Here is a 55,391-nt window from a genome sequence, read left to right as displayed (position 1 = left end):
TCGAGTCGAGCTACCGCGAGACCCTGGCCGAGAACGCCCGCGCGGCGGCCGCGATCCTCGACACCGAAATCGCCAACGGCCAGGAGATCGACCTCGACCAGGTGCGCGCCGCCGTCCCGGCGAACGGGCTGCTGACCGTCCGGGCGAGTGGCCAGACGGAGAAGCGCTACGGCAGCAGCCCGGGCACCGACACCGTCACCGAGACCGCCGACCTCGCCCGCGACGGCAAGGTCGAGATCGCCGTCCCGGCCGGCCCGATGCACGAGCGGCAGACGACGGTGACGCTGGTCGTCGTGCTGCTGGTGCTGCTGTCGGTGGGCACCGGCGCGGTCGTCGCGATCGCGACGGCCAGACGGCTCGCGAAGCCGCTGCGGCACGTGGCCGAACGCGCGGCCCGGCTCGGCGGCGGCGACTTCCGGCCCGACCCGAGCCGCTACGGCGTCGGCGAGCTCGACATGGTCGCCGAAGCGCTGGACGCGTCCGGCACCGCGCTGGCCCAGCTCGTGCAGCGGGAACGCCAGCTCGTCGGGGACGTCTCGCACCAGCTGCGCAGCCGGCTGACGGCGTTGCAGCTGCGGCTGGAACCGCTCACGGTCCACCCGGACGACGAGGTGGCCGACGAGTCGAAGGCGGCCCAGGAGCAGGCGGACCGGCTCGCCGAGGCACTGGACGAGCTGCTGGCGGCGGCCCGCGCGGCGCGCGAGGTCGGCGCGGAACCGGTGGACCTGCCGACGCAGCTGCCGGCGATGGCGCAGGAGTGGCGCGAGCTGCTCCGCTCGGAGGGCCGCAACTTGCGGACGCGCGTGGCCGACGGCCTGATGGCGCGGGCCACCCCGGGACGGCTCCGCGAGGTCATCGGCGTGCTGCTGGACAACGCGCTGCGCCACGGCTCGGGCACGGTGACGCTCATCGCCCGCCGCGGCGACGCCGAGGGCACGGTCGTGATCGAGGTGAGCGACACCGGCCCCGGCGTCCCGGACGAGCTCGCGCCGCACATCTTCGAACGCGGCTTCTCCGGCGGCGGCTCGACGGGCGTGGGGCTGGCCTTGGCCCGCGCCCTGGTCGAGGCCGACGGCGGCCGCCTCGAGCTGTCGAACCGCCGTCCGGCGGTGTTCAGCCTGTTCCTCAAGGTGCCACGGCCGACCGACGTCCCCGAGGTGCGCTGGCCGGCCGAGCGCGTCCCGCGTTAGGACGCGCTCGGCCGGACCTCCTCCTCGTCACTCCTGGTGGCGGTACGCGGACGCGTTCTCCCGTGCCCAGGTCGCGAAGGTCAGCGGCGGCCGGCCGAGCAGTCGCTCGACGGTGTCGAAGACGACGCGTTCGTGCGGAGCGGACTCGCGCTTGAGGGCGAAGAGGCCGTCGACGGCCTTCGCGGGCCAGCCGAACATCCGGATCAGGCGCTCCTTCGCGGCGCTTTCGGTCTCTTCGACGTACTTCAGCGGCCGGCCGATCGCCTCGGACAGGATGGCGACCTGCTGCTCGGTGGTCAGGGCTTCGCCGCCGGTGAGCTCGTAGGTCGCGCCTTCGTGGCCGGGTGTCGTCAGCACGAGGGCCGCGACCGCGGCGATGTCCCGGACGTGGATCAGCGCGGACGGCGGGTCGGTGTCGGGCACGTACACGGCGTTCTCTTCGCGGATCGAGCCGATCCAGGCGAACCGGTTGTCCATGAAGGCCCCGGGTCGCAGGATCGTCCAGGCCGGCCCGGCTTCGCGGACCGCCTGCTCGGCTTCGGCGTGGGTGCGGCTGACCGGGTCATTCTGTCCGAAGTGGACACCCGTGGTGGACAGCTTGACCAGGTGGGTGACACCGGCCTGTGCGGCGGCCCGGGCGGCGGCCGCTTCCCGGTCGGCGCTGTGGCCCTGGCTCAGCACGAACACGCGGTCCGCGCCGGCCAGCAGGGCGGGCAGGTCCGAGGTGTCGAGGTCCCCGCGGACCACTTCGGCGCGCGGGTCGATCCGGGCCTTCGCCGGGTCGCGGGTCAGCGCGCGGACTTCTGCGCCGGCGTCGAGCAGGGCGGGGACGAGGTGGCGGCCGACCTTGCCGGTGGCGCCGATGACGAAGATCATCGTGGTTCTCCTATCGGGAAAGCGTGACGTGGGGGAGCGCGAACGCCGTGACGAGGCCGAGCGCGAGCACGGGCAGCAGCGCGAGGAACACGCCGTGGGTGCCGGCGTGGTAGGCGAAGCCGAGCGCGACCGGGCCGAGGGCCGAGCCGAGCGCGCGGGCGAGGTTGACGCCGGCGGCGACCGCGCCGCGGTCCGCGGCGGGCGCGGTGTTCTGCGTGGCCATGGCGAGGACCTGCAGGTTCAGCCCGGCCGCGAAACCGAAGACGACCAGGCAGCCGAGCACCAGCGGCAGCGTGTGCGCGGTGAGCAGGCCGAGCACCGCGAGCAGGCCGAGCGCCATGCTCGACCGCGGCGCCCAGCGGTAGGCGCCGGTGCGGGCGATGACTTTGCTCGCGACGACGGAGGAGAGCGATACGGCGAGCGTCATGGGCAGCAACCGCAGCCCGCCTTCCGCCGGGCCGGCGTCGGCCTGCAGGAAGACCGCGATGTAGTTGATCGAGCCGAGGAACGCGAACCCGGCGAGCACGCTGAGCAGCACGGACACGGTGAACGTCCGGTCGCGGAACTACCGCAGGGGCAGCACCGGCGCTTCGGCCCGCCGTTCGACGACCACGAACACCACGGCCGCGGCCGCGCCGAGCGCGATCGACCACGGCGTGAGCAGGGTGAACCCGGTGATCGCCGTGCCGAGCAGGAGCACACCGGCGAAGTCGAACGGCGCTTCCCGGCGCCGTCTCGGCAGGTCGAGCGTCTTGAGGCAGGCCAGGGCGACGAGCCCGAGCGGCAGGTTGACCAGGAAGATCGACCGCCACCCGGCGAGCCCGGTGAGCAGCCCGCCGACGACCGGACCGGCGAGCGACGCGACGGCGAAGCAGATCGAGAACCAGCCGAAGTACTTCGCACCTTCGCGAGGCGTGAACATCTCGCCGAGCGAAGCGCCGACGGAGACGAAGAGGCCACCGGAGCCGGCACCCTGCAGCACGCGCCCGGCGATCAGGAACGCGGCCGACGGAGCCAGGCCGCAGGCGAGCGAGCCGAGCAGGAAGAGGGCGAGCGCGCCCAGGAGCACGCGTTTGCGGCCGAAGACGTCACCGAGCTTGCCGTACAGGGGCGCGGTGGCGCTGCCGGCGAGCAGGTAGGCGGTGGTGACCCAGGCGTAGGCGCCGGTCCCGCCGAACTCGGCGGCGATCCGGGGGAGTGCGGTGGCGACGACCTGGGCGTCGAGCATCGCGAGGAAAACGGACAGGAACAGGCCCGTGAGGGCGGGTTTCAGGGCGCGCGAGGGCGCGATCGTGCTCAAGAGAAAGACCTTGTTTCGTCAGAAGGGACGAGAGGTGCGGACGGCGCGCGAAAACACGCCGACGTCGAGTCGGGAAAAGGCTTCATCGTCATCCGCGGACGGATGCGACCTCTTCGCGCTCGGAAACCACCTCGAATCGTCCCGCTCGCCCGGCCGAACCCGGACGGCGTCCTCACGAAGGAACACTGACGAGGATGACTCTAGACAACTACATGTCAAAAGACAAGTACTTTTGCGTGTCCGGTCAGGGGAGGCGGGTGACCTGGTCGTTGTCCCGCCGCCGCTCGCCCAGCTCGTCCGGGAACACCCACTTCTTGAAGCCCCAGAAGCGGAAGAACATGGCCATCAGCATGCCGATGATCGAGCCGCTCGCGAAGTCCGCGATTTCCTGCACCAGGAACGTCACGTGCGGGACTTCGAGGTCGAGCACGTACCGCGAGACGATCAGGGGGATCAGGTTGACGCCGACCGCGATGCCGCTGATGACGAAGAACAGGGCCGCTTCGTGGTGCCGTTCGCGCCCGCCGCGGGTCCGGAAGGACCACTCGCGGTTGAGGATGTAGGACACGATGGTCGCGACGATGATCGCGATCGCCTTCGCCGTCGTCGGTTTCGGCTCCAGCACGGTCAGCTTCAGCGCGTACCAGACGCCGTTGTCGACCAGGAACGTCGTGCCGCCCACGATCGCGAACTTCAGCAGCTCCCGGTGCTTGATCAGCACCGAACGCAGTGGCTCCGGCGTGCGCTTGAGCACGGTTTCCACAACGGTCACACCACGCAGTCTAGGAGCACACCGCGTTGACCTGTGGTTCAGGCGGCCTTGCTGCCGTGAATGTCCGGATCTTCGACGCTTTCGGCGGGCACCGCGCGGGGGCGGCCGATCGCGTCGGGGAAGACCCATTTCTTGAAGGCCCACCACCGGAACAGCGTGCCCAGCAGCGTGCCGATGACGATGCCGCTGACGAAGTCGGCCACCTCGACGCCGAACGGCGACAGCCGCGGCGCCTGCAGGTCCAGCACGTACCGGGAGAACCACTGCGGCAGCGCGTTCAGGCCCAGCGCGACCCCGCTGAACAGGAAGAACAGCGCGGCCTCGTGCGCGCGCTCCCGGCCACCGCGGGTGCGGAACGACCATTCGCGGTTGGCGACGTAGGAAAAGATCGTCGCGACGAGGACGCCGACGATCAGCGCCGTCACCGGGTGGGTCCGCAGCACGGTGAACTTCAAGCCGTAGTTGACGGACATCGTGATCACGAAGCTGATCCCGCCGACGACGGCGAAGCGGAGGAGCTCGCGATGCTTCTTCAGCAGCTCGCGCACCGCGCGGACGCTACCCCGTCAGCCAGCCGAAAACCTTCGCGGGGCTGACCGTCGGCGGCTTGGCGCCGGGCTTCCCGCCGGACCGCGGTGGTGCGCTCGTCGTGGTCGAGGCCGCCGGCGGCTCGCTCGACGGCTCGTCGGTGTCCGTCGTCGTCGCCGGTGGCTTCGACGTCGGCTTCGTCGGCGTCGGCTTCGGCCTGGACGGAGTCGGCGTGGGGATCGACGGGATCGTGGGCGTGGGCAGCGGATCCTGGCCGCACCAGTGGCGCCAGCAGCCGAAGTCCACGGTCACCGGCGCCGCCGCCGCCCGGCCGAGCTGCGCGGTGATCGTCACCCGGCCCCCGTCGGGACGGCCCTGCAGCCGCACCCACAGGTTGACGTGCTGACCCGGCGCCACCGCGCTCTTCGTCGTGCAGCTCGCGCCGTCGACGGTCGTCGTGCAGGGGAAGCCGCGCAGGCTCCACCACTGCTTGAGCGGGTGGTCGAAGGTGACCGTGACCGGCTTGGTCGTCTCGCCGGTGTTGCGGACCCGCACGTAGACCAGCGGGTGGTGGTTCCAGGGGAACGCCGACAGCCCGTCGCCCTGGGCTTCCAGGATCACGGCGTCCGGCGGGAGCTTCACGGTGACCTTGACGCTCACGTCGACGGAGATCTGCACGCCGGCCGTGACCGACCCGGTCACCGTGCCGCCCTCGGCGTCTTCGCCGGCCTGCAGCCGGAAGTTCAGCGTCGCGCTCTGGCCGGGTTGCAGGCCGTCGCCGGTCTTGCAGGTGACCGTGCCCTCGCCGCCGGGGCAGTTCACCGAGATCGGGCCGGGGGTGTCCGCGCGCGCCAGCGGTGCGCCGCCACCGCCGGTGTCGACCGCGCGCACCCCGCGCGGCAGCTTCAGCGCGACGGCCACCGGTTCGGACACACTCCCGCCGTCGTTGCGCACGGTGATCGGCAGGTTCGTCGCGGTGCCCGGGCTGAGCTCGACGCCGCCCGGCGGGGTCGTCGCCGACATCGACGGCGGCGCCGGGGCGGGTGGGGCCGGGGCGGGGGCGGGTGACGGTGCGGGGGCGGGGGGCGCCACCGGCGGCGGAGCGGGCTCGACCGGCGGGGCCTCGGGCGGCGCGGGCGGCTGGGGTGCCGGGGGCTGGGGCGCCGGGGGTGCCGGCTGCTGCGGTTCGGGCGGTGCCGGAGGCGGCGGCTTCGGGGCCGGTGGTTCGACCTGCTGGGCCGGTGGCGGCACCGAGGCGGCGACCGGGACCTCCTGCGTCCCGCCGCCCGCGGTGAGCGCGACGACGACGGCCACGACGATCGCCGTACCCGAGGCGGCGACGCCGGCGAACTGGCGGGGCCCCGCGGCGGCGGCTCCCGCACCCGCGCCGGCCTTGCCGCCGGCCGCCGCGGCACCGGCGGCGGCTGCTCCCGCGGTGGCCGCGGTGGCCGCGCTCGCCTTCGCGGCGCCGATGGTGGCGAGGTAGCCCAGCGCGGCGCCGCCGAGGACGATCGGGGCGATGATCGCGCGCAGCCCGCCGTTGACGTCGGCCAGCTCCGCGGCCAGTGCCCGGCACCGGTCGCACTCGTCGAGGTGGCTCTCGACCTGGGCGCGTTCGCGTTTGGACAGCCCGTCGCGGGTCCACGCGCCGAGCCGCTCGGCGCAGGCGCGGCAGCGTTCCTCGGCGTTCTCCTGCAGGTGGACCTGCAGATATGCCTGGCGGAGCCCCTCGCGGGCGCGGTAGGCGAGCGCGGAGACGCCGTTCGCGGTCAGGCCCAGCAGCGGCGCGACCTCGGCCGGGCTCTGCTGCTCGATCTCGGTGTGCCAGAGCACCGCCTGCCAGCGCTCGGGCAGCCGCGCGAACGCCTTGGCGGCCATCGTCCGCTCGAGCCCGGCGACCGCGGTGTCGGAGAACGGCACGGTCAGCGCCTCCGTCGCGGCACCGCCGACCTCGGTCATGTCCTCGTTGAGGTCGACCCGGCGCTCCTTGCGGGTGCGGTCGTAGGCGGTGTGACGCAGCGCGGTCAGCAAGTACGCCCGGAAGGCTGTATCCGGGCCCTTGCCGCCACGGAGCGTGTCGAGAACCTTGGCGAACGCCTCGGACACGAGGTCGTCGGCTTCGGAGCTGGAGCGGGCCAGCTGGCGGGCCAGATTGCGGGCCGCGCCGGTGTGCCGTTCGTAGAGCGTGCCGTACGACGCGATCTTCCCGGAGCGGACTTCCGCAATCAGCTCGGAGTCACTCTTTCCGCTGAGATCGGCGGGAACGGTGGACACGGCACTCCTCGGTCGGCTAGGGCCAGGACCTGCTATTACAGGCCGATCCCGGACGCGAGACCAGTGTGACTGACCCACCTCCGGCGGTCACGTCGTGGTCGGCGTGATGACTCCGACGGCGGAGCAAAATCACCCACCCCCGGCCCCGGCCGGGGAAAGCTTCCCGACAAAAACCGCTCAGTACGCGTCACGGTGCCCATCGGGGTACGTCCTCATCGTGAAGCGACGGACAAGATCGCTGCGAACCGGACGAAAGGGGCGGGTGGCCAGTGGATGTTCCGGCTACGCGCCCCGGCTCCGATAACGCCCCTGACACCCCGCCGACGCAGGCCGAGCGGGACGCGTCCCTGCGCGCGCTGCGGGCCCGCTGGCGCACGGCCAGCGTCGCCGCGGGCTGGCGGTTTCCCAGTGACTGGGCCCTGCCCGAGGTCGACGCCGTCTGCGCGGCGGTGATGGCGAAGGGCCGCGTCGAAGCCGCCGAAACCGCGCTGGCCGGGCTGGCCAGGGCCCGGGCGGCGGCCGGTGCGGGGCTGGCGGAGACCCTCGCCGACCTGGCCGCGCTGCACGCCGTGCTCGGCCACGGCGGCGATGGGTTCGTCACGACGGACGTCGACGCCACGCCGGCGCGGCTGCTCCGGACCACCGCGCTGGCCTGGGCGGACGTGGCCACCGACCAGCTCGTGCACACCGAGGTCACCGACTCGCTGACCGGCCTGCCCACGGCGGCCTACCTGCGCACCCGGCTCGCGGAGCTCTACCGCGCCGCCACCGCGCGGGAGCGGCCGGCCGCCGAGGACCACGTGCTGCTCGTCGTCTCGCTCGACCTCACCGCCGTCGCCGGGTTCCCGCGGCTGACCGGGATGATCCTGGTGGCGGACGCGCTGCGGACCGTGTTCGACAGCGGGCAGAGCGTCGCTTCGCTGGGGCCGTCCGTCGTCGCGGCCCTGGTCCCGAAGGACGAGCGGGTCGCTTCGCACGGCGTCGCGCTGCGAAGGGCGTTGCACGAGCGGCTGTCGGTCGACACCCAGCTGGCTGACGTGGGCAGACCCCGTGTTTCGGCGGTGCGGCTGCCGGCCACGCACGAGCTGGCCTGCGACCTGCTGGCCCACCTGGCGCGCGCGTAGAACACCGGAAGAGCCCGGTTCGGCCCGGACCCTTCCGACCGGGAGCGGGCCGGTCATGATTTCCTGGTGCGGTGACCCGGACCGTATCCACCGACGTCGACGGCGAAGTCGCGGCCAGATCCCAGCACCGCCTGGCCCTGCGGAAGTCACTCGCCCGCCTGTCCGTCCGCCCGCGGTCGATCCTGATCCTGTCGGTGATTCCGCTGGTCGCGATCGGGTACGGCATCTACGGCTGGCAGCACGACTGGGTGCTCGGCGTCGACAGCGCGGTCTACCGGGCGGGCGCGCTGTCGCTGCTGCACGGCGACTCGCTCTACGACGCCAACACCCTGCCCGACGAGCCGTGGTGGGCGCTGCTGCCGTTCACCTACCCACCGACGGCGGCGCTCATCTTCATCCCGCTCGCCGCGTTCCCGACGCAGATCTCCTGGGGCCTGATCACCGCCGTCTCGCTGGGGGCGATGGCGCTGTCGATCCGGATCGCGATCGGCGCGCTGCCGCGGCCCGCGGCCGACGGCCCGCGCTGGTGGGCCTCGCCCGCCCGCTCGACCATCGTGTTCTTCCTGGTCCTCCTCGCACTCGAGCCGGTGTGGCGGACGATCTTCCTCGGCCAGATCAACCTGATCCTGATGGCCATGATCCTGCTGGACATGCTGGTCATCGGCACCCGGGGGAGCCGCTGGGGCGGGGTGCTGGTCGGGGTCGCGGCGGCGATCAAGCTGACGCCGCTGGTGTTCCTCGGGCACCTCTTCATCACCGGCCGCCGCAAGGACGCGATCCGCGGGTTCGCGACGTTCGTGCTGCTCCAGGGCTTGATGTTCCTGATCAACGCCCATGACGCGGCCAAGTACTGGACCGTCACGCTGCCGGACACCGGCCGGATCGGGCCGGTGCACTGGGCGGGCAACCAGTCGCTGAACGCGCTGATGAACCGGGCCACCGACCTCGCGCCGTGGGCGTCGAAGGCGGCGATGGGCATCGGGTTCCTGCTCGCGATCCCGGCGCTGTGGCTGCTGATCCGCTTCCACCGCAAGGGCCAGGCGCTGGCCGCGCTGCTCGTCACCGCGTTCTGGACACTGCTGATGTCGCCGATCTCGTGGACCCACCACTGGGTGTGGGTGATCCCGCTGATCGTGCTGCTGGTCTCGCGGCTGCCCAAGACCACCCCGAAGACGGCGTGGAAGCGCTGGGTCGGCACCGGGCTGGTCGCGTTCGTGTTCGTCAGCTGCGTGCTGCTGATCCTGCCGAACGGCCGCAACGTCGAGCTGCACTGGAAGGTGTGGCAGAACGTCCTGGGAGACGCCTACATCCTGATGCCGGTCGTGCTGGCGTTCGCCCTCGCGTTGCGCTGGGGCCTGCAGCGGCGGGCGCGGAAGAAGGTCGCTGCGGACGAGCATGTCGACGTCGCGACCGGCGTCTGAGGCGCGCGCCGGCCGCTTTCTCGCCGGCGGTCTCGCGCTGCTCGTGCTGGCTTTCGGCGTGGTCGTCTGGCTGGCCGGGTGGCACCTCGGCGCGGACAGCGCCGTGTACCGCGCGGGCGCGTTGACACTGCTGCACGGCGACCCGCTCTACACACGGGACGTGCTGACCGCCCTGCCGGACTGGGTGCGGCTGCCGTTCACCTACACCCCGGCCGCCGCGCCGCTGTTCCTGCCGCTCGCCCTGGTGCCATCCGGCCTGGTGTGGGGCGTGATCGGGTTTTTGTCGGTGGTCGGTCTTATGGTCGTGATCACGGTGGTTTCGTCGTCGCCGGGGGGCACACCGCTTCTGGGAAGAAGCTGGTGGGCGCTGCCGGCGGGAACGGCCATCGCGCTGGCGCTGGAACCGGTGTGGAAGACGCTGTTCCTGGGCCAGATCAACTTGATACTGATGGCGTTCGTGGTGCTGGACGTCCTGGTGCTCTCGCTGCGTGGCAGTGCTGATGGGCCCTCGGCGGGAAAGCGTGCCTCGGGCCGGCGGTGGGCGGGCGTGCTGATCGGCGTGGCGGCGGCGATCAAGCTGACCCCGCTGATCTTCGTGCCGCACCTGTTCTTCACGGGCCGGTGGAAGGACGGGCTGCGGGCCCTGGGCACGTTCGCGGCGCTCGAAGCGGCGATGTTCGCGGTCATCCCGGTCGACGCGGTGCGGTTCTGGCGGGATTCGGCGACCGACCCGAGCCGGGTCGGGTCGGTGCACTGGATCTTCAACCAGTCGCTCAACGGGCTGGTCAACCGGGCCTCGGCGCTGGCTCCCTGGTCGCTGGCGGTGGCGGCCGGGGTGGCGGCGGTGCTCGCCGTGCCGGCGGTGTGGCTGGTCGTGCGGCTGCACCGGCGCGGTGAAGACGCGGCCGCACTGCTGGTGACGGCGTTCTACGGGTTGTTGCTGTCGCCCGTGTCGTGGTCGCACCACTGGGTCTGGTGCGTGCCGTTGCTCACGCTGCTGCTGGTGAAGGCGCGGTGGTGGGCCGCGGCGGCGGTCGCGCTGCTGTTCGCGTCGCAGATCGTGATGCTCGTGCCCAACGGCGGCGACACGGAGTTCGGCTGGGGCCTGGGCTGGTCGGTCCTGGGCAACGCGTACGTGCTCGCGGCGGCCGCGGGGATCCTCGGCCTCGCGGCGCGTGAGCTACGTCTGGTCCGGCGGTCACCGCAGGTGGTCACCGTCTAGTCTGATCGGCGCTATGGACAAACACACCGGTCTGCCCGTCGTGGGCATGGTGGGCGGCGGCCAGCTGGCCCGGATGACCCACCAGGCGGCGATCTCCCTCGGCCAGTCCCTGCGCGTGCTCGCCGCGGGCGAAAACGAAGCCGCGGGGCTCGTCGCCGGCGACGTCACGCTGGGGCACCACACCGACCTCGACGCGCTGCGGAAGTTCGCGGCCTCGGTCGACGTGCTCACCTTCGACCACGAGCACGTGCCGGGTGAGCACCTGCTGACGCTGGCGACGGAGGGGCACGTCATCCGGCCGGCGGCGACCGCGCTGGGGTTCGCGCAGAACAAGCTCGTGATGCGCGAGATGATGGCGGGCCTCGGCGTGCCCGGGCCGGCGTTCGCCGAGGTGTCCACTGTGGACGACGTGGTGGCGTTCGGTGGCGAGCACGGCTGGCCGGTGGTGCTCAAGGCGTCGACCGGCGGGTACGACGGCCGCGGCGTCTGGATGCTCGACACCGCGCAGCACGCGCGGGAGACCGTGCCGGAGCTGCTGGCCGCGGGCACGGCGCTGCTGGTGGAGGCGAAGGTGGCGATGCGGCGGGAGCTGTCCGCGCTCGTCGCCCGCTCGCCCTTCGGCCAGGGCGCGGCGTACCCGGTGGTCGAGACGGTGCAGACCGGCGGGATCAACACCGAGGTCCTCGCCCCGGCGCCGGGGCTCGACGACTCGCGGGTGCACGAGGCCCAGGACCTGGCGCTGCGGATCGCGGCGACGCTGGACGTCACCGGGCTGCTCGCGGTCGAGCTGTTCGAGACCGACACCGGGCTGCTGGTGAACGAGCTGGCGATGCGCCCGCACAACTCCGGGCACTGGACCATGGACGGCGCGCGCACGTCGCAGTTCGAGCAGCACCTGCGGGCGGTGCTCGACTACCCGCTGGGCCGGACCGACCTGGTCGCGCCCGCGTGCGTGTCGGCGAACGTGCTGGGCGCGCCGGAGCTGCCGGAGATGGGCCCGGACGAGCGGCTGCACCACCTGTTCGCGCGGTACCCGGAGGCCCGGGTGCACCTGTACGGCAAGCAGGAGCGGCCGGGCCGCAAGCTCGGGCACGTCAACTTCACCGGCGAGCGCATGGAGGACCTGCGCAACCGCGCGCTGCTGTCGGCGCATTGGCTGTCCCACGCCGTCTGGCTCGACGGCTACGAAATCCACTGACGGGAGAGGTCGGTATGGCGCCGCAGGTGGGCGTGATCATGGGCAGCGACTCGGACTGGCCGACGCTGGAAGCGGCGGGCGCGGCCCTGGACGAGTTCGGCGTCGAGTACGAGGTCGGCGTCTACTCGGCGCACCGCACCCCGCAGCGCATGCTGGACTACGCGACGTCGGCGGCGTCGCGCGGCCTTCGCGTGATCATCGCGGGGGCGGGTGGCGCGGCCCACCTGCCCGGCATGGTGGCGTCGGCGACGGTGCTGCCGGTGATCGGCGTCCCGGTCCCGCTGAAGTACCTGGACGGCCTGGATTCCCTGCTGTCGATCGTCCAGATGCCGGCGGGCGTCCCGGTGGCCACGGTCTCGGTGGGCGGCGCCCGCAACGCGGGTCTCCTGGCGGTCCGCATCCTGGCGGCGTCCGACGAGGGCCTGCGCGCGAAGATGGCGGAGTTCCAGGCGGATCTGGAGAAGCTGGTCCTGGACAAGGACGCGGCGCTGCGCGAGAAGACGGGGCACTGACCGGTCCGTTCGCGGCGTCCGGGCATCGAGTACTCCTACCGCGGTGACAAGCACACCCTCGTCGTGCTGCCCGCCTTCGCGACCACCCCACCGGGTCGAGTACACCATGCGCATCGACTGCCTCGCCCAGCCCGCGAGCTGCCGGTCCGAGCCCACGTTCTAGTCGAGCTCACCGATCAGCTGCTGCCGCAGCTCGCGCTTCAGCACCTTCCCCGCCGCGGACACCGGGATCTGCTCGACCACGTGCACCTCCCGCAACCGCTTGTACGGCACCACCTTCTCGTTGACCGCGGCCATCAGGCCGTCGGCGTCCAGCGAGCCGCGGGGCACCACGAACGCCACCGGCAGCTCGCCGACTTCCGGGTCGGGGCGGCCGACCACCGCGGCCGCCGCGACGCCCGGCATCGTGATGAGCAGCTCCTCGAGCTCGCGTGGGAAGACGTTGTAACCCTTGTACAGCAGCATGTCCTTCTTGCGATCCACAATGGACAGGTAGCCGTCCGGGTCGAGGATGCCGATGTCGCCCGTGTGCAGCCAGCCATTCACCAAGGCCGCCGCCGTCTCCTCGGGGCGGTTGCGGTAGCCGAGCATGATCTGCGGCCCGCGCAGGCAGACCTCGCCCTTCTCGCCCGGCGGCAGCGGGTCCTCGCCGCCCTCCGCCGGGACGACCTTGACCTCCGTGTCGAAGATCGGCAGGCCGACCGAGCCGACCTTGCGCGTGCCCGACCGGTACGTCGGTGAGATCACCGCGCCCATCGTCGCCTCGGTGAGGCCGTAGCCCTCGGTGACCACCACGTCCGGGAAGCGCTTGCGCAGCGCGTTGATCATCGCGTGGTTCATCGGCGCCGCACCCGAACCGATCGAGCGGACCGACGACAGGTCGGCGGTGTGGAACGACGGCGTCGCGAGCAGGGCCGCGAACAGCGCCGGCGCGCCGCCGATGCCGGTGATGCGGAGCCGCTCGGCGTCGGCGACGTACGCCGCCGGGTCGAAGCGCGTGTGCAGGACCATCGACGTCCCGGCGATCACCGCCGCGTTGAGGCCGCCGATGATGCCCATCGCGTGGAACCACGGCGTCAGGTTGATCGCGACACCGGTGCCCAGGCGGGACGGCCACTCGTCCTCGCTGCCGATCTGGTCGATCGTGACGTCGCCGCGCTCGTCGAGCGCCGGGACCGAGCCGGTGCCCCAGCAGGCGTGCTGCAGCGTGTTGACCACGACGTTGCGGTGCGACAGCCGTACGCCCTTGGACCGGCCGGTGGTGCCACCCGTGTAGGCGAGGTGGGCGAGGTCCTCGTGGATGTCGAGATCCACGGCCGGGGGCGTCTCCGGCTGCGAGGCGTGGAACGCCTCGAACTCGACGGCGTTCTCGGGCAGGCCGGCGACCGGCTGGACGACGACGGTGAACCGCGCCGGGATCCGGTCGGCGACGCTCGCCAGTGCCCCGGCGACCGGGCCGAACGTCACCACGGCGGCCGCCTCGCAGTCGGCGAGCTGGAAGGCGAGGTCGTCCGGCGGGAGCAGCGGGTTCGCCGGGCTGAAGGTGGCCCCGGCCAGCAGGGTGCCGTAGTAGGCGACCGGGAAGGCCAGGCAGTTCGGCAGGTGCAGCGCCACGACGTCGCCGCGGCCGATGCCGCGTTCGCGCAGGGCGTTGGCGAACCGGCAGGCGGCTCGGTGGGTCTCGGCGAAGGTGAGACTGCCGCCGTCGTGGGCGAAGGCGGTCCGGTCGCCCCAGCGCGCGGCACCGGCCGCCAGGATCGAAGCGACGGGGACTTCGGGGTAGTCGAGGGAGGCGGGCAGACCGGGCGGCGTCGTCGGCGCGGTGATCGGCATCACCCGACCATACGAATTCTGCGGTCAACGCCACAAGGACGACGCAGGTGAACGAGCGCTAACATCGACGGATCCCCTCCCGACGTTGCAGAGAAGGTGACCGGAAGTGACCGACGGCCTGTACCAGCTTGCCGAGGAGCACGAGGAGCTGCGGGCTGCGGTCCGGGCCCTGGCCGAGAAGGAGATCGCGCCGTACGCGGCGGAGGTCGACGAGAACGAGCGCTACCCGATCGAGGCGTACAACGCCCTGGTCAAGTCGGGTTTCAACGCCGTGCACATCGGTGAGGAGTACGACGGGCAGGGTGCCGACGCCGTCGGCGCCTGCATCGTGATCGAAGAGGTCGCGCGGGTCGACGCTTCCGCGTCGCTGATCCCGGCGGTCAACAAGCTGGGTACGCAGCCGATCATCCTGTCGGCTTCGGAGGGCCTGAAGAAGCTGGTGCTGCCTTCGATCGCGTCGGGGGAGGCGTCGGCTTCGTACGCGCTCTCGGAGCGTGAGGCCGGGTCGGACACGGCGTCGATGCGGGCGCGGGCTCGGCTCGATGGTGACCACTGGGTGCTGAACGGGACCAAGTGCTGGATCACCAATGCGGGTGAATCTTCCTGGTACACGGTGATGGCTGTCACCGATCCTGATGCCGAGAAGAAGGCCAACGGGATTTCGGCTTTTGTCGTGCACAAGGATGACCCCGGGTTCTCCGTGGGGCCGAAGGAGAAGAAGCTCGGGATCAAGGGGTCGCCGACCCGGGAGATCTATTTCGAGAACTGCACCATTCCCGAGGACCGGATCATCGGCGAGCCCGGGACCGGTCTCAAGACGGCGCTGCGGACGCTTGATCACACCCGGCCGACGATCGGTGCTCAGGCGCTAGGCATTGCGCAGGGGGCGCTCGATGCTGCAATTGCTTACGTGAAGGATCGCAAGCAGTTCGGTAAGTCGATCGCCGAGTTCCAGGGCGTGCAGTTCATGCTCGCCGAGATGGGGACGAAGATCGAGGCTGCTCGGCACCTGGTCTACGCCTCGGCCGCGGCTTCGGAGCGAGGGGACAAGCGGGCCGGGTTCATGGCTTCCGCTGCCAAGACCTATGCGTCCGACATCGCCATGGAGGTGACCACGGACGCGGTTCAGCTCTTCGGTGGGGCCGGGTATACGCGGGACTTCCCGGTCGAGCGGATGATGCGGGACGCCAAGATCACGCAGATCTACGAAGGCACCAACCAGATTCAGAAGGTGGTCATGGCCCGGGCTCTGCTCAAGGGCTGATTCTCTCCGCGGCCCATGACGTGAGGATCAGCAGGGCGTCGTGGGACGGGGTGCCCGGCTCGGCGGTCAGGACCATCAGACGCTGGCCCGAGCCGTCCGGGCTGGCCCACGTGTCGCAGTCCAGGGTCAGCTTGCCCACCCGGGGGTGGCGGTAGCGCTTGGTTCCGTACGTTGCGCTGTTGACGTGGTGTTCCGCCCACCACGTGCGGAAGTCCGGGTCCTGTACCGACAGGTCGCCGACCAGGCGGGACAGGTCGGGGTCGCCGGCGTCGGCCGCCGCCTCCATGCGGAGGGCTGCTACCGCTTCGCGAGCGTCGTGCTCCCAGTTGTCGTGCAGCTCCCGGACCGCCGGGTTCGTGAACAGCAAGCGCAGGTAGTTGCGCTTGTCCGCGGGGATGACCTCGAAGTCCGTGAAGAGGGCCGTGGCCGCCGGGTTCCAGGCCAGGATGTCCAGGCGCTTGCCGAGGACCAGCGCCGGGGTTGCGGTGAGCTGGGCGAGCAGCCTGCGCATCGCGGGACGCAGGCGCTGTGGGGGACGGCGCCTCCGGGGGAGGGCGTCGGCTCGGCCGGCCAGCTCGTGGAGGTAGCGCTGCTGGTCGTCGTCCAGGCGCAGGGCGCGGGCCAGGGTGATCAGCACCGGCGCGGACGCCCGGACCCGGCCCTGCTCCAGGCGGGTGTAGTAATCCACGCTGATCGAGGCGAGCCGGGCGACCTCTTCACGGCGCAGGCCGGTGACCCTGCGGGCGGTCTCCGGCTCGGGCAAACCGCAGTCCCGCGGGGTCAGCTGGGACCGGCGGGCCTTGAGGAACGCTCCCAGCGCCCGGGGATCGGAGTCCGGCGTCATGGTCTCCAGTGTCCCGGCGCCTCGGTGGCCGCGGGCGGGTGAAGGGGGGCAAGTTCTTTCCCCGGCAGAAACCTGTCTCTCCCGCCCGGGCCGAATCCGACGGAATGTGGTGGAGCACCAGCACCCACCGTCTCGAGGAGAGCCCCCATGGCCACCACCACCGTCGGTTTCGACAGCGCCGGCATCCCGCTCGCCGCCCACCTCCACACCCCGGACACGCCCGCTTCCGGGCCGCGGCCGGCACTGGTCGTCGGGCATCCCGGCACCGGCGTCAAGGAGCAGACCGCCGGCACCTACGCGCGGCTGATGGCCGAACGCGGCTTCGTCACGCTCGCCTTCGACGCCGCCTACCAGGGTGAGTCCGGCGGCCTGCCCCGCGGGCTGGAAGACCCCGCCCAGCGCGTGGAGGACTTCAAGGCCGCCGTCTCCTTCCTCGCCACCCGCGAGGAGGTCGACGCCGAGCGCATCGGCCTGCTCGGCATCTGTGCCTCCGGTGGCTATTCGCTCGCGGCCACCGGGGGTGACCACCGCGTCAAGGCCGTGGCCACCGTCTCCGGGGTCGATGTGGCCCGGCAGTTCCGCTACGGCGCCGACGGCACCCAGGACCCGGCCGTCTTCCGGCACCTCCTCGAGCTCGCCGCCCAGGCCCGGAGCGCCGCCGCGCGCGGCGAGGATCCCGGGGCCATGGCCGTGTTCCCCGAGACCGCCGCGGAGGCCGGTGCGCTCGGCGGGCAGCACGGCGTCGAGGGCTTCGAGTACTACCGCACCCCGCGGGGCGAGCACGAACGCTCCGCGAAGTTCCTCGCCTGGCCGAGTGTCGACAAGCTGGCCTCGTTCGACGCCTTCCACGCCGTCCCGCTCATCGCCCCGCGCCCGCTGCTCCAGGTCGTCGGCACGCGCGCCGTCACGTCCTGGATGGCCGTCGAGGTGCACCAGCGCGCCGCCGGGCCCATGGAGCTCCACTGGATCGAAGGTGCGAGCCACGTCGACCTCTACGACAAGAAGGAGTACATCGACTCCGCCGTCGAGAAGCTCGCCGCCTACTTCGGCGCGGCGCTCTGACGCGCCGGAGGAAATTCACTCACCAGGGGGAGGTTCGAACAAGTTACTCGCGCGTTAAACCCTCGGTGACGCGGGTCACCATCGGTTCACAGAGAGGTGAAGCGGATGGGCGCAACGACGCGCAGGTGGCTCACGGCCGCCGCGGCCGCGGTGGCGGCACTCGTACTGGGGGCGGGGACCGGCCAAGCGGCGGAACGAGAACCCACCGGACCCGTTCAGCCCACCATCCTCACCGCCGCGCTGTATTCGCTCGGGGCGCCCACCATCGCGCCGGCCGGGGCCAACGACTGGGGCTGCAAGCCCTCCGACCGGCATCCGAATCCCGTCCTCCTCTCCAACGGGACCACCGCCAACGCCTACGAGAACTGGGCCAACCTCTCCCGGAAGCTCGCCGACGCCGGGTACTGCGTCTTCGCCGGGAACTTCGGCGGTGCGCCCGGCTCCTTCCTGCAGACCGTCGGGCCCGTGGCCGACACCGCGAAAGCGCTTGCCGCCTTCGGGGATCGGGTCCTCGCGGCCACCGGGGCGGCGAAGCTCGACGTCGTCGGGCACTCGCAGGGCGGGATGAACGTCCGGTACTGGATCAAGTACCTCGGCGGCGCCGGCAAGATCAGCCGGCTGGTCGGGCTGTCGCCGTCCAACCACGGGACGGATCTCTTCGGCCTGTTGAGCACCCTCGAGCGGATCCCCGGAGTGCCGGCCGCGCTCGGGACCGTCTGCCAGTCCTGCAACGAGCAGGCCGTCGGCTCGGCCTTCCTCACCGACCTCAACGCCGGTGGGGAAACCGTGCCCGGCATCCAGTACACCGTCATCCAGACCCGCTACGACGACGTCGTGACGCCGTACACCAGCGCCTTCCTCGAAGCCGCGCCCAACGTGAAGAACATCCTGCTCCAGAACGTCTGCGGGCTCGACTTCACCGACCACCTCGGCATCACCTACGACCCCGTCGCCCAGGGACTGGTGCTCAACGCGCTCGATCCCGCGCACGCGAAGACGCCGCCCTGCGTGTTCGTGCCGCCCGTCATCGGCTGAGTTTCGCCACATGAGACATAACCCACCGCCGGGGCGGATTTCCGCTCCGGCGGTGTCACTCTCGAAGCATGTATTGGCCGGTTCCGGCGTCCTGGACGCCCCACGACGAAGCCGAGCTGGTCGCCGGCTGGCGGCTGTGGCTCGAGCTGTCCGATCGCGCCTGGCCGACCGCCGCCTGGGACGGGACCCCGGCCGGCGCCGTCCGCCAGCTGCGTGACCTGCTCGCCGCGTGCGACGAGATCGAGACCGCCTACCGCGCGGCCGCAGACGCGCCGTCGCCCGGGTTCCTGAGCCTGACGCAGGGGCTCGCCGTCACGGCGGGCTCGGCCATCTCGCTGTGGTTCGACGACTTCGACCAGCTCGACGGCGAGCGCGCGGCGCTGCTGCACGAAGACCTCACCCGGTTCGCCGAGCAGGCGGAACAGGTGCTGACGCTGCTCGCGGTCAACGGCGGCTGGGCCGGCCTCGACGAGGTGCGGCGCCGCCCCGCCTGAGACCCGGTCAGCGTCGGATCGGTGCCGCCTCCCTCGACGGGCAGGAACCGCAGGCCGCCGAGGACATCGTCCAGCCGAGCTCGACGACGGTGTCGACCTCCTCCCGGTCCTCGACCAGGTGCGTGACCTCCCGGCCCTCGACCGACCACTCACCGCCGACGGTCAGGTGCAGCCGGGCGGCCAGCACGCCCGGCGCCGGGAGGCGGCGAACCGCGCTGCTCGCAGGAGTCCACATGCGACGGCCGGTAGCCGGGCGGTCGCGGATCCGGTTCCGCTCATCCCAACGCCGCAACGACGTTGCCCCACTCGGCCCAACCGATCATGAAGCTGACTGGGTACCTAGAAGGCATGAACCGGACAGAGGCCACCGCCGAACGAGGCGAGAAGAGCAACACCGCACAACTGCTCGGCCGGGCCGGCATGGCCTGCTACGGCGTCGTACACCTGGTCCTCGCCTACCTCGCCCTGCAAGTCGCCTTCGGCGACAGCGAGCAGGCCGACCAGAAGGGGGCGCTGGAGCAGATCGGCTCGACGGCGTTCGGGCAGATCCTGCTCTGGATCGTCGCCATCGGCCTGGTCCTCTTCGGGCTGTGGCAGTTCCTGATGGCCGCCACCGGCTACGAGTGGGTCAGTGGCGGCAAGCGGACGCGCAAGCGGATCGGCGCCGCCGCCCGCGGTGTCGTCGTCCTCGTGCTCGGCTTCACCGCCTTCCGGCTCGCCACCGGCAGCAGCAGCGGCGGGTCGAGCAGCCAGAAGCAGCAGGAGTTCACCGGCAAGCTGCTGTCGCTGCCGGCCGGGCCGGCCCTGGTGGTCCTCGTCGCGGCGGGCATCCTGGGCGTCGCGATCGCCGCCGGCGTCAAGGGTGCGAAGCAGAAGTTCCTCGAAGACCTCAACACGACCGAGCTGCCGAGTAAGTCGCGCCGCTGGGTCGGCTGGCTGGGCACCACCGGCTACCTCGCCAAGGGCGTCGTGCTCGCCGTCGTCGCGGTCCTGCTGGCCATCGCCGGGTTCAACGCCGACGCGCACAAGGCGGGCGGCCTGGACGCCGCGCTCAAGACGCTCGCCGCCCAGCCCTTCGGCACCGTGCTGCTGACCGTGGTGGCCCTGGGGCTCGCCGCGTTCGGGGCCTACTGCTTCCCGGCCGCCTGGGCGCACAAGCGCTGAGAAGGTGCCTGTCGGTTTCCTGTCGATCACCGTCCGGAGCTTCGGATCGAGGTGCTCGGTGCCCTACTTTGGGTCGGGTCAGTTGAATATTCACCTACCCGGGAGCTGAAACCGATGTTCGGACGATTCAAGGACGTGGCCCTGTTGCTGGGGAGGATCGGCGTCGCGGTCGTCTTCCTCGCGCACGGGCTCCAGAAGTGGAACAACGGCATCGACGGCACGGCGAAGTTCTTCGCGATGACGGGCATCCCGCTGCCCACGGCCGCCGCGGTCTTCGCGATGACCGTCGAAATCCTCGGCTCGGTCGCCTTCATCATCGGCTTCCTGCTGCCGCTCGTCGGCATCGGCTACGTCGTCATCTCGGTCGGTGCGCTCCTTTCGGTGCACATCGACAACGGCCTGACCGGCCAGGGCGGCTACGAGCTGGTTCTGGTGCTGGCGCTCGCCGGGCTCGCCCTGGGCTTCAACGGTGGCCGGCTCTCGCTCGACCACCTGCTGTGGGGCCGCAAGCGTGCCCGTCGCGACGCCGAGGTCGGCGAACTGCAGGACGCCTGACCCCGTGAGAAGTGTGAAGGCCACCTCGCCGAGGTGGCCTTCACGCTGTCATGCCGGGAGGTCCGCCGTGGTGCGTTCCGCGTCACGGCGGGAGGCGAGTTTCGCCGGATCCGCGTTGCTGACGTGGACCAGGTGGGCGCCCGCGGCCAGGGGGACGAGCAGGCCGTCGAGGATGCCCTCCGGTCCGCTCCAGTCCCGGGTCGACAGCACCCGGTCGGCCGCGGTGAGGCCGAGTTTCGCGGCGCGGGCCCTGGCTTCGGCCAGCACCTCGTCCACAGTGGACTCGAAGAGCGCGGCCGTGGTGCCCGGGATCGGGAAGAGCGGGCGGTACTGGTCGCCCGCCAGCCGCGACTCGGTCAGGTAGTCGAAAGCGCCGCCGCCCGGCGGCTCGGCGAGGCCGCGGCCCATCGGGTCCAGCGTCACGACGGCGGTGGCCGCCGCGCCGGTCGGTTCCGGGTCGTCCGGCCCGACGAACGCCACCCGCGCGCCGGCGCCGTCGGACACGACCCGCGCCCCGCACCACCACGCCCCGAGTAGCACGCCGGCGGTCTGCCAGTGCGCCGGGAGCTGTACCGCCACGGCGTCACCGGGCTCGACGTCGAACTCCTCGGTCAGCCAGTTGGCCGTCTTCGCCGCCCAGTTGGCGGTGGTCGCGACGGACAGCTCGACGCGGCTGCCGAGCTGGTCGTCGTAGTGGGTGATCAACGGTTGGGCGGCCGGCAGCGGGCGCAGCAGCTCGTCGGTCAGGCTCATGGGGACAAGGCTAAAGCGCGGACCGCGCGCGGCGCCGGTTGACACCGGATGATCGACCTCAGTACCTTTGCTTTGAAAGCAAATTCATCTCGGAAGCTGGGGAGCACCATGACCATTCTCGTCACCGGGGCCACCGGACACGTCGGGCGCGCGGTCGTCGACGCGCTCGTCGCCGCAGGTCAGGACGTCCGCGCGTCGAGCCGGGACGCCGCGAAGCTCGACGTTCCGGACGGCGTCGCGAAGGTGAGCGCGGACCTGGAGGACGCCTCGACGCTGGAGCCCGCGCTCGACGGCGTCTCCGCGGCCTTCTTGTACACGCGGCCACAGGGCATCGAAGGATTCGTGAAGGCGGCCGAAGCGGCCGGCGTGCGGAACGTCGTCCTGCTGTCGTCGGCCGCGACGCTCGAACCGGACGCCGCACAGAGCCGGATCGCGGGCCTGCACCGCGCGGTCGAGCAGGCCTTGGCCGCGGGATCGTTCGCTTCCACGGCGCTGAACCCGGGCGCCTTCGCGACGAACACGCTGGCCTGGCGCGCGGACATCGCGGAAGGCGTGGTCCGCACGGCGTACCCGGACTCGCGGACCGGGTCGATCCACGAGCGGGACATCGCCGACGTCGCGGCCCGGATCCTGATCGACGGCTCACACGACGGGAAGTCGCTCGCGCTGACCGGCCCGGAGCCGATCTCGTTCCGCGAGCAGGCCGCGGTGCTCGCGGACGTCCTCGGCCGGCCGCTGCGGGTCGAAGAACTGACGAAGGAGCAGACGATCGAGCGCATGCTGGCGCTGGGCTGGCCGGCGGATGTGCCGGCGTCGGTCCTCGGGGCCTGGGAGCGGACGTTGCGAGAGCCGTCGGTGGTGACGGACGTGGTGCGCGAGGTGACCGGTCACGCGCCGCGGACGTACCGGCAGTGGGCGGAGGACCACCGCGCCGACTTCAGTTGACGCAGGGAACTCCGGGCGAGTCCCGGAGCAGCGGCGCCGCGGCGGGGGCGGCGCCGCTGCCCGAGCCGCCGCCGGCCGCGGAGGTGGGGACCGCGGCCGAGCTGCCGCCGGGTGCCTGGGCCGCGGCCGGCGCCGGGCGGCCCGCCAGGCCGGCGACGAACTCGCGGACCGCCTTCAGATCGACCTGCACGATGCTCTGCCCGTCCGCGCTCCGGCCGTTCGCCGTCACCACCGGGATCGTCGCGAACGCCAGGTCACCCGAGGCGATCCCCCTGGCCTGCTGCGCGAACTGCAGCAGGTCGAGGCCCGGGTCCAGCGTCAACGACCGGTGCACCGCGTCCATCAGGTCGTTCAGCGTGCCCGGGCTGGCCAGGGTGCCCGCCGAAAGCAGCTGGTGCAGTGCCGAGGACAGGAACGCCTGCTGCCGCACGATCCGGTCGAGGTCGCCGCGCGGCAGGTTCTTCCGCTGCCGGACGAACGACAACGCCTCGCCGCCCGAGACCGTCTGCTCGCCGCGGCGGAAGTTCGCGCCCGAATCCTTGTCCTCGGTCGCGTGGTTCAAGCACACCTTGACGCCGCCGAGCGCCTCGGTCAGCAGGTAGAAGCCCAGCAGGTTGATCTCCGCGTAGTGGTCGATCCGCACCTGCGTCAGGTCCTGCACCGCCTGCACCAGCACCCGGCGGCCCTCGGTGTCGGAGTCGCGCTCGATCTTCGCCTGGTCGCGCTCGCCCTGCCCGCGCAACGCCTGCGCGAAGTGGGCCTTCGCGATGCCGTACGCCGAGTTGATCTTCGCCTCGCCACGGCCCGGGATGGCCGTCCACGTGTCGCGCGGGATCGAGACCGCCGACGGCTTGCCGCCGTTCTTCGGCACCCGCAGCACGATCATCGTGTCCGTGTTCACCGCGCCGTCGTTGGCCTCGGTGCGCAGCTGCCGGAGCACCCGCGCCGGCAACGCGTTGCCCTGGGCGTCCGTGCGCGCGTCGCTGCCGACGAGCAGGATGTCGTCCGCGCCGTCGTCCGCGGGCGGCGGCGCGGGCTCGCCGGCCCGCGGGGTGAGCGCGTCGGTCGTCGGGACCGTGCTCTGCAGCTGGTCCTTGGTGACGTAGACGTAGCCGCTGGCACCGAGCGCGAGCAGCGACACCAGGCCGACCGCGACCCGGCGGCTCGCCCGGCCCACGCGCCGCATCCGCGACGGCGCCGGCGGTGAACCCGCAGCCTGCCGCGGAAACGGCGACGGCTTCCAGTCGTCGTCGCCCTGCGTTACCGGCTCGGCCGTAGCCTCCGGTTCTTCCTGCTCGTCTGCCACGCTGGCCTACCTCCCCCGAACACCCTGCGTACGCAGTCTAGTTGACGCAGGGAACGTCGCCCGCCGTGATCGGCGGTGCGGCGGGGGTGGAAGAAACCGCCGGCGGCTTGACCGCGGTCGACGTCGGCGCGCCACCGGCGCCGGCGGCCGAGTTCCGCACGTCCTTGCCCAGGAGCACGCGCACGTGCCCGGCCGGGACGTCCCGGTCCGGCTCGGCCTGCACCCCGGTGCCCAGCGCCTGCTTGACCAGGCCCAGCGCGGTGTCGTCGGCCGGGTTGTACCGGACGACCGTGGTGTTCCGGGCGCCCAGCCGCTGGTCGGCGGCGAGGGTGAAGCCCTTGCCCTGCAGCATCGTGTGCGTCTGGCCGGCCAGCGACGGCGAGCCCGAGCCGTCGAACAGTTCGACCGTGACGGCGTTCGCGCCGGGCAGCTGCGTCGACGTCGGGGCCGCCGGGGTGCTGCCGTCCGACGTCAGCCGCGCCACCTCCGCCGCCACCTGGGCCGGGTCGACGCGCAGCACGTCGGCGCCGCCGATGTTCGCGTTGCCCAGGGTGGGGATGGTGTGGAACTCGATGTTGCCGCCGGTCAGGCCGCGCATCTGCGCGGCGAACTCCGTCAGGTCCCAGCCCTGCGACAGCACGACGGACTTCTTCACGGCCGTCACCAGGTCGGCGATCTTCACCGGGCTGGTCAGCACGTCGGTCGAGATCACCTTGCGGGCCAGGCCGGAGAGGAACGCCTGCTGGCGGGCGATCCGGTCGAGGTCGTAGTTGGGCAGGCCGTAACGCTGGCGGACGAAGGCGAGCGCCTGCACGCCTTCGATCGTCTGGCGGCCACCCGGCAGGTCGACGCCGGACTTCGTTTCCTTGACCGGGCCCTTGAGGCAGACCTCGACGCCGCCGATGGACTTGGTGATCTCGTAGAAGCTCGCCAGGTTGACCTCGGCGTAGCGGTCGATCATGCCCGGCTTGCCGATGAACTTCTCGAGCGTGGCGATGAGGTTCTTCCGCCCGGCGACCTTCGCCTGCGCGTCGGCTTCCTTGAGGTCGGTCATGCCCTGGCGCTGCAACGCGCGGTAAGTGTCCGTGTACGCGTAGACGAACGCGCTGTTCAGCTTGTGCTTGCCGAAGCCACCGGCCAGTTCCACCCACGAGTCGCGGGGGAACGAGACCGCGATCGCGTGCTTCCCGTTCTGCGGGATGTGCACGAGGATCATCGTGTCGGTGTTCAGTTCGCCGTCGGAGACGCCGGCGTGCAGCATGTCCAGCACCTCGCGCGGCAGCGGGTTGCCCTGCGCGTCGGTGCGGCTGTCCTGCCCGACCAGGAGGATGTCGACCGCGCCGTCGAGCGGCTTCGCGTGCGCCTCGGTGTCGGCGAAGACGTTCGTGGTGGTCAGACCGGTGTTGGGGTCGCCGATGAACTGCCAGCCGTACCAGGTCAGGGCCAGGACGACCACCGACAGCAGGGAAACCACGACCTTGCCGCCGCGGCGGGCGAAGACCGCGGCACCGCGGCTGGTGTCCTGCCTCGGGCGTGCCGGGATGATCGGCGCAGCCTGTTCGGTCACGCGCTTCCTCCCCTGTGACCCCGTGCTTCCCCCAGGACACCAGCGTGTCTCCCACCAAGACTCTACTGAGGGTGTTGTGGGACCTCCGTAGGCTGGGGGGCGGATTGCCCCGTCCGGGGGTGTGAGGAAAGGCGGGAAGATGCGGGTCCTGGTCACCGGTGGTGCCGGCTTCATCGGGTCGCACTACGTCCGGCAGGTGCTGACCGGCGCCTACCCGGCGTTGGGCGACGCCGAGGTGGTCGTGCTGGACAAACTCACGTACGCGGGCAACGAGGCCAACCTGGCCCCGGTCGCCGCCGACCCGCGGCTCAAGTTCGTCCGCGGCGACATCTGCGACACGGCGCTGGTCACCGAGGTGATGACGGGCGTGGACCTCGTCGTGCACTTCGCGGCGGAGTCCCATGTGGACCGATCGATCCTCGGCTCGGCCGACTTCGTGCTGACGAACGTGCTCGGCACGCAGAACCTGCTGCAGGCGGCCCTGGAAGCCGGCGTCGGCAAGTTCGTGCACGTGTCCACCGACGAGGTGTACGGCTCGATCGAGCACGGTTCGTGGACCGAAGACCACCTGCTGGAGCCGAATTCGCCGTATTCGGCGTCGAAGGCGTCGTCCGACCTGGTGGCCCGGTCGTTCTTCCGCACCCACGGGCTGCCGGTGTGCATCACCCGGTGCTCCAACAACTACGGTCCGTACCAGTTCCCGGAAAAGGTCATCCCGCTGTTCGTAACCAGCCTGCTCGACGGGGGGAAGGTGCCGCTCTACGGCGACGGGCTCAACGTCCGTGACTGGCTGCACGTGGACGACCACTGCCACGGCATCCAGCTGGTCGCCGACGGCGGGCGGCCGGGCGAGATCTACAACATCGGCGGCGGTACCGAGCTGACCAACCGTTCGCTGACGGAGAAGCTGCTGGAGGCGGTCGGCGCGAGCTGGGACAGCGTCGAGCCGGTCGAGGACCGCAAGGGCCACGACCGCCGGTATTCGGTGGACATCACGAAGATCAGCCGGGAGCTGGGGTACGCTCCGCGCGTCTCCTTCGAGGACGGTCTCGCCGCTACTGTGGCGTGGTACCGGGACAATCGCGCGTGGTGGGAGCCGCTGGCCGGGCGGGCCGCGCTGAAGAAATAGAGGAAGTGCTCGTGCCGCTGACGGTGCTTGTGCCCGGGGGTTCCGGGCAGCTCGGCCGGGATCTCGCCGCGCTGGCGTCCCCTTCGGTGGACGTCGTGGCTCCGGGCTCGGCCGAGCTGGACGTGACGCAGACGGGCCAGGTGCTGGCCGCGGTGGGGGCGTTGGCCGAACGCGCGCGGGAAACGGGTTCAGCGCCGGTGGTCGTCAATGCGGCGGCGTACACGGGGGTCGACGCGGCGGAAACCGACGAGGAGCGCGCGTTCGCCGTGAACGCCGACGGGCCGCGGGTGCTCGCGGCGGCGTGCGCGTCCCGGCGGGTGCCGCTGATCCACGTCTCGACGGACTACGTGTTCCCGGGCGACGCTGCCACGCCGTACGAGCCGGCGGACGAGCTGGGCCCGCGTTCGGCGTACGGCCGCACGAAGGCGGCGGGCGAGGACGCGGTGCTCGGCTCGGGGGCGTCGTCGTGGGTGGTGCGGACGGCCTGGCTGTACGGCAAGTCGGGGTCGAACTTCGTGAAGACCATGGCCGCCCTGGAGTCTTCCCGGGACACGTTGTCCGTTGTGGACGATCAGGTCGGCGGTCCTACGTGGACGGCCGACCTGGCTGCGGCCCTGCTCGAGCTGGCATCCCGGGTGGCGGCGGGCGAGGGGCCGTCACAGCGGATCCTGCACTGCACGAACGCGGGTTCGGTGAGCTGGTGCGGGTTCGCGCGCGCGGTCTTCGCGCACCTGGGGGCGGACCCGTCCCGGGTCCGGCCGTGCACGACGGCGGAGTTCCCCCGTCCGGCGGTGCGTCCGGCGTACTCGGTGCTGTCCCCGGCCTCGTGGCTGGCGGCGGGGCTGACCCCGATGCGGTCGTGGGAAGAGGCACTGGCCGCCTACTTCGCCGCGGGGTCAGTGACGCCCTGAGGCCAGCCGGTAGGCGCCCACCGTCAGCTCCGCGCACGTGCGCCACGTGAAGTTCGCCGCGTGCGCTCGCCTCGACGCCGAGGTCGCCACCGCGTGCGGGTCCGTCACCGCCGTCCGCAACGCCTCCGCCAGGCCGTCCACGTCGCCGTACGGGACCAGGCTGGCGCATTCGCCCGCCACCTCGCGCAGCGCCGGGATGTCCGTGCAGACCACCGGGACGTCCGAGGCCATCGCCTCCAGCACCGGCAGCCCGAACCCCTCGTCGCGCGAGGGCAGCACCAGTGCCAACGCGCCCGCCACCACCGTCCGCAAGTCCACATCGGACAGGTAGCCGGTCTGGCACCGCCGCGCGCCACGGGGGAACGGACCCGGGCCCGCGAACACCAGGTCCGGCAGGTCCGGTGCCGAGTCGTGGGCCCTGGCCAGCCAGTCCAGGCCCTTCCGCGGCCCCGCGGCGCCGGCGAACAGCAGGTACCGGGCCGGCAGCCCGAGCCGCGCCCGGCGCTCGTCGTCCGGCGGGCGGGCCGTGAACCACGCCGGGTTCACGCCCAGCGGCGTCACCACGATCTTGTCGCGGGCGACGTCGAGGCGCTCCGCCACCGCGTCCGCGACCGCCGCGGTCGGGGTGCAGATGACGTTCGCCCGGCGCGCGCCGCGGCGGACCAGGGCCGGGAGGTCCTTGTCGCTCGGGGCGAGCTCTTCCGGGTTGTCCAAGAAGGCCAGGTCGTGGATCGTCACCACGCCCGCCGCGCGGAAGCGGCCCGGCAGCACGAAGTTCGTGCCGTGCACCACGTCCGTCGGGCCGGCGAACACCTCGACCGGGGGGAAGTCCGAACGCAGCCACGCCATCCGAAGCAGCCGCGCCGCCACCGGCATCCCGCGGGCGCGGGCGCCGTACGGGAGCACGTGCCGCAGCCGCCGCCAGCCGCGCAGCGTGAACGCCACCGCGCGGGTGTCGACCTCCGGGATCGACACCAGCTCTTCGATCAGCGCGGACGTGTACCGGCCGATCCCGGTGCGCGCGCCGAGCAGCGGGGTGCCGTCGAGGAGGACGCTCAGTGACCTAGCCACGGCGGAGCCGTTGCTTCGCGACCTTCAAAACCCGGCCACCGACGCGCCGCGCCAGCTCGCCGGGACCGCCCGCGTCGAGGTACTCGCGGATCAGGTCCACGTCCCGCCGCAGCATGGCCCGGCCGCGGACCGGCGGCGTCGTCACCAGGTCCGCCGACCCGGGCAGCCGGTCGGCCGCCGGCCGCGGGTCGCGGCAGAACTCCACCAGCGGCTTCAGCGCCTCGGGCCACGCGAACCGCTGCGCGACGACGGCGAGCCGCTCGACACAGCCCGCGGCGAACTCCTCGTCGTACAACGCCTTTTCGAGCGCGTCGGCCAACGCGGCGTCGTCTTCGGCCGGGACGACGACGCCGAGCTTCTCCGCCCGGACCAGGTCGGCGAACGCGTCGCCGTCGGTGGTGACGATCGGCAGCCCCGCCCACAGGTAGTCCAGCACGCGGGTGCGGAAGGCGAACGTCGTCTCGACGTGCTCGTAGTGCGTGGTGACGCCGCAGTTCGCGTCGAGCAGCCAGTTCTGGCGCTCGTGGTAGGGCACCCACTGCTCGTTGAAGTAGACGTGCTTGCCGGTCAGCCCCAGCGAATCCGCCAGCCGGATCGTCCGCGCGCCGATGTCCATCTCGGCGACCTCGGGGTTCGGGTGCTTCATGCCGAGGAACACCAGCCGGACGTCGCCGCGGCGGCGGCGCAGCTTGTCGATCGCGCGGACCAGCGTCAGCGGGTCGAACCAGCTGTACACCCCGCCCGCCCACAGCACGACGTGGTCGGTGCCGCCGATGCCCAGCGACGAGCGCAGCCCCGGCCCGGTGCGCACCGGCGGTTCCGGCGGCAGGCCGAAGGGAACGACCGCGAGCAGCGACTGCGTCGTCGGGTCGGCGTCGTAGAGCCGCGGTGAAAGCCGGCCCATCGCGGCGAGGTGCCCCAGCCAGAAGTGCCGCTGCCGCTCGGACGCGCAGAGGAAGAAGTCACCGCGTTCGAGCTGGGCGTCGAGGACGCGGGTGACGCCGGCGAGGTCGGCCGTGCGCTGGTCGTCGGCCACGCCCTTGCCCTGTTCCAGCAGCTCCAGGTGCATCGGGTCGTACAGGTCGGCGACGACGATCTTGCCGCTGTGCTGTTTCTTCAGCGACGGCGCCAGCTCAAGCACGTGACCCTGCAGGACGACGACGTCGGCCCAGGCGATCGGCGCGTCCAGCTCGCGGTGCTTGCCCGCGCTCACCCGGAACGGTGCCGGCGGCGGCGTCGCGAGGGGGTTCGTGGTGATGAGGTGGACGTCGTGCTCCGCGGCGAGCGCGAGGGCGATGTTCCAGGCGCGGATCGCCGGGCCCGCCATCCGCTCGGTGAGCGCGTCGCCGGTGAGCACCAGGATCTTCCGGCGCTGCCCGAAGGCCTTCTCGATGCCGAACGCCTCGACGAGGATGTCGTGCGCGGCCAGGTAGCGCGGCAGCGGGTAGGCGGGCTCCAAAGCCTTGCGCAGCAAGGGAAGCAGGTCGGCGTCGGTGCGGACGCGGGCCGCCTGCTCGACCGCGCGGGACGCGGCCAGCGAGGGCAGCTGCTCGACGAACTGGTCGATGGCCAGCAGCCCGGCGAGCGTGGTGCGGGGGATGGCGACGTCGCCGGACTCGATCGGGCCGACGCCGTGTTCGAGGTCGAGCTGGGTCGCGTCGAGCTCGCCGCGCGCGGTGGCCCGGCGCACCGCCAGGGCGAGCGCCGCGGGCAGCGCGCGGGCCAGGGTCTCGTCGGAGAGGTTCTTGTACAGCGCGGCCAGGGCGTTGCGCTCCAGCAGGAACGTCTCGCGGCCGGTCTCGGGTGCGTCGACCGACGCCATCGTGCCGTGGTGGCGGTGATAGGTCAGCGACTCCGGGACGTACCGGACGCGCCAGCCGCGCAGGTTGAGCCGCCAGCCGAGGTCGACGTCCTCGTAGAACATGAAGAACCGCTCGTCGAAGCCGCCGAGCTCGGCGAACACGCTCGCCCGGACGAACATCGCGGAGCCGGTGCCGAACAGGACGTCCTTGGCGACCTCGTGCTCGGCGGCCGGGACGTCGGCCAGCGGCGAGCCGGCGTGGCGCTTGTAGCCCATGCCGAACCAGGTCAGCCCGCCGTCGACGAAGTCGGTGCCGGTGCCATCCCAGTCGAGGACCTTGCTGGCCACGGCGGCGACGCGGGGCTGGGCGCGCAGCTCGGCGACGGCGGCGGAGACCCAGCCGGGTGCCGGGCGGGCGTCGTTGTTGAGGAAGCCGAGGACGGTGCCCTTCGCGTGCTTCGCGCCGAGGTTGCAGCCGCCCGCGAACCCGGTGTTGCGGCCGGCCTCGACGACCTGGGCCTGGGGGACGGCTTCGCGGATGCGCGCGGCTTCGTCCGAGTTGTCGACGCAGATCAGCTCGAGCTCGGGGTAGTCGTGCTCGGCGAGCGCGCGCAGGCAGGTGATCGTGTCGTCGGCGCCGTGGTAGTTCACCACGATCACCGAGACGAGCGGTTGCGGATCCCCCTGCGCCAAAGCCAGCTCCTCGTCGTCGATCCTGGCGCAAGCTTAAAGGCCTGCCCATGCCTCCCAGACCGCGCCTCGGCCGAGCGCCGCGCGGCGGGTGATCTTGCGGCGGGCCCGCAACGTCGCAGGTAGCCGCCAGGCCACTTCGGCGAGCACCCGGCAGCGCAGGCCGAAGCGGAAGTTCGCCGCCGCCGGCCGCCCGGGGCGCAGCGGCAGCACCGCTGTCAACACGGCGAACCGGAGCAGCTGGTTCACCGCGACGCCGCGGGGGGCGCAGCGCAGCAGCATGAGCAGCCGGTTGCGTTCGTTCCAGCGGTGGAACTCCGGCGAGCCCAGCTCGCTGCTGACGCCGTGGGCGTGCCGGGCGCGGGCGTCCGGCGCCGCGACGACGTCCCACCCGGCCAGCCGCAGCCGCCACGCGGTGTCGGTGTCCTCGTAATAACAGAAGAATCCGGCCGGGACGCCGTGCACGCTCTTCAGCGCGTCGGTGCGCAGCAGCGCCGCGCCGCCGCAGAAGCCGAACACCTCGCCGGCGGCCTCGGTGACGTCGGCGCCGTGGCCGTCGGCGGTCAACCGGACGCCGGCGGACTGCGTGGTGCCGTCGGGGCGCACGAGCCGGGACGTCGCCGCGGCGGCCAGCGGCGCCTTTTCGAGGGTGTCCTCCAGTGTCCCGAGCCAGTCCGGCGCGGGTTCGGCGTCGTCGTTCAGCCACGCCATGAGCGGGGTCTGAACCTTTTCGAGGGCGACGGCGAGGGCGCCCGCGTAGCCGGTGTTGCGCGGGAGGCGGAGCACTTCCGGACGCGAAGGATGGGCCGCGAGCAGGGCGGCGGTGCCGTCGCCGGAGGCGTTGTCGACCACGAGCGTCCGATGTGGACGCGTCTGCGCGGCGAGCGCGTCGAGGCAGGCCGTGATGTGCCCGGCGCCCCGCCAGGTCACGACTACCACCGTGGTGGCGGGATTCGCGGTCACGTCCCGCACAATAGCCGCGTGCCCGAACTGGTCGTGCTCGCCGAGCAGCTCCTCGCGCCCGTGCCCGGTGGCACCGGGCGCTACACGGCCGAGCTGCTCCCCGCGCTCGCGAAGACCGCCCCGCCGGGCTGGACGGTGTCCACCGTGGTCGCGCGGCACACCGACGTCGAAGCGGCCCGCGTGGCCGGCGTCGAGGGCCCGCGCGTGCTGCGGATCCCGCCGCGGGCGCTGGTCGCCGCGTGGCAGCTGGGCCTGCGCTGGTGGCCGGGCGGCGACGCGGTGCACGCGCCGACGCCCTTCGCGCCGCCGCGCGCCCCGGCGGGGAAGACGCTGAGCGTGACCGTGCACGACACCGTGCCGTGGACCCACCCCGAGACGCTCACCGCGCGCGGGGTGAGCTGGCACCGGTCGATGATCGCGCGGGCCGCGCGGCGGGCGTCCGGGCTGGTCGTGCCGACGCGGGCGGTCGCCGACGAGCTCGCGGTGCTGATCGACGTCGACGTCCCGGTGCGCGTCGTGCCGCACGGCGTGCGGGTGCTTTCCGGCTCGGCCGAGCTGGACCTCCCGGCGCGGTACGTGCTGGCCGTCGGCACGATCGAGCCGCGCAAGGGCATCGACGTGCTGGTCGACGCGGTCGCGGCGCTGGAGGGCACGGTGCTCGTGCTGGCCGGCCAGCCCGGCTGGGGCGGCATCGACCCGGTGGCGCTGGCGGCCGAGCGCGGCCTGCCCGCCGACCGGCTGCGGGTGCTGGGGAAGGTGACCGACACCGAGCTGGCGACCGTGCTGCGCCGGGCCGGCGTGCTGGCCGTGCCGAGCCTCGCCGAGGGGTTCGGGCTGGGGCTGCTGGAGGCCATGGCGGCGGGGGTCCCGGTGGTGCACACCGACGTCCCGGCGCTGGCCGAGGTGGCCGGCGGGGCCGGTGTCATGGTGCCCCGCGGGGACGCCGCGGCGCTGGCCTCCGCGCTGAGGGAAGTGCTCGGTTCGCCGTCGAGGGCGGCGGAGCTGACCCGGGCCGGGCGGGAGCGGGCGAAGGCGTTCACCTGGCGTCGCGCGGCCGAGGCCGTCTGGGCGATCCACCGGCGGCCCCACGACTGAGGCGCTCACCTGCCCGGTTTGCCAGTTCCTCACCATGGCGCGGGGGTGCCGCCGTACCCTGCAGGGGTGAGCGACGATCCCCGGGTGCTGATCGACGCGACCGCGGTTCCCGCGGACCGCGGCGGTGTCGGCCGCTACGTGGATTCCCTCGTCGCCGCCCTCGACGCGGACGGGGCGCGGATCACCGTCGTCTGCCAGCCCCGCGACCTGCAGCTCTACGACCAGCTGGCGCCGCACTCGCGCGTCGTACCCGCGTCGCCGGCCACGACCACCCGCACGGCCCGCCTGACCTGGGAACAAGCGACCCTGCCGCGGCTGGCCCGCCGGCTCGGCGCGGACGTCGTCCACTCGCCGCACTACACGATGCCGCTCGCGACGTCGGCCGCGTCGGTGGTCACGCTGCACGACGCGACGTTCTTCACCGACGCCGTGCTGCACTCGTCGGTGAAGGCCCGGTTCTTCCGCGCCTGGACGGCGACGGCGCTTCGCCGCGCGACACTGTGCGTGGTGCCTTCGGCGGCGACGGCCACGGAGCTGGCCCGCGTCGGCCCGGTCCGGCACGCTTCCCTGGAAGTGATTCACCACGGCGTCGACAGCGAGCGCTTCCACCCGCCGTCCCCGGCGGAGGTCGCGGCGGCGCGCGCGGCGGTCGGCCTGGGGCGGACGCCGTACGTGGCCTTCCTGGGCGCGCTGGAGCCGCGGAAGAACGTGCCCGCGTTGATCCGCGGGTTCGCGCGCGCGGTCGCCGGCCGCCCGGACGCCCCGGCGCTGGTGCTGGCCGGCCAGCCGGGCTGGGACACCCAGGTGGAGCGGGCGCTGGACGCGGTCCCGCACCGGCTGCGCGTGATCCGGGCGGGCTACTTGCCGTTCGGCACGCTGGCGGGCTTCCTCGGCGGGGCGGAGCTGGTGGCGTACCCGTCACTGGGCGAGGGGTTCGGGCTGCCGGTCCTGGAGGCGATGGCGTGCGGCGCGTGCGTCCTGACCACGCGCCGGCTGTCGCTCCCGGAGGTGGGCGGCGACGCGGTGGCGTACTGCGGCGTGGGCGCCGGCGACGTCGCGGCGGCGCTCGGTGAGCTGCTGGCGGACCCGGGACGGCGCGCCGAGCTGGCAACGGCCGCCCAGCAGCGCGCGAAGGAGTTCTCGTGGGCCACGACCGCGGAACGCCATCGGGAGGCGTACGCGAAAGCCTGGGCCCGCCACCTCCGCACCCGCTGAACCGTGCTCCGAGGGTCGACACGCGTGATCCAGGGGACGACACGCGTGATCCGGCGGTCGACACGGCGACAACCGGTCTCGCGCGGTGTGTCGACCTCGCAATCACGCGTGCCGGCTTCCCGATCACGCGTGCCGGCGCTTCCGTCACGGCCCCCGGGGCGCCGGGGTTGCCCTGCGTGACGCGTGGACAATGGCCGGGTGACTGAGCAATCCCGCTATGGCGACGGTGTCGGCGTCGTGACCGTGACCTACTTCTCCGAGGACACCATCGAGCGGTTCCTCGACACCCTCGAGAAGGCCACCGAGCGCGAGGTCAAGGTGGTCGTCGCGGACAACGCGTCCGTCGAGGGTGCCCTCGAGGGGGTCACCGCCGGCCGGAAGAACGTGCAGCTGCTCACCATCGGGGAGAACGTCGGCTACGGGACCGCCGCGAACCGGGGCGTCGCCGAGCTCGACGACTCCTACGGCTGGGTCGTCGTCGTCAACCCGGACCTCGAATGGGAGCCCGGGTCGCTCGACGCGCTCATCGAGGTCGCCCGGCGGTGGCCGCGCGGCGGTGCCTTCGGGCCGCTGATCCACGATCTCGACGGCACGGTCTACCCCTCGGCGCGGCTCCTGCCGTCCTTCGGGCGCGGGATCGGGCACGCCGCCTTCGCGAAGGTCTGGCCCGGCAACCCCTGGACCAAGCAGTACCGGCAGGAGAGCGGCACGCCGGTCGAGCGCACCTCGGGCTGGCTGTCCGGCTCGTGCCAGCTGTTCCGCCGGGAGGCGTTCGACTCCGTCGGCGGCTTCGACACGCGCTACTTCATGTACTTCGAGGACGTCGACCTCGGCGACCGGCTGGCGAAAGCGGGCTGGCTGAACGTCTACGCGCCGTCCTCGCGGGTGACGCACGAAGGCGGCCACTCGACTTCGCAGGCGTCGAAGAAGATGCTCGCCGCGCACCACGCCAGCGCCTACCGCTACCTCGCCGACCGCCACCTGGGGCTCGCCTGGAAGCCGGTGCTGGCCGCCGTGAAGCTCGGCCTCGCGCTGCGGCTGAAGCTGGAGACCCGCTAGATCCCGTCGAGCCGGCGCGAAAGGTCGGACTTGCCGATGTTCTGCGTCACCGTCGGCACCAGGCCGGTGTCCTCCGGATCGGGCTCCTTCAGCGGGCTCGTGACCTGCTCGGCCTGGGGCCGACGGGCCAGCGGGGTGGGCACCGGCGTGGGCATCGGCTTGGGCATCGGCTTGGGCATCGGGGTCGTCGGCGACGGCATGCTCAGCGGCGTCGTCTGCTGCGGGCGGCGGCCGCCCTGGACCTCCATCCGCCGCGTCGGCGCCGAGCCGGCCAGCGGGTGGTCGTTCTCCTCGATCAGCGACGCCGGCAGCTGCGTGGTCGTGTCGGGGTCGCGGCTGCGGTCGAGCCCGTCGATCTGCGCGCGCGGGATCTGCTGGGTGTTCGACGAGTCCATCGGTGACGTCGCGCTGTCGGGTGTCACGACGAACACACCGCGCGCCTGGGCTCGTGCGAGCAGGGCGTCCGCCCGATCGCGGGGGTCCATCCCCTCGGCCTCCCGACTGACCCGGGGCCCTCTGGGGAAAGGCCCGCCTGTTTCCTGTCTAGGGTAGGCCCTCCGGGCGACCTCCGTCAGGGTTTCCCGCGGCTTGTCGCTCAGCGGTGCGTGATAAAAGAGGAGATTTCCGTGACGTCCGAGGTCCGAAGCGACGCTGTCGACGCCGTCGTGCTGGTCGGGGGCAAGGGCACGCGCCTCCGGCCGTTGACGCTGTCGGCGCCGAAGCCGATGCTCCCCACCGCCGGGACGCCCTACCTGAGTCACCTGTTCTCCCGCATCCGCGAGGCCGGCATCCGGCACGTCGTGCTGGGCACGAGCTACCGGGCGGAGGTGTTCGAGGAGTACTTCGGCGACGGGAAGTCCATCGGCCTCGACCTGGAGTACGTGGTCGAGGAGGAGCCGCTCGACACCGCGGGCGCGATCCGGAACGTGTACGACAAGCTCCGGGCCGACCACGTGATCGTCTTCAACGGCGACATCATCTCCGGCTCGGACCTCGGCGAGCAGCTGCGCGTCCACCGAGAATCCGAGGCCGACGTCACACTGCACCTGCAGCGCGTGCCGGACCCCAGCCGGTTCGGGTCGGTGCCGACCGACGAGACCGGGCGGGTCCAGGCATTCCTCGAGAAGACGCCGGACCCGCCGACCGACCAGATCAACGCCGGCTGCTACGTCTTCCGCCGTCCGGTGATCGAGGCCATCCCGACGGGACGGCGGGTGTCGGTCGAACGCGAGACGTTCCCGCAGCTGCTCGAGCAGGGCGCGCACATCCAGGGCTTCGTCGACGAGTCCTACTGGCTGGACGTCGGCACGCCGGAAGCGTTCGTGCGCGGCTCGGCCGACCTCGTGCGCGGCCTGGCGCCGACGTCGGCGCTGCCCGGCCGCCCCGGCGACTTCCTGGTGCTCGACGGCGCGTCGGTGGCCGAGGACGCCCAGCTCAGCGGCGGGTCGACGATCGGCGTCGCCGCCGTGGTGGGCTCGGGCGCGAAGATCGACGGCTCGGTCCTGTTCGACGGCGCGGCGGTCTCCGAGGGCGCGATCGTCGAGCGTTCGGTGCTCGGGCACGGCGCCCGCGTCGGCGCCGGCGCGGTGCTGCGCGGCGTGGTGCTGGGCGACGGCGTGTCCGTCGGGGCCGGCTGCGAGCTCCTCGACGGCGCCCGCGTCTGGCCGGACGTCGTCCTGCCCGACGGATCCGTCCGCTTTTCGAGCGACGCGTAGCCCGTGTTCTGGCGTCCCGCGTTCGAGGTCGACCTGGGCCGGGTCCTGGGTCCGCTGAAGCGCGGCCGCGGGTCGCTCAACATCCTCACCGACGAGCGCGGCATCACCTGGCTCGCGTCGAACACCCCGGACGGCCCCGGAACGCTGGCGCTGCGCCGCCATCCGGACGGCCGCATCGAAGCCGCGGCCTGGGGCTCGGCGAAGGACCGGCTGCTCAGCGGGGTGCCGGCTTTGCTGGGCGCGGACGACGACGACGCGGGGTTCGTCGCGCACCACGACGTCGTCGCGCGGGCCCGGCGGGCGAACCCCGGCCTGCGGCTCGGCGCGACCGGGGTGGTGTGGGACTGGCTGGTGCTCGCCGTGCTCGAGCAGAAGGTGACGGGCAAGGAGGCGATCCGGTCGTGGGCCGAGCTGTGCCGCCGGTTCGGGACGCGCCCACCCGGCCCGGCGCCCGAGCGGCTGCGCGTACCGCCGGCACCGGCGGCGCTGAGGGCGCTGCCGGACTGGCACTGGCACCGCGCGGGGGTCGACATCAAGCGCCGGACGGCCCTGCTGAACGCGGCGCGCGTCGCCGGTCACCTGGAGCGGGCGGTGGAGCTGCGCGGGCTGGAGGGCCGCCACTGGTTGCGCCAGGTCCCGGGCATCGGGGTCTGGACGGCGGCGGAGATCGCCCAGCGCGCCTGGGGCGACCCGGACGCGGTGAGCTTCGGCGACTACAACATCCCGTCGATGGTGGGGAACGCGCTGCTGGGCACGAAGCTCGACGACGCGGGAATGGCGGAGGTGCTGGCCCCGTACGCCCCGCAGCGGCAGCGTGCGGTGAGGTATCTGGAGGCGGCCGGGCACACCCGGCCGCGGTTCGGGCCACGGATCGAGCTGCGCGACTACCGCGCGATGTGACGGCGGCACTGCGGGGAGCGGCCGCGGGCCGAGCGGTCGGCCTCCGAAGGCGGCGAGCTACTGCGGCGGGGGATAGCCGCCCGGCGGCGGCGGGTACGGCGGCTGCTGTCCCGGGAACCCGGGCGGCGGCTGCTGGCCGGGATAACCCTGCTGTGGCCCGGCATGACCCGGGTAACCCGGCGGCTGCTGGCCCGGAAAGCCTTGCTGCGGCGGGTACGGCGGCTGCTTCGGCTTGCTCGCGTTGACGATGAGCAGCACCACTCCGACGATGCCGGCGATCACCACCAAGATGATCAGCAGCATCAGCACGCTCACCATCAGCCGTTCCCCTCGTCGAGTGCCGCGCGGACGATCGACAGCGCCTCGGCGTCGTCGAGGCCGAGCTTACGGGTGGTCTTCGCGTACTCCGCCGCCGCCTGCTGGGCTCGGCGGCGGCTCTGGTCGCCCGCCGCCGCGACGAAGCTTCCCGCTCGGCCGCGCGTCTCGATCAAGCCCGCTTCCTCCAGCTCGCGGTAGGCCCTCGCCACCGTGTTCGGGGCGATTCCCAGGTCGGCCGCCAGCTGCCTGACCGTGGGCAGCTTCGTGCCGACGGCCAGGCTCCGGTCGTTGATCCGCGTCGCGAGCCCGGAGCGGACCTGCTCGAACGGCGGGACCGGCGAACTGCTGTCGAAGGGGACGATCACCAGCTCTGCGGACCCGCTCCCGGCCCCGGCAACTGCTGCTGCGGCGGGAACGACGGCCCCTGCGGCGCGTACTGCTGCGGCGCCGGCGGATATCCCGGCTGCTGCGGGAACCCCTGCTGCGGCGAAGGCGGCGGGTACCCGGGCGCGAAGCCCGGCTGCGCGAACCCCTGCGACGGCGGCGGAGAACCCGGTGGCGGCGAACCCGGTGGCGGCGAACCCGGTGGCGGGAATCCCTGCTGCGCAAACCCCTGCTGCGGCGGGAAGTTCGGGTTCGGCGGGAACTGCCCGCCGTTCTTCATCGCCTCTTCGCGGCGCATCTTCGACACCCGCACCGCCACCGCGATGACGAACACGATGATGCCCAGGACGATCAGCCCGAGCACGATGTACCCGAACACGCCGGTGTCGCCGCCTCCGCCGGAGTGGTAGTGCACCCGCTCCGGGAACTGTGTAGCCATGTGGTCCCTCCCTGTCCGCGAACCAGGTTATCCCCCGGCACCGACAGGAACGGCCGCTTTCACCAGATCGGCGAGATCTTCCGACCCCGCGGGCAGCGCGTTCGCCGGCCACCACCGCAGGTCGTCGGACTCGTCGCTGCGCACCGGCGAAGCGCCCGGCGGGGCGTGCACCGCGAAGCGGACGTCGAAGTGCCGGGTCGGCACGCCCAGCGAGCACGTGATCGGGTGGACGTCCAGGTGCACCGGCTCGGCGGAGATCCGGAGCCCGGACATCCCCGACTCCTCGGTGGCCTCCCGCAGCGCCGCCCCCGCCAGCGACGCGTCCGACGGCTCGCAGTGGCCGCCGAGCTGCAGCCACCGCCCGACCCGCGGGTGCAGCGTCAGCAGCACCCGGGTGCCGGTGTGGTCCAGCACGACCGCCGACGCCGTCAGGTGCCCGGCCTCGCACGACCGCTCGCAACTGTCAGAACGAGCAGCCAGGAAACCGAGGAAGGCCTGCCGCAGCGACTCCTGGGAAGGGACCGCAGGCTGCCACGACGAAAGCGTCGTGACGGCGTCCGCGTGCAGGCTCACAGTTCCAGCAGCCCGTCGCCGGCCAAGGCCGGGCCACGCGGCTCCGGCTCGGTGAGCGGCACGCCGATGGCGACCGAGCCCAGCGGCTGCCAGCGCTCGTCCAGGCCGAGGACTTCGCGGACGACGTCGGCGGCGAAGATCGTCGACCCGATCCAGCACGAACCCAGGCCCTCGGCCGCCAGCGCGACCAGCAGGCCCTGGACCGCGGCGCCGCCGGCGACGGTGAACATCGTCTTTTCGCAGTCGTTGCGCCGGTCGTCGCGATAGGTGTGCGCGCCGTCCGGGACGAGGAACGGGATGACGATTTCCGGGGCCCGGTACAGGATGTCGCCCCGGCTGAGCCGCTTCGCGATCTGCTCCGGCGTGAAGTCGTCGCCGGACAGGTCGGCCTGCCACGACTCGCGCATCGCGTCGAGCAGCTTCTTCCGGACGCCGGGGTCACGCAGCCAGACGAACCGCACCGGGTGCGTGTGGTGCGGCGCGGGCGCGGTCAGCGCGGAACCCACCGCCCGCCGGATCGAGGTGGGGGAGACCGGCTCGTCCGCGAAGTGCCGCACCGAACGCCGGGCCGGGACGGCCTCGCGCCGGCCCTGCGCGACGGCTTCGTTGACGCCCAGCCGGAAGAGGTCCTCCTCCAGCGGCCGGATCAGGTCCCGCGCCTTCGAACCGTCGTCCTCCAGGGAGAGCCCGCGGACCACCGCCACCGGCGTCCCGCCCAGCTTGCCCTTGACCAGGTCGGCGGCCGCGGCGACCTCGTCGGCGACGGCGACCTCGGTGACGGCCAGCTCGTTGCCCTGCCCGTCGACCTGTCCCTGGTAGGCGTGCAGCACGCGCAGCCCGGACGAGCCGATGGCGGCGTCGGTCTGCCCGATCCGCCAGGCCCGGCCCATCGTGTCGGTGACGACGACGGCGACCTCGACGCCGAGCCGCTCCCGCAGCCCGTTGCGCAGCGCCAGCGCCGAAGCGTCCGGGTCGGCGGGCAGCAGCGCGACCTCGTCACCGGCCACATTGGACGCGTCGATCCCGGACGCGGCCTGCACGATCCCCAGGTGGTTCTGGGTGATCACGGTGCGCGCGATCCGCGCGACGATCCGCACGGCCTCCTGCTCGACGAGCTTCCGGCGTTCGGCGTCGCGGGCTTCCGGGTCCGACGGCACGCGCACGAGCCTGCCCTCGGCCTTGGAGACGATCTTGCTGGTCACCACCAGGACGTCGCCGGAGCGCAGCCAGGGCGCGGCGGCCACGATCGCGCCGGTCAGGTCGTCGCCCGGGCGGAACTCCGGCAGCCCGGTGACGGGCAGGATCTCCAGCTTGGGGGCAGCGTGGTCCGCGGTTTCAGCGGTGTCAGTCAATGGGGGCTCCAGCCAGTTCGAGGGCGGCGCGGGCCATCGCCGCGGTCGCGTCCACATCGGACATCAGCAGCGGGACGTCGCGGACGGTCACGCCCGGCACGTCCGCCGTCTCGCCTTCGGCGATCAGCCAGCCGTCGAGCACGCCGTCGGCCTGGCGCGAGCCGTAGTGGCGGCCCACCGCCTCGGCCGACGTCTCGACGCCGATCGCGGTCAGGCACGCGTCGGCCATCCCGCGCAGCGCCTTGCCGCCGATGATCGGCGACACCCCGACGACGCCGGCCGACGTCTTGCGCAGCGCGTCCCGGACACCGGGCACGCCCAGCACGGTGCCCACCGAGACGACCGGGTTCGACGGCGCGAACAGCACGGCGTCGGCGTCCTTGATCGCCTCCAGCACGCCCGGCGCGGGCTTGGCCTCATCGTTGCCGACCGCGACGATCGAGTGGGCCTTCGGCTCGGCGCGATAGCGCACCCACCACTCCTGGAAGTGGACGGCCTTCTGCTGCCCGTCCTGCTCCGGGTCGTCGATCACGACGTGCGTCTCGACGCGGTCGTCCGACATCGGGAGCAGCCGGACGCCGGGCTGCCAGCGGTCGCACAGGGCCTCGGTGACCGCCGAAAGCGGGTAGCCCGCGCGCAGCATCCGCGACCGGATCAGGTGGGTGGCGATGTCCTTGTCGCCGAGGCCGAACCAGCTCGGCTCGGCGCCGTAGGCGGCCAGCTCCTCCTTGACGACCCAGGTCTCGCCCGAGTGCCCCCAGCCGCGTTCTTTGTCGATCCCGCCGCCCAGGGTGTACATGCAGGTGTCCAGGTCCGGACAGATCCGCAGCCCGTGCATCCAGACGTCGTCGCCGGTGTTGACCAGCGCCGTCACCTCGTGCGGGGAGTCGGAGGCACCTTCCGGTGCCATGCCCAAAGCCGCCTTGACACCCAGCAGGAAGCGGGCCCCGCCCACTCCGCCGACCATTACCACGATCTTCACGACGTCGAATCCTCGCACGAGCCGGGTGCGGGCACCCAGTACCGGTATCTGTGGTGCGGGGCGTAGCCGAGCCCCGCGTAGAGCGCGAGTGCGCCCGAATTCCCCTCCGCGACCTGCAACACCGCGCGGTCCGCCCCGTGTTCCACGCCCCACGTCCGCACGGCGCCCATCAGCGCCGACGCCAGCCCGCGGCGGCGGAAGGCCGGGGTGACTTCGAGGCGGCCGACGTGCAGCCAGCCGTCGACCAGCGCTCCGCGGACGACGCCGGTGAGGACCCCCTCGGCCGCCGCGCCGCCGTAGCCGACCTTTCCGGAGGTCAGGACCTGCCGGGCGGCCGGGGAGTCCTCGCCGGGGCGCAGCGCGAGCTCCCACCAGCCGGGGACCGGCTCGTCGCCGACCGTGACGCCCGGGACGCCGGGCGCGGGAGTCAGCGGGGCGGTGAGCACCACGACTTCGTGCCCCGCGCCGTGCCCGGTGGCCGGCACCCACCCGCTCGCGGCGATCGCGCGTTCGTTCGGGCTGTCCCGGACCACCTGCACCATCGGGGTGATCCCCCGACCGTGGGCGAAATCACACACCGCGCGCAGGGCCTCGCCGAGCGGGCGGCCGGGGTCGCCGACGGCGAGTGCGCTGTTGGCGCGCCCGGTGAAACCGTCCGCCCAGCGCAGGCGCCACTCACCCAGGGGATCCTCCACCAGGGGTGGCCATGCTTTGCTGCAGGTGATTTCGAGCTTCTCGCGGGCGTTCACCGCTAGATTGTGACGGAGGCGGTGAAAGTCGCGGGAGCGGATTTCGGCAGGAGGTGAGGCGTGGGTATCCAGCGCAAGGACGAACGGCACAACGAGAAGCTGGTCGACGAGATCGCCGAAGGGTTCAACCGAGCCGTGGGGGAGAAGAAGACTGAGGACGAAGCGCCCAAGCCGCGCTTCGTCATCACCGGTGACGCCCGGGCCACCCCGCCCCCGCGCCGCCGGGAGCGGTGAGCCCCATACCCCGGGTATGGCTAAGGCTTGCCTCACCGACCGAACGGGTGCCGACCCCGCGTAATGTCGGCACCGACTGGCTGTTTGCAGAGAAAAGCAGGAGTGCGCAGTGACCTACGTGATCGCCGAGCCCTGCGTCGACGTGCTCGACAAGGCGTGTATCGACGAGTGCCCCGTGGACTGCATCTACGAGGGCGAGCGGATGCTGTACATCCACCCCGACGAGTGCGTCGACTGCGGCGCCTGCGAGCCGGTCTGCCCGGTCGAGGCGATCTACTACGAGGACGACGTCCCGGACAACTGGTCGGACTACACCAAGGCGAACGTCGACTTCTTCGACGAGCTGGGCTCGCCCGGCGGTGCGTCCAAGGTGGGCAAGACCGCGCACGACCCGGCCTTCATCAAGGCGTTGCCCCCGCAGGGCGAATGAACCGGATCGCGCTGCCCGACTTCCCCTGGGATTCGCTCGCCGAGGTCAAAGCCACGGCCCAGGCGCATCCCGGTGGGGTCGTCGACCTCTCCATCGGCACGCCGGTCGACCCGGTCCCGGCCGGCATCCGCGAGGCCCTCGCGTCGGTCTCGGAGATCCCCGGGTACCCGACCACCCACGGCATCCCGGCTCTCCGGGAAGCCGCGCGCGGAGCGCTTTCCCGGCGCCACGGCGTCGACGGCATCGAGCCGGACGCCGTGCTGCCGACGATCGGGTCCAAGGAGGCCGTGGCCTGGCTGCCGCGGCTGCTCGGCTTCGGTCCCGGTGACGTCGTCGTCATCCCGGAGCTGGCTTACCCGACGTACGAGGTCGGGGCCCTGCTGGCGGGCGCGTCGATCCTGCGGACCGACGGCCTGACCGCGCTCGGCCCGCAGAAGCCGGCGATGATCTGGCTGAACTCGCCGTCCAACCCGACCGGCCAGGTGCTGCCGGTCGAGCACCTGCGCAAGGTCGTCGAATGGGCCCGCGAGCGTGACGTCGTCGTGGTCTCCGACGAGTGCTACCTGGCGCTCGGCTGGGAGACCGACCCGCTGTCGGTGCTGCACCCGGACGTCTGCGACGGCCGGACCGACGGGCTGATCGCGGTCCACTCGCTGTCGAAGTCGGCGAACCTGGCCAGCTACCGCGCCGGGTTCCTGACCGGTGACCCCCACCTGATCAAGCGGCTCCTGGAAGTGCGCAAGCACGCGGGCATGATCGTGCCGCGCCCGGTCCAGGAGGCGATGGTCGCCGCGCTGACCGACGACGAGGCCCTGCACGTCCAGCGCGAGCGCTACGCCCGCCGCCGGCTCGTCCTGCGGAAGGCGCTGCAGGACAACGGTTTCCGCATCGACCACTCCGAAGCGGGCCTCTACCTCTGGGCCACCCGCGACGAAGACGCCGCCACGACGGTCCGGTGGCTGGCCGACCGCGGCATCCTGGTCGCGCCCGGGACGTTCTACGGCCCGAAGGGCGGCAAGCACGTCCGCGTCGCGCTGACCGCGACGGACGAGCGCGTCGACGCCGCCGTGGAGCGCCTGACCGCGGGCTGAGCCGTCCGGAAACTGTCGGTGCCCCCGGCTACGGTGCCGAGCATGTCCATGACGATCGAATTGGCCCGCTTCAAGGTCGGCGACAGCGCCGTGGCGCAGCTGCTGGCGGAGCGCCCGGCGATGGTCGAGGCGATGCGCCGGCGGTTCCCCGGCTGTCTCGCCGCTTATCTGACCAGGGAAGACGACGGTGGTTGGCTGGACGTCGTGCTCTGGCGCAGCCGGGCCGAAGCCGAGGAGGCGGCCCGGCTGATCGACTCGGTGCCCGAGTGCGCCGCCTGGTTCCGGCACATCACCGAATCCGCCGGGCTGCGGCACGTCGAAGTCGTCGACCACTGGCCGGAGCCCGGTCAGTAATCGCGGCCGGTGAGGCCCCGGTAGACGAACCGCGTGAGCAGTTCGATCGCTTCGTCGTCGGTCGGCGGCGTCCAGCCCGCCGGCGCACCGTGCAGCCACGTCGCCGCGAAGGCGTCGACCAGGTGGTAGATCAGCATGCCGCACCGGTCCGGGTCCGCGGGCAGCCGCATTCCGGCGCGGGTGATGTGCGCCAGGTGGTCGTCGAGGTCGGCGGCCTGGGACGCGCCGAACTGCGCCACCGTCCGGGCGAAGGATTCGCTGACCATCGCCGCCTGGCGCAGGGCCAGCATGGTCGCCGCGTTGTCCCGGTAGAACTCCCAGTACTGCTTGACGTGCCAGCGGACGGCCGCCGGGTCGCTGAAGTCGTTGAGGTGGTCTTCGCTGTCGGCACTCTCGTCGCCGGACGCCGCGATGTCGGCCATCAGCGCTTCCAGGAGCTCTTCCTTGCCCGCGAAGTGGTTGTAGAACGATCCCGCGGCCCGGCCCGCCTCGGCGGTGATGTCGGTGATCTTCGTGTTCAGGTAGCCCTTCCGGGCGAAGACGCGCTTGGCCGCGGCCTTGAGCGCGGCCTCGGTCTCCGCGGCCTTTTCCTTGCGGCTCGTCGCCGTCATCGCCACCTCCCTTGACACGGGACGCTAGCAGCGCCACTCTGAATCAAGATTCACTGAATCGAAATTCACCGGGAGGATGACATGGACACACAGGTGCTGATCGCGGGCGCGGGACCGACCGGGCTGACGCTGGCCATCGAGCTGGCGCGGCGGGACGTCGCCGTGCGGATCATCGACAAGGCCGAGACGTACTTCGTGGGCTCGCGCGGCGACGGGCTGCAGCCGCGCACGCTGGAGGTGTTCGAGGACCTGGGTGTGCTCGACGCGGTTTTGGCCGCGGGCATGGCCCCGGTGCCGATGAAGATCCACCTCGGCGGCGAGGTGGTCGGCGAGCGGATGATGTTCGACCCGGTCGAGCCGACGCCGTCGCGGCCGTACCCGACCGGCTGGTTCCTGGGCCAGTCGCAGACCGAGGGGGTCCTGCGCGAGCGGCTGGCCGAGTTCGGCGTGCGCGTCGAGCTCGCGACCGCGCTGACCGGCTTCGACCAGGACGCCGAGGGCGTCACGGCCACGCTGAGCACGGGGGAGACCGTCCGCGCGGAGTACCTGGTCGGCGCGGACGGCGGCAAGAGCTTCGTGCGCAAGACGCTGGGGATCGCGTTCGAGGGCACGACCGACGAGTCGATCCGGATGCTGCTCGGCGACGTCCGGGCCGACGGCCTCGACCGGGACTACGGCCACTGGTTCGCGACCCCGGACGAGCCGATGAGCGGCATGTCCTTCAGCCCGCTGCCGGGGACGCCGCACTTCCAGTTCGGCGCGGCGCTCGGCGACGACGAGACCGACGTCGAGACGGCGTTGCCCGCGGTCCAGTCCCGGCTCGACGCGTTGAGCGGCGGCACGGTCAAGCTGTCCGACCTGGCCTGGTCGACGGTGTGGCGGCCGAACGTCCGCCTGGCGGCCCGCTTCCGCGACGGCCGGGTGTTCCTCGCCGGCGACGCGGCGCACGTCCACCCGCCGACGGGCGGGCAGGGGCTGAACACGGGCGTCCAGGACGGCTACAACCTGGGCTGGAAGCTCGCGGACGGCTCACCGGAGCTGCTGGACAGCTACGAGATCGAGCGAAGGACGGTCGCGGCCCGGGTGCTCGGGGTGACGGCCGGGATCCTGCAGAAGTACGTCGACGGGGACGACGACGCCCACCACCGCGGCGAGGAGACGAACCAGCTGAACATCAGCTACCGCGGCGGCCCGCTGGCACCGGCCGGGACGGGCGGGCTGCAGCCGGGCGACCGGGCGCCGGACGCCCCGCTGGTCGACGCGAACGGCAAGCGGGTGCGCCTGTTCGAGCTGTTCCGCGGCCCGCACGCGACGGAGCTGCTGTTCGGGGCGGGCGAGACGGCCGGGTACCGGATCCTGCCGGCGGGGAGCGTGGCGACGGGAACGGACCTGGTCGACGACGGCGGCCACGCGTACGCGGCGTACGAGGCCGAAGGGGGCCGGAGGGTGCTGATCCGGCCCGACGGTTACGTCTGGTCGATGTCCTGAGACTCAGGCGTGCAGGGCTCGGGCGGCGGCGTCCACCGCTTTCCAGGACCGTCGCCACGCCGCGCGGGCCTCGGCGCGGCGGCCCAGCTCGCGCTCGGCGATCCGGCCGGCGACGAATCCCATCGGGCCGTCCGCCGACTCCAGGACCGTGCGCATCCGCTCGGCCGCGATCACCGCATCCTGGTGCTCACCGAGCACCGTCTGGAAGTCCTTCGTCGCCTTGAGCAGGTGCTTGATCTTCGCCGTCTGCTTCTTCTTCGCCGACGTCTGGGCCAGCTCGGCCGCGTAACGCAGCTTCTTGCCGTGGATGCGCAGCGCGTGCAGGTCGTCGTCCGGCGGGTCGGCGGGCAGGGCACGGACGGCCTTGGCGAGCTTGCGGTGCGGCTTCGCCAGCCCGCCGATCAGGTCGTGCGGCTTCTCCGCTGCCGCGGCCGACGCGCTGTCCCGCGTCAGCAGGCTCACCTCGCGCAGCAACGTCGAGTACCGGGCACTCGACAGCGCTCGCGTCAGGCGCCGCTTCGCCGTGGCTCGCTCGGTGACGAACTTCGACACCAGACGGCGGCCCGGAGCCTGGTCCCGGACCTCGAAGCCGGCGATGACCTCGCGCAGGTGCCCGATCAGCACGTCGTAGTCGCGCACCTCGCCGAGGGACTGGCCGAGCCAGCCCAGTTCCGCCCGCACCGGTTCGGCGCCGTCGCCGACCAGCTCGCCGGACAGCTTCAGCACGCTGCGCATCCGCCGCAGGGCGACGCGCATCTGGTGCAGGTCCTCCGGATCCACGCCGGAGCGCGTGCCGGGTTCGTGCGCGAGCAGCGCGCGGATCTCCCGGTCGAGCTTGGCCCGCACGTGGTGGCCCGCCGGGTCGGCCGGACGCGCTTCGACGGGCGCGTCCGGCAGGCCCAGCTCAGCCGGTGTCCGGCGGAACGATTCGGTGGTCACCCCCAGGATGGTAGGTGACCGATCGCTCTCAGTCGTTGGCGTGCAGCGCCGCGTTCAGCTCGACGCCGGCGCCGGTCCGCGGCACGACCTCGACCGCGCCGTTCGCCGAGTTGCGGCGGAACACCGCGCCCGAAATGCCGTTGAGCTCGCGGGCCTTCACGACCTTGCCCTCGACGAGGACCTTCGTGCCCGCCGTGACGTACAGCCCCGCCTCGACGACCGTGTCGTCGCCCAGCGAGATGCCCACGCCGCCGTTCGCGCCGATCAGGCAGCGCTCGCCCAGGGAGATCGTTTCCTTGCCGCCGCCGGAAAGCGTACCCATGATCGACGCGCCGCCGCCGACGTCCGAGCCGTCGCCGACGACCACGCCGGCCGAGATCCGGCCCTCGACCATCGACGCGCCGAGCGTGCCGGCGTTGAAGTTGACGAAGCCCTCGTGCATCACAGTCGTGCCGGAGGCCAGGTGCGCGCCGAGCCGGACGCGGTCGGCGTCACCGATCCGGACCCCGGACGGCAGGACGTAGTCGACCATGCGCGGGAACTTGTCGACGCTGTAGACGGTCACCGCGCCGCGCGAGCGCAGCCGCAGCCGGGTCGTCTCGAAGCCTTCGACCGGGCACGGGCCGTGGTTGGTCCACACGACGTTCGGCAGCAGGCCGAACATGCCGTCGAGGTTCTGGCCGTGCGGGCGGACCAGCCGGTGCGAGAGCAGGTGCAGCCGCAGGTACATGTCGTGCGTGTCGGCGGGCGCGTCGGCCAGCTTGCCGATCGTGGTGCGGACGGCGACGACCTCGACCCCGCGGTCGGTGTCCGGGCCGAGCAGCGCCGCGGCGGCCTCGCCGAGCAGCTCGGTGGCCTCTTCCGCGCTCAGGCGCGCGGTCCCGGGCGTGCCGCCTTCGGTCAGCTTCGGGTGCGGGTACCAGGTGTCGAGGACCGTCCCGTCGGTCGCGACGGTGGCCAGCCCGACGCCGCTGGCGCCGGTCGTTTCGGGGTTCGGGCTCTGCTCGCTCACGGCCCTCACCGTAGTGGAGTGACGCGGATCAACCACTCGTGGGCCGCGCGTCTACCTGCTTCTTCAGGCCCGCGAGGGCGCCGGCGATGTCGACGAGCGCCTGCGAGCAGGGACCACCCGCGGCCGGGACCGTCGTGCAGCCCGCGCTCCGGAACGACCCGACGGCCCGCTCCAGCTTGGTGGCCTCGGCGACCAGCTGCGGGTCGCGGTCGTCCGCGCGCTTGCGGGCCGCGCCCGGCACGTTGGCGACCTCCGTGACGTACTTCTCGCAGCCCTTCGGCAGCTGGGTGCGCGGGCTCGCGTAGCACTGGTCGACGGTCAGCGCGTCCAGCTTGGTCGGGAGCGCGTCCGGGCCGGGCTCGCCCGCCTGCGGTCCGGGGGCCGGGCCGGCTTCGTTCCCGCAGCCGGACAGGACCAGGACCAGCAACGCGCCGCCCACGGCGACCGGGAACCTACGCACACCCCCACGGTAGCGTGCGGGGCATGAGCCTGGACCTCCACGCCGATCCGGTGGACCTGACCGCAGCGCTGGTGGACATCTTCAGCGTGTCCGGCGCCGAGGCCGAGATCGCGACGGCGGTGCAGGACGCGTTGCAGGCGCAGGCCCCGCACCTCGAAGTCGTCCGCAACGGCGACGCCGTCCTCGCGCGGACCCACCTCGGCCGCTCGTCGCGGATCGTGCTCGCCGGGCACCTGGACACCGTGCCGGAGAACGGCAACCTGCCTTCGCGGCGCGAAGGCACCGGTGACGAAGAGATCCTGCACGGCCTCGGCACGGTCGACATGAAGGGCGGCGACGCGGTCTTCCTGCACCTGGCGGCGACGCTGCCGTCGCCCAAGCACGACGTCACCTTCGTGTTCTACGACAACGAAGAGGTCGAAGCGGTCAAGAACGGGCTCGGCCGGATCGAGCGCGAGCTGCCGGAGTGGCTGGCCGGCGACCTGGCGATCGTCGGCGAGCCGTCGAACGGCGTGATCGAGGCCGGCTGCCAGGGCACCATGCGCGTCGAACTGCGGCTCTCGGGGAAGCGGGCGCACACCGCGCGGGCGTGGATGGGCGAGAACGCGATCCACGCGCTCGCCGAGCCGCTGCGCCGGCTGGCGGAGTACCCGCCGCGGATCGTCGACATCGACGGCCTGACCTACCGCGAAGGCCTCCAGGCGACGGCGATCAGCGGCGGCGTGGCCGGCAACGTGGTCCCGGACGCGGCGGTGCTGACGGTGAACCACCGCTTCGCGCCGGACCGCGACGCGGCCGCGGCCGAGCGTCACCTGCGCGAGGTTTTCGACGGTTTCGAACTGTCCGTTGTGGACCTGTCCCCGGGCGCGCTGCCGGGCCTGTCGGCCCCGGCGGCGGCGGAACTGGTGGCGGCGGCGGGCGGCCGCGCGGCGGCCAAGCTGGGCTGGACCGACGTCGCCCGCTTCGCGGCGCGCGGCATGCCGGCGGTGAACTTCGGCCCGGGCAACCCGACGTTGGCGCACACGAAGCAGGAGAACGTCCGGACGGCGGAGATCCGCCAGGTGACCGAGGTGCTCCGCAAGTTCCTGGGCTGAGTCCCGGCGCCGATGCACCGAACGTCGCAACCGGTTCTGTGGCCGTGGTCACATTCGGTGCGCTGAGCTGCGGTGACGCTCCGCCACCGCAGGTCACCGCAACTTTTCCCGGCCGCGGCCCGTATGTCCTTCTGAAACCGCGCACCCCGGGAGGACCCATGCCGAAAACCGCGAGACGGGCCGCGGCCGCCGCCGTGCTCGCCCTGGCGGTGGGCAGCGGGGTGGCCGCGTGCGGGGAACGGCAGCCCGTCGCCGCGCCGGCGGCCGGGCCGGTCGTCATGGACATCGGGGACGCCACCTCGGTCCCGCCGCCGCCGGCGGCGGAGCGGGAGCCCGTGACGCAGAGCGCGCCCGTCGAGGCCGCCATCACCTTCCCGCGGACCGGGTCCGGGCAGTGGATGTTCACCCCCGGCAACGACGAGGTCGCCGGGAAGGCCGGCCGGCTGATGCGCTACCGGATCGCCATCGAGACCGACATCGACGGCGTCGGGCCCGCCGGGTTCGCCAAGGACATCCGCACCATCCTCGGCGACCCGCGCGGCTGGACCGCCGGCGGCCAGTGGCGGCTGCAGCAGGTCGGGCCGGCCGACATGGCCGACTTCACCATCTACCTCGCGACGCCGGCCAGCCGCGACAAGCTGTGCGGCGGCACGCCGGACAGCTACACCTCCTGCCGCAACGGCAGCAACGTCGTGCTCAACGTCGCCCGCTGGGCCAACGCCGTTCCCGGCTACGGTGCCCCGCTCGAGGCCTACCGGCAGTACATGGTCACCCACGAGACCGGGCACCGGCTGGGCCAGGGCCACGAGCTGTGCCCCGGCCCGGGCCGGCCGGCGCCGGTGATGGAACAGCAGACGCTCGGGCTGCACGGCTGCGTCCCGAACCCCTGGCCGTTCCCGGACGGCGGCGGCCGCGAATACGCCGGCCCGCCGGGGGAGTACGACGACCCGATCCCCGCCGGCGACTCCTGAGCCACCGGCCCGGATCCGGCGCCGCCTGCCGTTAGGCTCGCCGGCATGCCGGACAGCACTTCGACGTCGCGCGTGGCCGGCGGCGACGTCGTCGAGGGGCGGCAACGCCTCGTCTTCGTCGACAAGGGTGACTACTACGAGTTGAGCCCGCTCGGCGTCTTCGCGGACGGCGTCGTCAGCTGGCGTTACGAATCGACTGATTTCGACGGTCTCCGCGCCGCGTTCGACGACGGCACGTTGACCCTCACCCCGCCCGAGGGCGCATCGCTGATCATCACCGGCACGGCGAGAGGAACCGTGCCGGCACTGGAATCGTGGCTGACGCCGGAGCTGGTGATCGGCGAGCTCGCCGACGAGGTGGACGTGCTCAACGACCGGCCGGACTCCTCCCGGCGTTGCTGGGACGCGCTGCTGGCGTACGCCGCGGATCCGACCGGTGCCCACCTCGAGGCCGTCCGCGAGTCGTACCACGCGGTGCCCGAGCACCGCCGGATCCACGTGCTCGGCGACATGGACCAGAACGATGTCCCGGTCCGGATCCTGCTCGCCGAGGTGGGGGAGACGATCCCGGCCCGGCGCCCGGGCCGCACGCTCGCGGTGACGCCGGAGGTCCGGGAGAGGGCGCTCGACTACTTCCGCCGGAGCGAGGCCGGGGTCGCCCGAGCCGAGGCGCAGCGGGTGGCGGACGGACCGGAGACGACCGTCCCGCTGGTGGTGGGCGGGTACGTCTACCCCAGCGGCTGGCCCGATCCGGCGGGCCTGGAGGTGCTGCAGACCGACTACCCGGCGGCGGTGACGAGCGGCGGCCGGGAGTACGCGAGCGTCATGCACGCCTACTGGGCGCTGTCCACCGGCGACGCCGGTTGGCACGATCGGATCGCCGCCGCCGCCCGGGGCCTCGACGCCCGGACCCTCGGCGAGGAAGCGCCCCGGCGGGCGGGCTGGCCGACGGCCCGGCTGGGCGTGATGGCCGCGCTGCTGCGGGACAAGTTCGAGCGCCACCCGGCGATGGCGGCGACGTTGCTGGGCACGGGTGACGCGCGCCTGCTCTACAACGACCGGTCTTCGAAGTACTGGAGCTCGGGCGGCGCCAACTGGCTGGGCCGGCTCCTGGAACTCGTCCGTTCCGAGCTGGCCACCCGGTGATCGGAGGGATCACCGGCCCGGGTACGGCCCCGAGCCGGTGATCGGCAAACCGGGCGGACCTAGCGGCCCTGCAGGGACTTGACGTTGTTGCCGAACGTCCAGCCCTTCGAGCCGTCCCAGTTGACCGACCAGTCCATCAGGCCCTTGAGGCCCGGAACCGACCGCCACGCCTGGGAAACCAGGCTCGTCGACAGGTAGCCGCCGCCCGCGCCGGGCTGGGCGGGCAGGCCGGGGACCTGCTTGTCGTAGGGCACGCGGATCGTCGTGCCCTGCACGACCAGGCCGTTGTTCAGGCACTGCGTCTGGACGGTGAAGCCCTGCACGGTCCCGGCCTGGTAGGAATCGCCGGAGCAGCCGTACATCGAGCCGTTGTAGTACTGCATGTTCAGCCACCACAGCCGGCCGTTGTCCGCGTACTTCTTGATGATCGGCAGGTACGCGCCCCAGATCGAGCCGTAGGTGATGCTGCCGCCGGTCACGTACGCGGTCTCGGGCGCCATCGTCAGCCCGAAGTTCGAAGGCATCTGCGCGAGCACACCGTCGATGATGCGGATCAGGTTCGACTGCGACGCCGAGAGCGTCTTGATGTTCCCGCTGCCGGTCAGGCCGGTCTCGATGTCGATGTCGATCCCGTCGAAGTTGTACTGCTTCAGGATCGGCACGACCGTGGCGACGAACCGATCGGCGACCGCCGATGACGAGAGGTCGATCCCGGCGGCCGCGCCCCCGATGGACAGCAGGATCGTCGCGCCCGCGGCCTTCGCCGCGCACATCTCGGCCGGGGTGGACACCTTGACGCCGGCGTCCATCCCGTTCTCCCACAACACGGTCCCGTCGGAGCGGATCACCGGGAAGGCGGCGTTGACGACGTTGTAACCGTGCTGCGCCATGCGGCTGTCGGTGATCGGGATCCAGCCCAGACCCGGGTGGACGCCGTTCGCGGCGCCGTCCCAGTTTTCCCAGTACCCCTGGAGGACCTTGCCCGCGGGCCTCGGCTTCACCGCGCACGTGTCGGCCTGCACCGCCCCCTGCGCGGAGGGCGACACGAGCAGCGGGACGGCCAAGACCGTGGCCAGCAGGGTGGCGAACAAGCGACCGGACATACCGGCTCCCATCGTCGTTGAAGGGCGGACGCGGCGTGTCCGTTCACGATAGGGACCGGGGGAAAGCACTGACTACCTACGAACGGGTGGTCTAGACAACCGGGGCGCCCCGGCGAGGAGCGCCCCGGTCGCGGATCAGACGGTCAGCGTCCAGGAGGACAGGTAACCGGTGTCGGCCGGGCCGACGTCCTTGATCTGCAGCTTCCACGCGCCGTTCGCGGCTTCCGAGGAGGCGTTGACGGTGTAGGTGGTGTCGAGGTTCGGCGTCGAGTCGCTGCTCGAGTTCTTGAGCCGGTACGCCGTGCCGTCCGGGGCTACGAGGTCGAGGACGAGGTCACCGCGGTAGGTGTGGGTGATGTGCACCTCGACCTTGGTGGTGCCGGACGCGTTGCGCGCGCAGCCCGCCACGTTCGCGGTGCTGTTCACCGCGGCACCCGGGTAGTCCGGGATGTCCAGCCGCGTCGAGTTGGTCACCGGCGCGCACGACGAGCTGCCGACGCCGAGCGAGAACGCCGCCGTGTGGTCGGCGTTCACGCCGTCCGCGGTCACCGTGAGGGGGAAGGTGCCGGTCGGCGTCGACGCGGAAGTCGAGATGGTCAGCGTGGAGCTGCCGCCCGACTGCACGGTGGCCGGGCTGAACGACGCCGTCGCGCCCGCGGGCAGGCCGGAGGCGGACAGCGAAATCGACTGCGCCGAGCCGGACGTCGTCGCGGTGCTGACGGCGACCTGCAGCGACTGTCCCGGTTGGACGGTGCCCGACGCCGGGTTCAGCGAGACGGAGAAGTCGTTGCCCTGCGGCGTGCCGACGGCCAGCTTCCAGAGCGCGTAGGCGATGGCGTCGCTGTTCTTCTCCAGCGGCGGGTCCGGGATGTTCGCCGTCGTGTCGCAGGCGCGGTGGTAGCAGTTGTCGAACGGCGAACCCGCGGTGCCGCCCCACTTCTGCGCCTGCGCCGAGCTCTTGATGTCGCCGGCGCCGGTGGCGAGGCCGCCGACCGGGATGCCCGCGCTCTTGAAGGAGGCGTGGTCGGACCGGCCGTCGCCTTCGCTGTCGCCTTCGGTCTGGATGCCGATGGAGGAGAAGTACTCGTCGAAGACGGCCTTGACCGAAGCGACGTCGTCGTAGACGAAGTAGCCCCAGTTCTTCGAGCCGATCATGTCGAAGTTGAGGTAGGTCTTGATCTTGGTGCGCTCGCTGCTCGGCAGGTTGTTGACGTAGTACTTGGAGCCGACCAGGCCGGACTCCTCGTCGGCCCACCAGCCGAACCGGACGCGCTTGGCCATCGCCGGGTTGGTCCGGGCGAGCGTCAGCGCGACCTCGAGGATCGACGCGCTGCCCGAGCCGTTGTCGTTGATGCCGGGGCCGGCGCTCACCGAGTCGAGGTGCGCGCCGAGCATGATGACCTGGCTCGCGTCGCCTTGCGGCCACTCGGCGATGAGGTTCTGCGACTGCCCGAGGCAGCTGGTGCAGGTCTGCCGCGTCGTGGTGTAGCCGGCGTTCTTGAGCAGGTTTTCCACATAGGACACCGACGCCGCGTACCCGCCGCCGCGCGCCGAGCGGGTGCCGCCGTTGTTGTTGGCGATGGTCTGCAGCTGGTTGAGGTGGCCCTTGATGTTGGCCAGCGAGATGTCCGGCGCGGCGAGCGCCGTGGCGGGCGCGGCGGTGGCTGTGGCGCCTCCGGGTGCGCTGACAACGCCCAGCACGGCGGCGAGGGCGGTGACCCCGGCGCCGAGTCGTGTCTTCCACTTCATGGCGGTGAATTCCTTCGGTGGGGGTGGGGGACAACGACCGTGAAGGCCGCACCTGGCTGGTGCGGCCGTCGCGGGGGCGGGGGTGCTAGACGGTCAACGTCCTGGGGGACCGGTAACCGGTGTC

57 protein-coding genes (1 of these 57 running past the window's edge) are annotated in these 55,391 nt (G+C 72.3%); 28 read left to right on the top strand and 29 right to left on the bottom strand.

Annotated elements, in window-relative coordinates; genetic code table 11:
* Nucleotides 1-1,190, top strand: partial view of an ATP-binding protein gene (locus ACFVYA_RS25480; RefSeq protein ID WP_285988356.1) — the 3' portion only. Its footprint begins 94 nt before the window's first position; only the last 1,190 of its 1,284 coding nucleotides appear in the window; the start codon falls outside the window, past its left edge; the stop codon is at nucleotides 1,188-1,190.
* 27 nt (nucleotides 1,191-1,217) lie between these two features.
* Here ACFVYA_RS25480 and ACFVYA_RS25475 read toward each other — a convergent pair whose 3' ends face one another.
* The 6 genes from ACFVYA_RS25475 to ACFVYA_RS25450 form a co-directional block, all read right to left on the bottom strand.
* Nucleotides 1,218-2,066, bottom strand: a complete 849-nt coding sequence (locus ACFVYA_RS25475; RefSeq protein ID WP_387048457.1) for an NAD(P)H-binding protein — start codon at nucleotides 2,064-2,066, stop codon at nucleotides 1,218-1,220.
* Between the two features lie 10 nt (nucleotides 2,067-2,076).
* Nucleotides 2,077-2,610, bottom strand: coding sequence for an MFS transporter (locus tag ACFVYA_RS25470; RefSeq protein WP_387048456.1), 534 nt, complete (start codon nucleotides 2,608-2,610; stop codon nucleotides 2,077-2,079).
* Nucleotides 2,611-2,631: 21 nt separating this feature from the next.
* Nucleotides 2,632-3,366 (bottom strand): MFS transporter, encoded by a 735-nt coding sequence (locus ACFVYA_RS25465; protein WP_387048454.1) that lies wholly within the window; start codon nucleotides 3,364-3,366, stop codon nucleotides 2,632-2,634.
* Between the two features lie 244 nt (nucleotides 3,367-3,610).
* A complete protein-coding gene (locus ACFVYA_RS25460; protein WP_285988360.1) occupies nucleotides 3,611-4,138 on the bottom strand; it encodes a GtrA family protein in 528 nt (175 codons plus the stop codon).
* 38 nt (nucleotides 4,139-4,176) lie between these two features.
* On the bottom strand, nucleotides 4,177-4,686 hold the full coding sequence (locus ACFVYA_RS25455; RefSeq protein WP_285988361.1) for a GtrA family protein: 510 nt from the start codon (nucleotides 4,684-4,686) through the stop codon (nucleotides 4,177-4,179).
* A 10-nt stretch (nucleotides 4,687-4,696) separates the two neighbouring features.
* Nucleotides 4,697-6,940, bottom strand: coding sequence for a sigma-70 family RNA polymerase sigma factor (locus ACFVYA_RS25450; RefSeq protein ID WP_387048452.1), 2,244 nt, complete (start codon nucleotides 6,938-6,940; stop codon nucleotides 4,697-4,699).
* Nucleotides 6,941-7,209: 269 nt separating this feature from the next.
* Between ACFVYA_RS25450 and ACFVYA_RS25445 the strand changes: the two genes are divergently transcribed.
* From ACFVYA_RS25445 to purE, 5 genes are all read left to right on the top strand, one after another.
* The gene (locus ACFVYA_RS25445; protein ID WP_387048450.1) at nucleotides 7,210-8,064 is read left to right on the top strand and encodes a GGDEF domain-containing protein; all 855 of its coding nucleotides are present in this window, start codon (nucleotides 7,210-7,212) and stop codon (nucleotides 8,062-8,064) included.
* Between the two features lie 71 nt (nucleotides 8,065-8,135).
* Complete coding sequence (locus tag ACFVYA_RS25440; RefSeq protein ID WP_285988364.1) at nucleotides 8,136-9,485, top strand: glycosyltransferase 87 family protein; 1,350 nt, start codon at nucleotides 8,136-8,138, stop codon at nucleotides 9,483-9,485.
* Nucleotides 9,460-10,707 (top strand): glycosyltransferase 87 family protein, encoded by a 1,248-nt coding sequence (locus ACFVYA_RS25435; RefSeq protein WP_387048447.1) that lies wholly within the window; start codon nucleotides 9,460-9,462, stop codon nucleotides 10,705-10,707. The genes ACFVYA_RS25440 and ACFVYA_RS25435 overlap by 26 nt, the downstream gene beginning before the upstream one ends.
* A 13-nt stretch (nucleotides 10,708-10,720) precedes the next feature.
* Nucleotides 10,721-11,905: a 5-(carboxyamino)imidazole ribonucleotide synthase gene (locus ACFVYA_RS25430; RefSeq protein WP_387048446.1), complete on the top strand. Its 1,185-nt coding sequence runs from the start codon at nucleotides 10,721-10,723 to the stop codon at nucleotides 11,903-11,905.
* 14 nt (nucleotides 11,906-11,919) lie between these two features.
* Entirely contained in the window at nucleotides 11,920-12,417 is a 498-nt protein-coding gene (gene purE / locus ACFVYA_RS25425) for a 5-(carboxyamino)imidazole ribonucleotide mutase (RefSeq protein WP_387048444.1), read from the top strand.
* Nucleotides 12,418-12,576: 159 nt separating this feature from the next.
* Here the strand turns inward: purE and ACFVYA_RS25420 are convergent, their stop codons facing one another.
* Entirely contained in the window at nucleotides 12,577-14,250 is a 1,674-nt protein-coding gene (locus ACFVYA_RS25420) for a class I adenylate-forming enzyme family protein (protein WP_387048442.1), read from the bottom strand.
* 106 nt (nucleotides 14,251-14,356) lie between these two features.
* Here ACFVYA_RS25420 and ACFVYA_RS25415 point away from each other — a divergent pair, with 106 nt between their 5' ends.
* Nucleotides 14,357-15,514 (top strand): acyl-CoA dehydrogenase family protein, encoded by a 1,158-nt coding sequence (locus ACFVYA_RS25415; RefSeq protein WP_285988371.1) that lies wholly within the window; start codon nucleotides 14,357-14,359, stop codon nucleotides 15,512-15,514.
* Here the strand turns inward: ACFVYA_RS25415 and ACFVYA_RS25410 are convergent.
* Nucleotides 15,504-16,358: a helix-turn-helix domain-containing protein gene (locus tag ACFVYA_RS25410; RefSeq protein WP_387048441.1), complete on the bottom strand. Its 855-nt coding sequence runs from the start codon at nucleotides 16,356-16,358 to the stop codon at nucleotides 15,504-15,506. The two genes, ACFVYA_RS25415 and ACFVYA_RS25410, sit on opposite strands and share 11 nt — an antisense overlap.
* A 147-nt stretch (nucleotides 16,359-16,505) precedes the next feature.
* On the opposite strand from ACFVYA_RS25410, the gene ACFVYA_RS25405 reads away from it, so the two are divergent.
* From ACFVYA_RS25405 to ACFVYA_RS25395, 3 genes are all read left to right on the top strand, one after another.
* The gene (locus ACFVYA_RS25405; protein WP_387048439.1) at nucleotides 16,506-17,420 is read left to right on the top strand and encodes an alpha/beta hydrolase; all 915 of its coding nucleotides are present in this window, start codon (nucleotides 16,506-16,508) and stop codon (nucleotides 17,418-17,420) included.
* Nucleotides 17,421-17,525: 105 nt separating this feature from the next.
* Complete coding sequence (locus ACFVYA_RS25400) at nucleotides 17,526-18,455, top strand: esterase/lipase family protein (RefSeq protein ID WP_387048437.1); 930 nt, start codon at nucleotides 17,526-17,528, stop codon at nucleotides 18,453-18,455.
* Between the two features lie 68 nt (nucleotides 18,456-18,523).
* On the top strand, nucleotides 18,524-18,949 hold the full coding sequence (locus ACFVYA_RS25395; RefSeq protein ID WP_013222910.1) for a hypothetical protein: 426 nt from the start codon (nucleotides 18,524-18,526) through the stop codon (nucleotides 18,947-18,949).
* A gap of 7 nt (nucleotides 18,950-18,956) precedes the next feature.
* On the opposite strand, the gene ACFVYA_RS25390 is transcribed toward ACFVYA_RS25395, so the two are convergent.
* Nucleotides 18,957-19,184: a hypothetical protein gene (locus tag ACFVYA_RS25390; RefSeq protein ID WP_387048435.1), complete on the bottom strand. Its 228-nt coding sequence runs from the start codon at nucleotides 19,182-19,184 to the stop codon at nucleotides 18,957-18,959.
* A 113-nt stretch (nucleotides 19,185-19,297) separates the two neighbouring features.
* On the opposite strand from ACFVYA_RS25390, the gene ACFVYA_RS25385 reads away from it, so the two are divergent.
* The gene (locus ACFVYA_RS25385; protein ID WP_387048433.1) at nucleotides 19,298-20,113 is read left to right on the top strand and encodes a DUF1206 domain-containing protein; all 816 of its coding nucleotides are present in this window, start codon (nucleotides 19,298-19,300) and stop codon (nucleotides 20,111-20,113) included.
* 114 nt (nucleotides 20,114-20,227) lie between these two features.
* On the top strand, nucleotides 20,228-20,668 hold the full coding sequence (locus ACFVYA_RS25380; protein ID WP_387048432.1) for a DoxX family protein: 441 nt from the start codon (nucleotides 20,228-20,230) through the stop codon (nucleotides 20,666-20,668).
* Between the two features lie 48 nt (nucleotides 20,669-20,716).
* Here the strand turns inward: ACFVYA_RS25380 and ACFVYA_RS25375 are convergent, their stop codons facing one another.
* Nucleotides 20,717-21,421 carry a TIGR03089 family protein gene (locus ACFVYA_RS25375; protein ID WP_387048430.1) on the bottom strand — a complete coding sequence of 235 codons (705 nt, stop codon included), beginning with the start codon at nucleotides 21,419-21,421 and terminating at the stop codon, nucleotides 20,717-20,719.
* A 108-nt stretch (nucleotides 21,422-21,529) separates the two neighbouring features.
* Between ACFVYA_RS25375 and ACFVYA_RS25370 the strand changes: the two genes are divergently transcribed.
* Entirely contained in the window at nucleotides 21,530-22,366 is an 837-nt protein-coding gene (locus ACFVYA_RS25370) for an NAD(P)H-binding protein (RefSeq protein WP_387048428.1), read from the top strand.
* Here ACFVYA_RS25370 and ACFVYA_RS25365 read toward each other — a convergent pair.
* Both ACFVYA_RS25365 and ACFVYA_RS25360 read right to left on the bottom strand, forming a co-directional pair.
* Nucleotides 22,359-23,672, bottom strand: coding sequence for an LCP family protein (locus ACFVYA_RS25365; RefSeq protein ID WP_387048426.1), 1,314 nt, complete (start codon nucleotides 23,670-23,672; stop codon nucleotides 22,359-22,361). The genes ACFVYA_RS25370 and ACFVYA_RS25365 overlap by 8 nt on opposite strands.
* Before the next feature lie 37 nt (nucleotides 23,673-23,709).
* Complete coding sequence (locus tag ACFVYA_RS25360) at nucleotides 23,710-25,239, bottom strand: LCP family protein (RefSeq protein WP_387048424.1); 1,530 nt, start codon at nucleotides 25,237-25,239, stop codon at nucleotides 23,710-23,712.
* 139 nt (nucleotides 25,240-25,378) lie between these two features.
* Here ACFVYA_RS25360 and rfbB point away from each other — a divergent pair, with 139 nt between their 5' ends.
* Complete coding sequence (gene rfbB, locus ACFVYA_RS25355; RefSeq protein WP_285988382.1) at nucleotides 25,379-26,368, top strand: dTDP-glucose 4,6-dehydratase; 990 nt, start codon at nucleotides 25,379-25,381, stop codon at nucleotides 26,366-26,368.
* Between the two features lie 5 nt (nucleotides 26,369-26,373).
* Nucleotides 26,374-27,279, top strand: coding sequence for a dTDP-4-dehydrorhamnose reductase (gene rfbD, locus ACFVYA_RS25350; RefSeq protein ID WP_387048422.1), 906 nt, complete (start codon nucleotides 26,374-26,376; stop codon nucleotides 27,277-27,279).
* Here rfbD and ACFVYA_RS25345 read toward each other — a convergent pair.
* The 3 genes from ACFVYA_RS25345 to ACFVYA_RS25335 are packed head-to-tail and all read right to left on the bottom strand — an operon-like array spanning nucleotide 27,265 to nucleotide 31,813.
* Nucleotides 27,265-28,350 (bottom strand): glycosyltransferase family 4 protein, encoded by a 1,086-nt coding sequence (locus ACFVYA_RS25345; protein WP_387048420.1) that lies wholly within the window; start codon nucleotides 28,348-28,350, stop codon nucleotides 27,265-27,267. The two genes, rfbD and ACFVYA_RS25345, sit on opposite strands and share 15 nt — an antisense overlap.
* Nucleotides 28,343-30,844, bottom strand: a complete 2,502-nt coding sequence (locus ACFVYA_RS25340) for a glycosyltransferase (protein ID WP_387048418.1) — start codon at nucleotides 30,842-30,844, stop codon at nucleotides 28,343-28,345. Before ACFVYA_RS25340 ends, ACFVYA_RS25345 begins: the two co-directional genes overlap by 8 nt.
* Before the next feature lie 33 nt (nucleotides 30,845-30,877).
* The gene (locus ACFVYA_RS25335; protein ID WP_387048416.1) at nucleotides 30,878-31,813 is read right to left on the bottom strand and encodes a glycosyltransferase family 2 protein; all 936 of its coding nucleotides are present in this window, start codon (nucleotides 31,811-31,813) and stop codon (nucleotides 30,878-30,880) included.
* Between the two features lie 9 nt (nucleotides 31,814-31,822).
* Between ACFVYA_RS25335 and ACFVYA_RS25330 the strand changes: the two genes are divergently transcribed.
* The 3 genes from ACFVYA_RS25330 to ACFVYA_RS25320 all read left to right on the top strand — a co-directional run bounded on the left by ACFVYA_RS25330 (nucleotide 31,823) and on the right by ACFVYA_RS25320 (nucleotide 35,173).
* Nucleotides 31,823-32,899, top strand: a complete 1,077-nt coding sequence (locus ACFVYA_RS25330; RefSeq protein ID WP_387048414.1) for a glycosyltransferase family 4 protein — start codon at nucleotides 31,823-31,825, stop codon at nucleotides 32,897-32,899.
* Nucleotides 32,900-32,983: 84 nt separating this feature from the next.
* Nucleotides 32,984-34,114 carry a glycosyltransferase family 4 protein gene (locus tag ACFVYA_RS25325; protein WP_387048473.1) on the top strand — a complete coding sequence of 377 codons (1,131 nt, stop codon included), beginning with the start codon at nucleotides 32,984-32,986 and terminating at the stop codon, nucleotides 34,112-34,114.
* A gap of 198 nt (nucleotides 34,115-34,312) precedes the next feature.
* A complete protein-coding gene (locus ACFVYA_RS25320) occupies nucleotides 34,313-35,173 on the top strand; it encodes a glycosyltransferase family 2 protein (RefSeq protein WP_387048412.1) in 861 nt (286 codons plus the stop codon).
* Here ACFVYA_RS25320 and ACFVYA_RS25315 read toward each other — a convergent pair.
* Nucleotides 35,170-35,658, bottom strand: a complete 489-nt coding sequence (locus tag ACFVYA_RS25315) for a hypothetical protein (RefSeq protein WP_387048410.1) — start codon at nucleotides 35,656-35,658, stop codon at nucleotides 35,170-35,172. The two genes, ACFVYA_RS25320 and ACFVYA_RS25315, sit on opposite strands and share 4 nt — an antisense overlap.
* Before the next feature lie 141 nt (nucleotides 35,659-35,799).
* Here ACFVYA_RS25315 and ACFVYA_RS25310 point away from each other — a divergent pair, with 141 nt between their 5' ends.
* The gene (locus tag ACFVYA_RS25310; protein WP_285988391.1) at nucleotides 35,800-36,888 is read left to right on the top strand and encodes an NDP-sugar synthase; all 1,089 of its coding nucleotides are present in this window, start codon (nucleotides 35,800-35,802) and stop codon (nucleotides 36,886-36,888) included.
* Between the two features lie 3 nt (nucleotides 36,889-36,891).
* Nucleotides 36,892-37,788, top strand: coding sequence for a DNA-3-methyladenine glycosylase (locus tag ACFVYA_RS25305; protein ID WP_285988392.1), 897 nt, complete (start codon nucleotides 36,892-36,894; stop codon nucleotides 37,786-37,788).
* Nucleotides 37,789-37,845: 57 nt separating this feature from the next.
* Here ACFVYA_RS25305 and ACFVYA_RS25300 read toward each other — a convergent pair whose 3' ends face one another.
* From ACFVYA_RS25300 to ACFVYA_RS25270, 7 genes are read right to left on the bottom strand one after another with little or no spacing between them, the layout of a single operon-like run.
* Complete coding sequence (locus ACFVYA_RS25300) at nucleotides 37,846-38,106, bottom strand: hypothetical protein (RefSeq protein ID WP_387048408.1); 261 nt, start codon at nucleotides 38,104-38,106, stop codon at nucleotides 37,846-37,848.
* Nucleotides 38,106-38,471 (bottom strand): GntR family transcriptional regulator, encoded by a 366-nt coding sequence (locus tag ACFVYA_RS25295; protein WP_285988394.1) that lies wholly within the window; start codon nucleotides 38,469-38,471, stop codon nucleotides 38,106-38,108. The genes ACFVYA_RS25300 and ACFVYA_RS25295 overlap by 1 nt, the downstream gene beginning before the upstream one ends.
* The gene (locus ACFVYA_RS25290) at nucleotides 38,468-38,929 is read right to left on the bottom strand and encodes a hypothetical protein (protein ID WP_387048406.1); all 462 of its coding nucleotides are present in this window, start codon (nucleotides 38,927-38,929) and stop codon (nucleotides 38,468-38,470) included. The genes ACFVYA_RS25295 and ACFVYA_RS25290 overlap by 4 nt, the downstream gene beginning before the upstream one ends.
* Nucleotides 38,930-38,956: 27 nt before the next feature.
* Nucleotides 38,957-39,502, bottom strand: a complete 546-nt coding sequence (locus ACFVYA_RS25285) for an NUDIX hydrolase (protein ID WP_285988396.1) — start codon at nucleotides 39,500-39,502, stop codon at nucleotides 38,957-38,959.
* Entirely contained in the window at nucleotides 39,499-40,911 is a 1,413-nt protein-coding gene (locus ACFVYA_RS25280) for a coenzyme F420-0:L-glutamate ligase (RefSeq protein ID WP_387048404.1), read from the bottom strand. The genes ACFVYA_RS25285 and ACFVYA_RS25280 overlap by 4 nt, the downstream gene beginning before the upstream one ends.
* Nucleotides 40,847-41,836 (bottom strand): 2-phospho-L-lactate transferase, encoded by a 990-nt coding sequence (gene cofD, locus ACFVYA_RS25275; protein WP_387048402.1) that lies wholly within the window; start codon nucleotides 41,834-41,836, stop codon nucleotides 40,847-40,849. Before cofD ends, ACFVYA_RS25280 begins: the two co-directional genes overlap by 65 nt.
* Nucleotides 41,833-42,585, bottom strand: coding sequence for a GNAT family N-acetyltransferase (locus ACFVYA_RS25270; protein ID WP_387048400.1), 753 nt, complete (start codon nucleotides 42,583-42,585; stop codon nucleotides 41,833-41,835). The genes cofD and ACFVYA_RS25270 overlap by 4 nt, the downstream gene beginning before the upstream one ends.
* A 60-nt stretch (nucleotides 42,586-42,645) precedes the next feature.
* On the opposite strand from ACFVYA_RS25270, the gene ACFVYA_RS25265 reads away from it, so the two are divergent.
* From ACFVYA_RS25265 to ACFVYA_RS25250, 4 genes are all read left to right on the top strand, one after another.
* Nucleotides 42,646-42,819, top strand: a complete 174-nt coding sequence (locus ACFVYA_RS25265) for a hypothetical protein (RefSeq protein ID WP_285988400.1) — start codon at nucleotides 42,646-42,648, stop codon at nucleotides 42,817-42,819.
* Nucleotides 42,820-42,928: 109 nt separating this feature from the next.
* Entirely contained in the window at nucleotides 42,929-43,249 is a 321-nt protein-coding gene (fdxA, locus tag ACFVYA_RS25260) for a ferredoxin (protein WP_003083029.1), read from the top strand.
* On the top strand, nucleotides 43,246-44,340 hold the full coding sequence (gene dapC, locus ACFVYA_RS25255) for a succinyldiaminopimelate transaminase (RefSeq protein WP_285988401.1): 1,095 nt from the start codon (nucleotides 43,246-43,248) through the stop codon (nucleotides 44,338-44,340). Before fdxA ends, dapC begins: the two co-directional genes overlap by 4 nt.
* A 42-nt stretch (nucleotides 44,341-44,382) precedes the next feature.
* Nucleotides 44,383-44,694 (top strand): antibiotic biosynthesis monooxygenase, encoded by a 312-nt coding sequence (locus ACFVYA_RS25250; protein WP_285988402.1) that lies wholly within the window; start codon nucleotides 44,383-44,385, stop codon nucleotides 44,692-44,694.
* Here ACFVYA_RS25250 and ACFVYA_RS25245 read toward each other — a convergent pair.
* The gene (locus ACFVYA_RS25245; RefSeq protein ID WP_285988403.1) at nucleotides 44,688-45,305 is read right to left on the bottom strand and encodes a TetR/AcrR family transcriptional regulator; all 618 of its coding nucleotides are present in this window, start codon (nucleotides 45,303-45,305) and stop codon (nucleotides 44,688-44,690) included. The two genes, ACFVYA_RS25250 and ACFVYA_RS25245, sit on opposite strands and share 7 nt — an antisense overlap.
* An 81-nt stretch (nucleotides 45,306-45,386) precedes the next feature.
* Between ACFVYA_RS25245 and ACFVYA_RS25240 the strand changes: the two genes are divergently transcribed.
* Nucleotides 45,387-46,793 carry an FAD-dependent monooxygenase gene (locus tag ACFVYA_RS25240; protein ID WP_387048397.1) on the top strand — a complete coding sequence of 469 codons (1,407 nt, stop codon included), beginning with the start codon at nucleotides 45,387-45,389 and terminating at the stop codon, nucleotides 46,791-46,793.
* Nucleotides 46,794-46,796: 3 nt separating this feature from the next.
* Here the strand turns inward: ACFVYA_RS25240 and ACFVYA_RS25235 are convergent, their stop codons facing one another.
* From ACFVYA_RS25235 to ACFVYA_RS25225, 3 genes are read right to left on the bottom strand one after another with little or no spacing between them, the layout of a single operon-like run.
* On the bottom strand, nucleotides 46,797-47,732 hold the full coding sequence (locus ACFVYA_RS25235; protein WP_387048396.1) for a CHAD domain-containing protein: 936 nt from the start codon (nucleotides 47,730-47,732) through the stop codon (nucleotides 46,797-46,799).
* Between the two features lie 28 nt (nucleotides 47,733-47,760).
* Nucleotides 47,761-48,744, bottom strand: a complete 984-nt coding sequence (dapD, locus tag ACFVYA_RS25230) for a 2,3,4,5-tetrahydropyridine-2,6-dicarboxylate N-succinyltransferase (protein ID WP_387048394.1) — start codon at nucleotides 48,742-48,744, stop codon at nucleotides 47,761-47,763.
* A 28-nt stretch (nucleotides 48,745-48,772) separates the two neighbouring features.
* The gene (locus ACFVYA_RS25225; RefSeq protein ID WP_387048471.1) at nucleotides 48,773-49,183 is read right to left on the bottom strand and encodes a hypothetical protein; all 411 of its coding nucleotides are present in this window, start codon (nucleotides 49,181-49,183) and stop codon (nucleotides 48,773-48,775) included.
* A gap of 44 nt (nucleotides 49,184-49,227) precedes the next feature.
* Here ACFVYA_RS25225 and dapE point away from each other — a divergent pair, with 44 nt between their 5' ends.
* From dapE to ACFVYA_RS25210, 3 genes are all read left to right on the top strand, one after another.
* Nucleotides 49,228-50,298 (top strand): succinyl-diaminopimelate desuccinylase, encoded by a 1,071-nt coding sequence (gene dapE, locus ACFVYA_RS25220; protein WP_387048393.1) that lies wholly within the window; start codon nucleotides 49,228-49,230, stop codon nucleotides 50,296-50,298.
* Between the two features lie 158 nt (nucleotides 50,299-50,456).
* Nucleotides 50,457-51,269, top strand: a complete 813-nt coding sequence (locus tag ACFVYA_RS25215) for a DUF3152 domain-containing protein (protein WP_285988409.1) — start codon at nucleotides 50,457-50,459, stop codon at nucleotides 51,267-51,269.
* A gap of 45 nt (nucleotides 51,270-51,314) precedes the next feature.
* A complete protein-coding gene (locus tag ACFVYA_RS25210; RefSeq protein WP_387048391.1) occupies nucleotides 51,315-52,415 on the top strand; it encodes an NADAR family protein in 1,101 nt (366 codons plus the stop codon).
* A 59-nt stretch (nucleotides 52,416-52,474) separates the two neighbouring features.
* Here the strand turns inward: ACFVYA_RS25210 and ACFVYA_RS25205 are convergent, their stop codons facing one another.
* A complete protein-coding gene (locus tag ACFVYA_RS25205) occupies nucleotides 52,475-53,518 on the bottom strand; it encodes a chitinase (RefSeq protein WP_387048389.1) in 1,044 nt (347 codons plus the stop codon).
* 135 nt (nucleotides 53,519-53,653) lie between these two features.
* Nucleotides 53,654-55,267: a M28 family peptidase gene (locus ACFVYA_RS25200; RefSeq protein WP_387048387.1), complete on the bottom strand. Its 1,614-nt coding sequence runs from the start codon at nucleotides 55,265-55,267 to the stop codon at nucleotides 53,654-53,656.
* Between the last annotated feature and the right edge of the window lie 124 nt (nucleotides 55,268-55,391).

The sequence above is a fragment of the Amycolatopsis sp. NPDC058278 genome, from assembly GCF_042881395.1.
Lineage (GTDB): Bacteria > Actinomycetota > Actinomycetes > Mycobacteriales > Pseudonocardiaceae > Amycolatopsis.
The sequence above is the reverse complement of the archived record's forward strand: the minus strand, read 5'-3'. Positions and strand labels throughout refer to the sequence as shown.

Bases quoted from the DNA above. Each gene is read 5' to 3' on its own strand.
- ACFVYA_RS25475 (WP_387048457.1), bottom strand. From the start codon at position 2,066: ATGATCTTCGTCATCGGCGCCACCGGCAAGGTCGGCCGCCACCTCGTC.
- ACFVYA_RS25435 (WP_387048447.1), top strand. From the start codon at position 9,460: ATGTCGACGTCGCGACCGGCGTCTGAGGCGCGCGCCGGCCGCTTTCTC.
- ACFVYA_RS25430 (WP_387048446.1), top strand. From the start codon at position 10,721: ATGGACAAACACACCGGTCTGCCCGTCGTGGGCATGGTGGGCGGCGGC.
- purE (WP_387048444.1), top strand. From the start codon at position 11,920: ATGGCGCCGCAGGTGGGCGTGATCATGGGCAGCGACTCGGACTGGCCG.
- ACFVYA_RS25420 (WP_387048442.1), bottom strand. From the start codon at position 14,250: ATGCCGATCACCGCGCCGACGACGCCGCCCGGTCTGCCCGCCTCCCTC.
- ACFVYA_RS25410 (WP_387048441.1), bottom strand. From the start codon at position 16,358: ATGACGCCGGACTCCGATCCCCGGGCGCTGGGAGCGTTCCTCAAGGCC.
- ACFVYA_RS25405 (WP_387048439.1), top strand. From the start codon at position 16,506: ATGGCCACCACCACCGTCGGTTTCGACAGCGCCGGCATCCCGCTCGCC.
- ACFVYA_RS25400 (WP_387048437.1), top strand. From the start codon at position 17,526: ATGGGCGCAACGACGCGCAGGTGGCTCACGGCCGCCGCGGCCGCGGTG.
- ACFVYA_RS25395 (WP_013222910.1), top strand. From the start codon at position 18,524: ATGTATTGGCCGGTTCCGGCGTCCTGGACGCCCCACGACGAAGCCGAG.
- ACFVYA_RS25390 (WP_387048435.1), bottom strand. From the start codon at position 19,184: ATGTGGACTCCTGCGAGCAGCGCGGTTCGCCGCCTCCCGGCGCCGGGC.
- ACFVYA_RS25385 (WP_387048433.1), top strand. From the start codon at position 19,298: ATGAACCGGACAGAGGCCACCGCCGAACGAGGCGAGAAGAGCAACACC.
- ACFVYA_RS25380 (WP_387048432.1), top strand. From the start codon at position 20,228: ATGTTCGGACGATTCAAGGACGTGGCCCTGTTGCTGGGGAGGATCGGC.
- ACFVYA_RS25375 (WP_387048430.1), bottom strand. From the start codon at position 21,421: ATGAGCCTGACCGACGAGCTGCTGCGCCCGCTGCCGGCCGCCCAACCG.
- ACFVYA_RS25370 (WP_387048428.1), top strand. From the start codon at position 21,530: ATGACCATTCTCGTCACCGGGGCCACCGGACACGTCGGGCGCGCGGTC.
- rfbB (WP_285988382.1), top strand. From the start codon at position 25,379: ATGCGGGTCCTGGTCACCGGTGGTGCCGGCTTCATCGGGTCGCACTAC.
- ACFVYA_RS25315 (WP_387048410.1), bottom strand. From the start codon at position 35,658: ATGGACCCCCGCGATCGGGCGGACGCCCTGCTCGCACGAGCCCAGGCG.
- ACFVYA_RS25300 (WP_387048408.1), bottom strand. From the start codon at position 38,106: ATGGTGAGCGTGCTGATGCTGCTGATCATCTTGGTGGTGATCGCCGGC.
- ACFVYA_RS25290 (WP_387048406.1), bottom strand. From the start codon at position 38,929: ATGGCTACACAGTTCCCGGAGCGGGTGCACTACCACTCCGGCGGAGGC.
- ACFVYA_RS25280 (WP_387048404.1), bottom strand. From the start codon at position 40,911: ATGTGGACGCGACCGCGGCGATGGCCCGCGCCGCCCTCGAACTGGCTG.
- dapC (WP_285988401.1), top strand. From the start codon at position 43,246: ATGAACCGGATCGCGCTGCCCGACTTCCCCTGGGATTCGCTCGCCGAG.
- ACFVYA_RS25250 (WP_285988402.1), top strand. From the start codon at position 44,383: ATGTCCATGACGATCGAATTGGCCCGCTTCAAGGTCGGCGACAGCGCC.
- ACFVYA_RS25245 (WP_285988403.1), bottom strand. From the start codon at position 45,305: ATGACGGCGACGAGCCGCAAGGAAAAGGCCGCGGAGACCGAGGCCGCG.
- ACFVYA_RS25240 (WP_387048397.1), top strand. From the start codon at position 45,387: ATGGACACACAGGTGCTGATCGCGGGCGCGGGACCGACCGGGCTGACG.
- dapE (WP_387048393.1), top strand. From the start codon at position 49,228: ATGAGCCTGGACCTCCACGCCGATCCGGTGGACCTGACCGCAGCGCTG.
- ACFVYA_RS25215 (WP_285988409.1), top strand. From the start codon at position 50,457: ATGCCGAAAACCGCGAGACGGGCCGCGGCCGCCGCCGTGCTCGCCCTG.
- ACFVYA_RS25210 (WP_387048391.1), top strand. From the start codon at position 51,315: ATGCCGGACAGCACTTCGACGTCGCGCGTGGCCGGCGGCGACGTCGTC.
- ACFVYA_RS25205 (WP_387048389.1), bottom strand. From the start codon at position 53,518: ATGTCCGGTCGCTTGTTCGCCACCCTGCTGGCCACGGTCTTGGCCGTC.
- ACFVYA_RS25200 (WP_387048387.1), bottom strand. From the start codon at position 55,267: ATGAAGTGGAAGACACGACTCGGCGCCGGGGTCACCGCCCTCGCCGCC.